Raw genomic sequence first — 46,148 nt, forward strand, 5'->3', positions numbered from 1 at the left:
CTTGTCCTTCTTCCAGTCGGAGGAGCCGCCCTCTTCGTCGTTGCCGGGCTGCCATTCCTTGGCGACCGTCATCGCCAGGGCGCCGCCGCCGGTGTGGACGCCGCCGTTGGGCTTGTCCTTCTTCCAGTCGGAGGAGCCGCCCTCTTCGTCGTTGCCGGGCTGCCATTCCTTGGCGACCGTCATCGCCAGGGCGCCGCCGCCGGTGTGCACGCCACCGTGGGGCTTGTCCTTCTTCCAGCCCTCGTCGTCCGACTTGCCGTGCTCGTCGCCGGTGACCGTCGACGCCAGGGCGCCGCCGCCGGTGTGGACGCCACCGTTGGGCTTGTCCTTCTTCCAGCCACCGTCCTCGCTGCTGGAGGACGAGCCGCTGTCGTGCTCCCAGTCGCCGGCCGTCATGGCGTAGGCGGAGGGGGCCGTGATCGTGAGGACCGCTGTGACGGCGGCCGAAGCGAACAGTGTGCGGGCAGAGCGCATCTGAACACGTTTCCTTTCGTCGCGACTGCGAAGAGTGATGGAGTATCGACTCGGAGTGGCGCAGTGGCTACGTGAACCACCGTCAGCCCGGAGTCCGGAGCGCGCCATCGGAGAAGCCCGCATTCGAGCTACGGCATGGGCTCATCGAGTGGCGGAGAACGGATAATCACCCGTTGGACGGCACGCCGCGCCGGGGAGAGGTTTGGCCCCCGCCGTATCCCTCGTTCGCTGACGGGGTCTCACCGCGCGGCCGCACTCGCGGCATCCCGTAAATGAGTTGCACCGCCGTCCGGCCCGCTGTTGTACTCGCGGCAACAGCCGACAGAACCAGGAGATATCGATGCGCCGATCTCACATGTTCGTCTCGACGGGAATTCACCTCACCCCTGAGAACATGGAGTTCTGTGCACACGCTGAATCTTGGCATTCTGGCGCATGTCGACGCCGGTAAGACGAGCCTGACCGAGCGGCTGCTTCACACCGCCGGAATCATCGACGAGATCGGCCGCGTCGACGACGGGAACACACAGACCGATTCCCTCGCCCTCGAACGGCAGCGCGGCATCACGATCAAGTCCGCGGTCGTCTCGTTCGCCCTCGACGATGTCACCGTCAACCTGATCGACACGCCCGGCCACCCGGACTTCATCGCCGAGGTGGAGCGGGTGCTGAGCGTGCTCGACGGCGCGGTCCTGGTCATCTCCGCCGTGGAGGGCGTCCAGGCCCGGACCCGCGTACTGATGCGGACGCTCCAGCGCCTGCGCATTCCCACGCTCGTCTTCGTGAACAAGACCGACCGGGCCGGAGCCGGGTACGCGCAGGTGCTGCGCGAAATCGCGGAGAAGCTCACGCCGTACGCGGTCGCGATGGGACCGGCCGTCACCGGGATCGGCACCCGCGATGCCCGCAGCGTGCCGTACGCCGACGACGACCCCCGTCTCACCGGCAGGCTCACCGACGTGCTCACCGAGCACGACGACGCCCTGCTGGCCGCGTACGTCGAGGGCGGCGAGGGGCTCGCACCCGCCCGGCTCCGCGCGGAACTGGCGGCGCAGACCGGGCAGGCACTCGTCCACCCCGTGTACTTCGGCTCCGCCGTCACCGGCGCCGGTATCACCGCACTGACCGGCGGGATCAGGGAGTTGCTGCCCGCGGCCGGCGGCGAGGCGGAGGGGCCGGTCTCCGGCACCGTCTTCAAGGTCGAACGCGGCCGGGCCGGTGAGAAGCTGGCCTGGGCCCGGATGTTCTCGGGGACCGTACGCACCCGCGACCGGCTGACGTTCGGCCACGGGCCGGGCGATGTGTCCGAGGGCAAGGTGACCGGCATCCGGGTCTTCGCCGACGGCGCGGACGCCGAGGCCGCGTCGGCCGGTCCGGGGCAGATCGCGAAGCTCCGGGGACTCGGAGACATCCGGATCGGCGACGCGGTCGGCGATGTCCGTGCGGCGGCCACCGGGCACCACTTCGCCCCGCCCACACTGGAATCCGTGGTGGTGGCGGCCCCGCCCGTCTCCCGGGGGGAACTGCATTTCGCACTCGCGCAACTCGCCGAACAGGATCCGTTGATCAACCTGAGGCAGGACGACATCCGCGAGGAAATCTCCGTATCGCTCTACGGCGAAATGCAGAAGGAGGTAATCCGGGCAACGCTCGCTGACGAATTCGGAATCGATGTCGGTTTCCGCGGAACCACGACCATCTGCCTGGAAAAGCCGTCCGGAACCGGAGCCGCGTTCGAGATCATCGACAAGGACGACAATCCCTTTCTCGCCACCGTCGGACTGCGCGTCGACCCGGCCCCGCCCGGCAGCGGTGTCTCCTACCGGTTGGAGGTGGAGCTCGGCTCGATGCCGTACTCCCTGATGAGAGCCGTCGAGGAAACCGTCGTCGAGACACTCGGACAGGGACTGTACGGATGGCGTGTCACCGACTGCACGGTCACGATGACGCACTCCGGCTACTGGCCCCGGCAGAGCCACTCGCACGCGGTGTTCGACAAGTCCATGTCGAGCACGGCCGGGGACTTCCGCAATCTGACCCCGCTGGTGCTGATGGCCGCCCTCCAGCAGGCCGGCACCACGGTGTACGAGCCGATGCACCGCTTCCGGCTGGAGCTCCCGACGGACACGCTCGGGCCGCTCCTGCCGGTCCTCGCCCATCTGCGGGCCGTCCCGGGCCCCCCGTCCGTCGACGGTGCCCGCTGCGTACTGGAGGGTGAGATCCCCGCCTCCCGGGTGCACGAACTCCAGCAACGGCTCCCCGGTCTCACCCGGGGCGAAGGGCTGCTGGAGACGTTGTTCGACACCCACCGCCCCGTCGCCGGCACCGTCCCGCGCCGCTCCCGCACGGACCACAATCCGCTCGACCGGAAGGAGTACCTGCTGCACACGGTGAGGCGGGCGGGCGTCGCCCCGGTGTGAGTGCGGTGGTCGGTTGGGCGTCGCCCCGGTGTGAGCGCGGCCGTCAGTTGAGCATTGCCCTGGCCGCCCGCGCACTCCGGCGCACCGCCTCGGCGGTGGCCGGGTCGATGCCCTCGATCACCTGCGCGTACTCGTCCATCTCCGCCGCCCCACGCAGGAACTCCCCGCCCTGGACCAGCAGCTGGGCCCGCTCGTAACGCAGCCTGGCCGGGTGCGACGGCAGGAGCAGCGACAGCTCCACCGCCCACAGCGCCACGCTGTTGTGTTCCGGGCGGGACACCGCCCACGCCCGGATGTTGTTCAGGATCCGCAGCACGATCTCCAGCGGTCGCGCCGGCACCAGCATCCACGGCTCCAACGGCTCCCCGGTCGCATCCGCCACCAGCAGCTCCGCGTCCTCATCCGTCAGCGGCCGCCCGCCGGCGAACGGATCGGCCAGCACCCGCTCCGCCGGATCCCCGAAACCGACCACGAAATGACCCGGCAGCGCCACCCCGTACACCGGAGCACCCGCCCTCCGCGCCACCTCGATCCACACCACCGACAGCAGGATCGGCAGCCCACGCCGCCGCCGCAGCACCTGGTGCAGCAGCGACGAATCCAGTCGCTCGTAGTCCGCCGACGAGCCAGCGAACCCGCATCGTTCGCCCAGCAGTTCGGCCAGCGCCGAGGCCCAGGCGCGGCCGCCGCACAGCCCGTACGGCAGCAGTCCGGCGAGCCGGTCCAGTTCGATCTGGGCCGCGTCGGTCCCGGCCGCGTCCAGCGCGGGATCGGCCTCCGCGCCCAGCAGCAGACAGAGCAGCGCCAGATCGGGCCGCTCCGCCCGCGCCTCCTCGGCGAACCGCCGGCGCGGCTCGTCCCTGTCATGGCTCCCGGGCGTCATCGCGCTATGCCGCCCCGAAGTGGTGGTACCGGTGGTGCGTCGCGAAGCCCATGCCGTCGTACAGCGCACGGGCGCCGTCGTTATCCGCCTCCACCTGGAGCCAGGCGGCGGACGCGCCCTCGTCCATCGCCTGCCGGGCCAGCGCCGTCATCACCATGGTGGCAAGCCCCTTGCGGCGGTGCTCCGGAGCCACCTCGACAGCCAGGAAGCCGGCCCACCGCCCGTCCACCACGCACCGCCCGATCGCGGCGGGCGCGCTGTCGCCGGACTCGCCCGGCACAGTCGCGAACCACACCGAGGGGCCGCTGTTCAGCACCGCCGCCACGTGCGGGCCCGGCGTCCCGACGCGCTGGTAGCGGGAGAACCACACGTCGTCCACCGCGCGGCTCAGCCGCACCCGTGAGACCTCGGCCGCCAGATCGCCGATCGGGGCCAGCGCGGCGATCCGCACCTCCGCGGTCACCTCGCGCCGCCAGCCGTGACCCTCCAGCGCCGCGCACAGCTCCTCCTGCGTGCCCTCGGCGCCGGTCGCGGCCTGGATGCGGGCGGGCAGACCGCGGTCCTCGTACCACTGCCCGATCCGCCCGAGCGCCGCGCCGAGCGGCATACCCGGATCGCCCAGCGGAAGGACGGAGTTGGCGCGGCGGGTGAAACCACCGGCCGCGCGCAGCAGCCAGCCGCCCAGCGGCTCGCTCTCCACGGGCTGCCAGGCGCGTGCGTAGACGGGGGCGAGTTCGGCGAAGGAGGCCGAGGGGCCGCGCCGGCGGGCCGGGGCGGCCGGTACGATCTTGCCGGCCACCAGCGCCGTTTCGGGGATCCGGACGGACTCACCGTTCTTGGGTGTGACGGAGAGCACACCTGTGTTCCAAGATGTGAGAACACCGACCGTGTCGGTGAATTTCGGACCCTGGGGGCCATCCTCGGTCAGGCGTCGGACTGATACTCGTTTACCCACGTCAGCCGGTGCAATTCGGACTTCCAGCCGTCCGCCCATGGTGAATTCCACAGCTCTGTCCGCCCCTCCTGTTCGGATCGTGCCCCGGAACGGAGATACTAGGTGCGGGCATCGACGACGCCGCGCTCCCGCGCGAGAGCCAACGCCCTACCGAGGAGGAACGACAGCGTGACCTACGTCATCGCGCAGCCTTGTGTCGACGTAAAGGACAAGGCCTGCATCGAAGAGTGCCCCGTCGACTGTATCTATGAGGGCCAGCGGTCCTTGTACATCCACCCGGACGAGTGCGTCGACTGTGGAGCCTGCGAGCCGGTCTGTCCGGTCGAAGCGATCTTCTACGAGGACGACACCCCGGAGGAGTGGAAGGACTACTACAAGGCGAACGTCGAGTTCTTCGACGACCTCGGGTCGCCGGGTGGTGCCTCCAAGCTGGGTCTGATCGAGCGCGACCACGCGTTTATCGCCGCACTGCCGCCGCAGAACCAGTAGCAGCGTCCAGGCACGTGCGTCACCCCGGTCCCGTACGGCTCGTCACCGTGCGGGACCGAGGTGTTTCCCCCTCGGGAACGGTCGCCGTGTCACTCGCGTGAACCTCCGTACGAGAAAGCAGAGATCCGTGTCCGCAGTCTCCTCCCGCCTCCCGGTCTTTCCCTGGGACAGGCTCGCGCCCTACAAGTCGACGGCCGAGAGCCACCCGGACGGCATCGTGGACCTGTCCGTCGGCACGCCCGTCGACCCGGTGCCCGAGCTGATCCAGCAGGCGCTCGTCGCCGCCGCGGACAGCCCCGGCTATCCGACGGTCTGGGGGACGGCCGCACTGCGTGACGCCCTCACCGGCTGGGTGGAGCGCCGGCTGGGCGCGGTCTCGGTGGCCCACGAGAACGTGCTGCCCGTCGTCGGCTCCAAGGAACTGGTGGCCTGGCTGCCGACCCAGCTGGGCCTCGGCGCCGGCGACAAGGTCGCCTACCCGCGGCTCGCCTACCCGACGTACGAGGTCGGCGCCCGGCTCTGCGGCGCCGAGCCCGTCGCGTACGACGACCCGACCGAGCTCGACCCGGCCGGCCTCAAGCTGCTCTGGCTCAACTCGCCGTCCAACCCGACCGGCCGGGTCCTGGCCAAGGACGAGCTCATCCGGATCGTCGCCTGGGCGCGCGCGCACGACGTGCTCGTCTTCAGTGACGAGTGCTACCTGGAGCTGGGCTGGGAGGCCGAGCCGGTCTCCGTGCTCCACCCGGACGTCTGCGGCGGTACGTACGAGGGCATCGTCGTCGTCCACTCGCTCTCCAAGCGCTCCAACCTGGCCGGCTACCGCGCCGCCTTCATCGCGGGCGACGCGGCCGTACTGAGCGAGCTGCTGCTGATCCGCAAGCACGGCGGGATGATGACGCCCGCCCCCGTCCAGGCGGCGACCGTCGCGGCGCTCGGCGACGACACGCACGTGGCGGAGCAGCGTACGCGGTACGCGGACCGGCGCGCGGCCCTGCGTACGGCCCTGGAGGCCCATGGCTTCCGGATCGAGCACAGCGAGGCGAGCCTCTACCTGTGGGCCACCCGCGACGAGCCCTGCTGGGACACCGTGGCGTACCTGGCGGAGCTGGGCATCCTGGTGGCGCCCGGCGACTTCTACGGGCCGGCGGGCGACCGTTTCGTACGTGTCGCGTTCACGGCGACCGACGAACGCGTGGCGGCCGCGGTCAAGCGACTGGGCTGAGCCGCGAGCAGGACATACACGCGCGAGGGCCTCGGGAGTGCGCACTCCCGAGGCCCTCGCGCGTCTTTACCGCCGTGGTGCGGATCAGCCGATCGGCAGGCCCTGGGTGGGCAGACCGCCGAGGCCGCCCTTGGTCACGGCGCCGGTCGCCTTGCCGAGGGTGTCGGTCGCGCCGCCGTCGGCGGTCTTGCCGACGCCCTTCGCCGCGGGGGCGGCCTTGGCGCCCGTCTCGCCGAGGGTCTTGGCCGCGACCGGCAGCGTGGTTCCGACGACCTTGCCGCCGGCCTCGCTCGCGGCGTCGGTGGCCGGCTTCGCCGCGTCGACGGCCTTGCCGAGGTCGGCGCCCTCGACGGAGGTGAGACCGCCGAGCTCCGGGGCCTGCGGGAGCGGAGCGGCACCTGCGACACCGGCCGCACCGACCACGGGGGCCGCACCCGCCGCGATCAGCAGTGCGGTGCGGGCGATCCGACGGGCGAGGGGGAGGGACATGATGCTCCTTCGACGGGGTGGGGAATCCTGGTGTCCGTGGGCCGGACGCCATGACAACCGCCGCGGGGCGGGGAGAGGTTGCGGTGAACCGAGGTAAAGATCAGGTAACGCGTCACATAATCGGCAACGGCGGAACCCGGGCGGACCACGCGTTCCTCGGCCGCCCGCCGACCGTCGCTTCCCTTTGACCGCAAGGGGGTGGACGGGCGCGGAGGGCGGTGTGCGGGAGCCCGCGCGGCGTCCGCGCGGCAAGGGCGAGCGCCCCCTGCGCGGGGGACGGTTCGTACTACCGCGCGAGATGTATGCGGATCGCGGCGGTGTCCGATTCCTTGCGCTCCGTCCCCCAGCCCGACCCCGACTCCCACTTCTTGCCGGCGTAGGAGACCTTGACGATGCCGAGCGCCTCGGACTGGGCTACCGCCCAGTGCGCGAGCTCCCAGCCGCGCTGCGGCGTACCCCCCTTGTCCGATCCGAGGGCCTTGTTCACCGGCACCGAGAGCACGCCCGCACGCGCACCGGCGGCGACCGGGGTCTTCGTGCCGGCCCCGTCCGCCGCGTTCTCCGAGGGCAGTACGTCCTTGCCGAAGGAACCCACCAGGGCGGCCCGGACCTTCGCCATCTCACCCGTCCCCGCCGTGCTCCGCGGCGGCTCGCAGTTCAGGGTCGCCGGCGTCCGGCCGGTCAGCGCGGCGGCCAGCAGCGCGGCGTCCGGCTCGTGCTTCGCGTACGCCTGCGGGAAGCCGCTGCGCTGGACGCGCTGCGCGGCCACGGTGAGCGGCAGCCGGGAGTAGCCGGGCACCTCGGCCAGGTGCTGGTAGAACTTCCCGGCCGAGTAGACCGGGTCCAGGATCTGCTTCTCGGTGCCCCAGCCCTGCGAGGGGCGCTGCTGGAAGAGGCCCAGCGAGTCCCGGTCGCCGTGGTCGAGGTTGCGCAACCCGGACTCCTGCAGCGCCGTCGCCAGCGCGATCGTCACCGCGCGCTCCGGCATGCCGCGCGTGGTGCCGACCGCGGAGATCGTCGCGGCGTTCGCCGCCTGCTCCGTACTCATCCGGTAGGTGCGCTCCTCGCCCGCCGAACCGTCGGCGGACCGCACGGTGCACTGCTCGGATCCCTTGCTGCCCGTCACGTACTGCACGGTCAGATACCCGGCCACCGCCACGAGCACGGCAAGGGCCGCCACTATGCGCAGACGGCGGCTGCGGGCGGTGTGTCGGCGGGCGGGGGCTTCGGTCCGGGGCACGGGGCCACCGTACGGCAGGCACTAGGGTCGTAGCCATGGCCGAAAGCACGCTTGACCTCACTCTGGACGGACCCGCGCTCACCGCATGGCTCGTCGACTTCCCCTCGGTCAGCGGGGAGGAGAAGGACCTCGCCGACGCCATCGAGTCGGCGCTGCGGACCCTTCCGCACCTGACCGTCGACCGGCACGGCAACAACATCGTCGCCAGGACGCACCTGGGCCGCGGCGAACGCGTCGTACTGGCCGGTCACATCGACACCGTGCCGATCGCCGGCAACGTGCCTTCCAGGCTCGACGCGGACGGCCTGCTGTGGGGCTGCGGGAGCTCCGACATGAAGTCGGGCGTCGCCGTCCAGCTGAGGATCGCCGCGACCGTGCCCGAGCCCAACCGCGACCTCACCTTCGTCTTCTACGACAACGAAGAGGTCGCCGCCGAACTCAACGGCCTGGGCCACATCGCCGATGCCCACCCCGACTGGCTGAAGGCCGACTTCGCCGTGCTCCTGGAGGGCTCCAACGGAGAGGTCGAGGGCGGCTGCCAGGGCACGCTGCGCGTCTTCCTCCGCATGGAGGGCGAGCGGGCGCACTCCGCCCGCAGCTGGATGGGGTCCAACGCCATCCACGCGGCGGCGCCCGTCCTCGAACGGCTCGCCGCCTACGAACCGCGCAAGCCGGTGATCGACGGGCTGGAGTACCACGAGGGCCTCAACGCCGTACGGATCGAGGGCGGCGTCGCCAACAACGTCATCCCCGACGCCTGCACGGTCGTCGTGAACTACCGCTACGCCCCCGACCTCAGCGCCGAGCAGGCCATCGCCCATGTGCACGAGGTGTTCGCGGACTGCGGCGTCGCCGAATTCATCGTCGACGACCACTCCGGCGCGGCCATGCCCGGCCTCTCCCACCCGGCGGCCAAGGCCTTCATGGACGCCGTCGGAGGCACCGCCAGGCCCAAGTTCGGCTGGACGGACGTGGCGCGCTTCGGCGGCCTCGGCGTCCCCGCGGTGAACTACGGACCCGGCGACCCGGTCCTCGCGCACAAGCGCGACGAGCACGTACGGACCGACCGGATCACCCACTGCGAGGACCGGCTCCGCTCCTGGCTCACGACCTGACCTCGGGCGTTCCCCTGTCCGTAACCTCCGGGGATCTACGCTGGCCTGGGACAGAGCGCCGCAGGGCGGCTCTGACGTCGGCGTAGGGAGCAGATCATGGGCAACCCGGAGGACGCACGGATTCCTGAGAGCGCGGAGATCCCCGAAGGCGCGGTCAGGCCCGAGGAGCAGCGGCTCGGCCCGGTGCTGCGCCGCAGGGACCAGGTGCAGCCCGGCACCACCGATCAGCGGCTGCTGGACTCGGAGGGCGACTCCGAGTGGGTGCACACCGACCCGTGGCGGGTCATGCGCATCCAGTCGGAGTTCGTCGAGGGCTTCGGCGCACTGGCCGAACTGCCGTGCGCCATCAGCGTCTTCGGCTCCGCCCGCACACCGGCCGGTACGCCGGAGTACGAGGCGGGCGTGCGGATCGGCAGGGCGCTCGTGGACGCGGGCTTCGCGGTGATCACCGGGGGCGGCCCCGGAGCGATGGAAGCGGCGAACAAGGGAGCGCGGGAGGCGAAGGGCGTCTCGGTCGGCCTCGGCATCGAGCTGCCCTTCGAGTCGGGCCTCAACCCGCACGTCGATATCGGCGTCAACTTCCGCTACTTCTTTGTCCGTAAAACGATGTTTGTGAAGTACGCGCAAGGCTTCGTCGTCCTGCCCGGCGGCCTCGGCACCCTGGACGAGCTCTTCGAGGCCCTGACCCTCGTCCAGACGGGCAAGGTCACCCGCTTCCCGATCGTGCTGTTCGGTACGGAGTACTGGGGCGGTCTGGTGGACTGGCTGCGCGACACCGTGGTGGCCCAGGGCAAGGCCTCCGCGAAGGACCTCCTGCTGTTCCACGTCACGGACGACGTGGATGAGGCGGTGAACCTGGTGACGAAGGAGGTCGGGCGGTGAGAACCGGCCTCTCGGCCGACTGAGGCGCGGTATCGGCCGGGGCGCGGCCGGGCCCCGGCCGATACCGCCCTCGGGCCGCTACGCCAGCCCGTACCGCCCTCGGGCCGCTACGCCAGCCCGTACCGCCCTCGGGCCGCTACGCCAGCCCGCGCCGCGCGACCGCGGGCGCCCGGTGCCCCGCGATGGACGCCACCATGTCCAGGACGTCCCGCGTCTCGGCCACCTCGTGGACCCGGTACACCCGCGCCCCCAGCCACGCGGACACCGCTGTCGTGGCCAGCGTGCCGAGCAGCCGCTCCTTCACCGGCCGGTCGAGCGTCTCGCCGACGAAGTCCTTGTTGGAGAGCGACACCAGCACCGGCCACCCCGTCTCCGACATCTCGCCGAGCCGTCGTGTCGCCTCCAGCGAGTGCCGGGTGTTCTTCCCGAAGTCGTGACCGGGGTCGATCATGATTCCGTCCGGCCGGACCCCCAGCTCCACGGCCCGTTCGGCAAGCCCCACGGTCACCCGCAGGATGTCGGCCATCACGTCCTCGTACCCGGCCCGGTGCGGCCGGGTACGAGGCTCGGCGCCGCCCGCGTGCGTGCAGACCAGCCCCGCCCCGTACCGCGCGGCGATCTCCGCCAGCTTCGGGTCGACCCCGCCCCACGCGTCGTTCAGCAGATCCGCCCCGGCCTCGCAGACGGCCTCCCCGACATCGTGGCGCCAGGTGTCGACGCTGATCACCACGTCCGGGTGGCGGCGGCGCACCTCGGCGACGAATCCGACGGTGCGGCGGGCCTCCTCCTCGGCGGTGACCTCCTCGCCCGGACCTGCCTTCACCCCGCCGATGTCGATGATCGCGGCACCGTCGGCCACGGCCTGCTCGACCCGGGAGAGCGCGGGCTCGTCGTGGAAGGTGGCGCCCTGGTCGTAGAACGAGTCCGGGGTACGGTTCACGATCGCCATGATCACCGGCTCGTGCGCCCCGAACTCGCGCCGCCCCAGCCTGAGCGCACCGCTTCGCATCCCGTGTCTCTCCCTGTGAATCCCCCGGCGGATCTCCCGCCGGGACCGACTGCGACCCTAGTACGTCGTCCGGCGTGGTCCGCTCCGCGGCGCCGTCCGGTACGCACGCCGGCCGCCTCGGCCGAAAGCCCTGGTGGCTCGTCCCCCACGGCCTGCGAGGCAGGGGAGGGCGAGGGGAGGGCACCGCCCCCTTCGACGGCTTCCGGCCATCTCGCGATCACACGCACCGGACGCCTGTCCGTACGGCGGACCGCGCCGGGCGGGGCACCGGCTGTCAGTACCTCATGGCACGATCGGACCCGGACGAATTCCGCTCCCGGGGAGATACGCGTGTTCTGGTTCTTGCTGCTCGCGATGGTGGTGGTGGTTGCCGCGGTCACCCTCGCGGTGGTCGGCGGAGGGAAGAGCGCCATCCTGCAGGACGTGGCGCCCGAGCAGCTGACGGATCCGCTGCCCGTGACGCGCCCGGTGGGCCGGGCGGACGTCGAGGCGCTCCGGCTGCCCGTCGCCGCCCGCGGCTACCGGATGGCCGATGTGGACGACGCGCTGGGCCGTCTCGGTGCCGAGCTCGCCGAGCGGGACGCGCGGATCGCGGAGCTGGAGTCGGCGCTCGCCGGCGCCCAGGCCATGAGAGCCGGCCGTCCCGATCTTCTGAAGCGGCCCGAGGACGCGCCACGAGCGCCCTGGGAGGAGCCGGAGCCGCAGCGCCAGGCGCCGCGCCCCGACGAGGAGGACGGGCGATGAGCGGCGGCGCCGAAGCGGCGCCCGACGGCGGACTGCGCTGCCCCTGGGGCCTGTCCACCGAGGACTACCTCGTCTACCACGACACCGAATGGGGCCGCCCGGTCCACGGCGACGACGCCCTGTTCGAGCGGCTGTGCCTGGAGGCGTTCCAGTCGGGTCTGTCCTGGCTGACGATCCTGCGCCGCCGGGAGGGTTTCCGTGCCGCGTTCGCCGGCTTCGGCATCGCGAAGGTGGCGGCGTTCACCGACACGGACCGGGAGCGGCTCCTCGCCGACGCGGGCATCATCCGCAACCGGGCGAAGATCGACGCCACTCTCGCCAACGCCCAGGTGCTCGCCGGCTGGCAGGACGGCGAGCTGGACGAGCTGATCTGGTCGTACGCCCCCGATCCGGCGAGCCGCCCCGTGCCGCGCGTCCTCGGGGACGTAGCGGCCGTCACCCCGGAGTCCACGGCACTGTCGAAGGACCTCAAGAAGCGCGGGCTGCGGTTCATCGGCCCGACCACGGCCTACGCCCTGATGCAGGCGTGCGGCCTGGTCGACGACCATCTCGCGGACTGTGTGGCACGCGGCGGCGGCACCGCCGCCTAGGCCGCGGCCCTTCTACCGACCGAGGTACTTCGGCTTCTCCTTGTCGAGGAACGCCTGCACCGCGATCGCGTGGTCCTGCGACGCGCCCGCCCTCGTCTGGAGTTCGTCCTCCTTCTCCAGCGCCTCGCGCAGGGTGTGACCGGCCCCGTGGGCCAGCGACTCCTTGAGCGCGGCGTACGCCACCGTCGGGCCGTCCGCCAGGGCGCGGGCCACCGCGGTGGCCTCGGCGACGAGGTCGGCGGCGGGCACCAGCTTGTTCACGATGCCCAGGTCATGGGCGTCCTGGGCGGAGATGGAGCGGGGGAAGAGCAGCAGATCGGCGGCGCGGCTGTGGCCGATGAGCCGGGGCAGTGTCCAGGAGACGCCCGAGTCCGCCGTGAGAGCGACCCCGGCGAACGAGGTGTTGAACGAGGCGGTGTCGGCGGCGACCCGGTAGTCGCAGGCGAGCGCGAAACCGAAGCCCGCACCGGCCGCGGCACCGTTGACCCCGGCGACGACCGGCTTCGGCATCTCGGTGAGCGCCCGCACGATCGGGTTGTAGTGCTCCTGCACGGTGCTCAGCGCGTTGCCGCCGCCCGACGCGCGGGCCTCGGCCAGCTTGGAGAGGTGTTCCTTGAGGTCCTGGCCGACGCAGAAGGCGCGCCCGCCGGCCGCGGTGAGCAGAACCGCCCGCACAGCGGTGTCGGCGCCGGCCGACCGCAGGGCGTCGCGCAGGGCCACCTTCGCCGCGGTGTTCATCGCGTTCATCGCGTCGGGGCGGTTGATCGTGATCGTCGCGAGCCCGTCGCTCACTTCGTAGCGCACGGTGTCGTCGTGATCGGCCATGTGCGGGTCCCCTCGGTGCCTTGTCCAGCATGCCTGTCCAGGCAAGCATGGCGGACTTCGGCGGAGGCGAACATGTGACCTGCGTCTAACAATTCCGCCCCGATGCGGGGTGGAAGGGGACGGAGTATCGCAGTCGGATCGCCGAATTGGGTGGTTTTGAGTGAGCGCGTTGCGCAAGCGATGCAGAGCGATGTTGGTCATCGGGGTCTGTGATGCGGGATAATGGCCTGGAAGCAATGTGTTCGATGCCGGTGAGGCAGCGCCTGTCATGGGGCCGCCGGTTGCGATGAGCTGGTTTCAGGAAGGGGAACGAGCATGGCGGCCATGAAGCCGCGGACGGGCGACGGCCCGCTCGAGGTGACAAAGGAGGGGCGGGGCATCGTCATGCGCGTTCCGCTCGAAGGCGGCGGTCGGCTTGTGGTGGAGCTGACTCCGGACGAGGCCGATGCACTCGGCGATGCCCTCAAGAAGGTCGTCGGCTGACAGAGGCGCCCACACTTCACCACTGCCCCGGCACGGTCTCCGTGCCGGGGCAGTGGTGTTCCGCGGGGGATGAGGCGCCGTGCCGACGCCCGCAGGGATCAGCCGCGTCGTACCGCGCAGAGGAGACCGTCGCCCACCGGCAGCAGCGTCGGCATCAGCTCCTGGCTCTCGCGGACCGCACGCAGCAGCTCGCGCAGGCGCAGCACCTCCGCGGGCTGGGCGGCGGAGTCGACCGTACGGCCGTCCGCGAAGACGCCCTCGAAACAGACCAGGCCACCGGGCCTCAGCAGGCGCAACGATTCAGCGAGGCAGTCCAGGCTCTCCAGCCGGTCGCCGTCACAGAACACGAGGTCGTATCCGCCGTCCGCCAGCCGAGGGAGCACGTCGAGGGCCCGGCCGGGGATGAAGCGGGCCCGGTTGGCGGCGAAACCTGCCGCGCGGAACGCCTCGCGGGCGAACTGCTGACGTTCGGGTTCCGGGTCGACCGTGGTCAGCACCCCGTCGGGCCGCATGCCGTGCAGCAGGTAGAGGCCGGACACGCCCGTCCCGGTGCCGATCTCGGCCACCGCTTTGGCGTCCGTCGTGGCGGCAAGCAGGCGCAGCGCGGAGCCGGTGCCTGGCGAGACCGAGCGGAGCCCCGCGTCCCGTGCCCGGTCCCGGGCCCAGCGCAGTGCTTCGTCCTCGGGGACAAAGGCGTCGGCGAACGCCCAGCTCGTCTGCCGGTTGGCGGTGATGACCCTCTCCTGTCCCCGTAGTTGGCGCAACGGTGACTGTATCCGCTGCACCCGGGAACCCGCAGATGGGACCGGGCGTTAGGGAAGGGCGGGGGAAAGCGCGTGGATCGGGCCCATGGACCGGGCATCGGACCGGCGGGCGAGGTTCCGGGGAGATCCCCGGCCCCAGCAGGAAAAAGGCTTATACGGAGCTAACGGGCGAGGTGGCTATGGTAGGGGCTCCACTGGACACCACCAGAGCCGATAGGGGAGGTGCGGCTGCGCCTGTGGATCGGAGAGGAGTGCTGCGGCGCTTCCTCAGGTCGGCGGGTGAGCCGAAATCCGTGACCAACATTGCTGACCGTTCTTCCAACGCCTCCGCACCGACCGCGACCTTCGCCTCAGATGCGGACTCCCAGGCGTGGACGCCGCCCTCATGGGAAGAGATCGTCAGCACGCACAGCGGTCGTGTCTACCGCCTTGCCTACCGACTGACGGGTAACCAGCACGACGCCGAGGACCTCACCCAGGAGGTCTTCGTCCGGGTGTTCCGTTCGCTGTCGACGTACACGCCCGGCACCTTCGAGGGCTGGCTGCACCGCATCACGACCAATCTGTTCCTGGACATGGTCCGCCGCAAGCAGCGCATCCGCTTCGACTCCCTCGGGGACGACGCCGCCGAGCGGCTGCCGAGCCGTGAGCCGTCACCGCAGCAGGTCTTCAACGACACCCACTTCGACGCGGACGTCCAGCAGGCGCTGGACACCCTCGCGCCCGAATTCCGGGCCGCGGTCGTGCTCTGTGACATCGAGGGTCTTTCGTACGAGGAGATCGCCGCGACACTCGGCGTGAAGCTCGGCACCGTGCGCAGCCGTATCCACCGCGGGCGCTCGCACCTGCGCAAGGCGCTGCGGCACCGTTCGCCCGAAGCCCGCGCCGAGCAGCGCTCGCTGACGGGCGCACTCGTCTCGGGGGAGGGCGGAACGGCGTGAGTGGCACAGGTCCGACCTCCGCGGAACAACACCTGGGGGACCGCCTCGCCGCGCTTGTCGACGGCGAGCTGAAGCACGACGCCCGCGACCGGGTGCTCGCGCACCTCGCGACCTGTGCCAAGTGCAAGGCCGAGGCCGCCGCCCAGCGGCGCCTGAAGAGTGTCTTCGCGCAGTCGGCCCCGCCCTCGCCCTCCGAGGGCTTCCTCGCCCGGCTCCAGGGCCTTCCCGGTGGACCCGGTGGTGACGACGTCGGTCGGGGAAGACCGACGGGTGAGTCAGGACGCTTCGGTGACGGGGTCTTTCCCGTGATGCGGCCCTCGGGCAGCCGTGCCCAGGCGGCCCCGGCCGGTTCCCCGGCGCCCGGCTTCGGCTGTCTTCCGGCTCTGCACGGCTCGACGGCCGTGCTGCCCGCCGGTTCCGGCGGTTCCGTCTTCCGGATCCATGAGGTCGGCCGCGAGCCCGAGCGCTCGCCGTGGCGGGGACGCCGGTTCGCCTTCGCGGCCGCCAGCGCCGTTTCCCTCGCCGCCATCGCACTCGGCGGCGCCCTGCCGACGGACAGCGGCACAGAGACCTCCACCCGGGCCGAGGGTCCGGGCCGTACCGTGGCCCCGCTCGACGCCGAGGCCCGTGCGGCGAGCGGCACCGTCAGCCGGCGCGGAGGCGGCAGCCATGGCACGCTCGCCGCGGCCGGCGCCGACCGCCCGTTCTCGCTCGCGGTGAACGCGGCGCCGCTGGCGTTCTCCTCCGCGCCCTCCCTGCTCGGCGCCGACGCCCTCAACAGGAACCCGTTCGCCCTTCCCGTCCAGTCGACCGTGTCCGCGCCCGCACTGATACGCCCCGACGCGAGCAACCCTCTCTTCACGCGCGCCCTCGGCAGCGGACTCTCCCCGGCCGAACCCGCCCCGCCCTCCGCGGAGCCGTCCCGGACCCCCACAACGGCCGCCGGCGCGGCGGCCCCCGCCGATCACGGCCTGCCGCTTTCGCCCCGTCGCTGATGAAGGTCTGTGTACGGGGCTGCGCAGGGCATCCGTAAACCTGGTTGAATTCCGGCAGGATTTCCGGAGGGACGCCCCTGCCGGGGTGTGCAGAGGCCGGTTGCGGCAGTTGCGGGGAGAGCATGGACGACGGGAAGACCACCGAGCCGAAGGCGAAGTGGTGGAGCCGGCCCACGCCGGGACGCAGCGCGCACACCGCGCCGCAGGAGCCGTCGTCCGTCGAGGACGCGATGCCGCCGGCAGACGCTCCGGCAGATGTCCCGACGGACGCTCCGGCAGGAGTCCAGGCAGACGCTCCGGCTGTGAGCGACGCACCTGCGGCCGTGGCGCACGAGGCCCCGGCCGAGGCACCCGGGGCCGCGGCAGCAGCACAGACCCCGCCGACCGAGGCCCCGGCCCCCGCGCCGCAGGCCGCGCAGCCGCTCCACGAGCCCGACCCGTACGGCACACCGCCCTACGGCGGTCCCGGCCCCTGGGCGCCCGCACCGCCCGTGCAGCGGCCGACCCCGGCGCACGGCACCCCCGTCCCCCCGGCCTACGCGGGGACGAACGGTTCCGGGATGGCGGCCCTGCCCGCTCCCGCCCCCGCGTACGGGACTCCGCCCGCGCCGCCGGCGCATCCGCAGATCCCGGGCCGGACCGCCGCCCACCCTCAGGCGCAGCCCCACTCCCCGTCTCCGCAGTGGCTCCAGTACGACCCCTGGGGCGCGCCCCGGCAGCCGCTCATCACGCACCCCGGACCCCCGGCCGGCCCCGAGGGACGCCGCAGGAACCGGCGCGGGCCGGTCCTCGTCGGCGCACTGCTCCTGGCCCTGGTGGCAGGCGGCGTCGGCGGCGGCATCGGCGCCTACATAGAGCGCAACGGTGGCTTCCACCAGGTCGAGCTGAACCAGGACGAGCGCAACGGAGGCGGACGCGCCCCCGACAGCGTCGCGGGCATCGCGGCGAGCGCCCTGCCCAGCGTGGTCACCCTGCATGTCAGCGGCAGCACCGAATCGGGCACCGGCACCGGCTTCGTCCTCGACGACCAGGGCCACATCCTGACCAACAATCACGTGGTCGCCCCGGCCGGTTCCTCCGGCGAGATCACCGTGACGTTCAGCGGCGGCGAGACGGCGAGCGCCGAGATCATCGGCAAGGACAGCGGCTACGACCTGGCCGTGGTCAAGGTCAGCGGCGTCTCGGGGCTGAAGCCCCTGCCCCTGGGCAACTCCGACAACGTGCAGGTCGGGGACCCGGTGGTGGCCATCGGCGCCCCCTTCGACCTGTCCAACACCGTCACGTCCGGCATCATCAGCGCCAAGGACCGGCCGATCACCGCGGGCGGCGAGAAGGGCGACGGCAGTGACATCAGTTACGTCGACGCGCTCCAGACCGACGCCCCGATCAACCCGGGCAACTCCGGCGGCCCGCTGGTGGACACCGACGCGCACGTGATCGGGATCAACAGCGCCATCCGCGCCGCGGACAGCGGTTCGACGACCGAGGGCGGCCAGGCCGGCTCCATCGGTCTCGGCTTCGCCATCCCGATCAACCAGGGCAAGCGCGTCGCCGAGGAGCTCATCAACACCGGGAAGGCCACCCATCCGGTGATCGGGGTGAGCCTCGACATGAAGTACACCGGGGACGGTGCCAAGGTCGGGGCCGAGGGCGCCGACGGCAAGTCCTCCGTCACCGAGGGAGGACCCGGGGCGAAGGCGGGCATCCGGCCGGGGGACGTCATCACCGAAGTGAACGGCAGGCGGGTGCACAGCGGTGAGGAGCTGATAGTGAAGATCCGCTCGCACCGGCCGGGCGATCAGCTGAAGCTCACGCTGACCCGCGGAGGTAAAGACCTGTCCATGACTTTGACGCTCGGTTCGGCAACGGGCACGTGATGGCCATGGGGAGCTACCGTCCGGACAGTTTCGCCGGGTACCGTGGGCCGGGTCCGGACCTCATCCGACCTGGTCGCGGAGAACACGAGGAGCCGCAAGGTGTTCAATGACATAGGTGCACTCGAGCTGGTGACGCTCGCCGTCATCGGCGTGCTCATCTTCGGCCCGGACAAGCTTCCCAAGGTCATCCAGGACGCCTCGCGCTTCATCCGCAAGATCCGGGAGTTCTCGGAGAGTGCCAAGGAAGACATCCGCACGGAGCTCGGCCCGGAGTTCAAGGACTTCGAGTTCGAGGACCTGAACCCGAAGACGTTCGTCCGCAAGCAGCTCATGGACGGCAAGGACGATCTCGGGCTGAAGGAGATCCGCGAGAGCTTCGACCTCCGCAAGGAGGTCGCCGAGGTCACCGACGCGGTGAACGGGCGCGAGACTCCCGCCGTCGAGGCGAAGAGCGCTGTGTCGGGCGGTGCCTCGGTCACCGCGGCAAACGGCTCGCCGGGCGCCCCCGACCTGCTCAAGAAGCGTGAGCAGCCCACGAAGACCGATCACCCGCCGTTCGACGCAGACGCCACCTGAGACCCGTCAATCCCGGCTCATCCGGACGGTATGGCTATTCTCCATCTGTCCGGTTGTGAGTACGCCCGAGGGGGGTGGGCCGCTCCGGACCTTGACGATCGAGGAGGCGGCCGGGCAGATGGAGACAACGAGTCGGGTGGGCGCGGAAGGTGCGCCGGACACAGCCACGGCGGAGGGGGTGCCGGCGGCCCGGCTCACGGTCGACGGCTATCTGCGCGCGCCGTTCCCCTGGTACGGACTGGACGAGGCCTTCACCGGGCCCCGCTGGCTGATGCAGGTGGGCACCGCGGCGGACGGCACGGTGCAGCACGGTTCCACCGGTCATGGTGACGAACCGTTGGCACGGAGCGGCGACTCCGGTGCGGACAAGCAGAGGTTCGCGGTCGTCGTGACCGTGGCCAGCAGCCCGGTGCGGCGCAGCGGCGACGGCACGGGGGTCCTGGACGCGACGACGGTCTCCTCCGCGGCGTGGCTGGCCGGCTCCGGCCTGCTCGCCTGCACCTGGCCCCCGCAGATGGACCACACCCTGCGCGACGACTGGCTGGACCAGCAGACGGAGACGGCGTTCGAGCTCGCCGACGACCTGGACGGCCCCGCGTGGTCGGCGCTGTCCCTGCCCGTCGACGGTGTGCCGGTGCCCTTCCACTACCGCGAGTCCGAGTTCGGCTGGGTACTGGCCGGGTCGGCGCGGGGTGTGCACATCGGGGCGTACGGGCGGGGGATGAGCGCGTACGGGCTCGGGTTCTCGGTCGTCGGCGACATCACGACGTACGCGTAGCCGCGCGGCGGGCCCGGGAACGACGCACTGGTGCCGGGGACCGGACGGTCCCCGGCACCAGTGCGTAGCGGGTCAGAACTTGTTGCGCGGGGTGATGCCCAGGGACATGCCGGACAGGCCGCGCTGACGGCCGCCCAGCTTCTCCGCGATGGAGCGCAGGGCCTTGCCGGCCGGGGAGTCGGGGTCGGAGAGCACGACGGGCTTGCCCTCGTCGCCGCCCTCACGCAGCCGTACGTCGATCGGGATGGAGCCGAGCACCGGAACCTCGGCGCCGACCGTCTTCGTCAGCCCCTCGGCCACCCGGGCGCCGCCGCCCGAGCCGAACACGTCGACCATCTCGTCGCAGTGCGGGCACGGCATGCCCGACATGTTCTCGACGACACCGACGATCTTCTGGTGGGTCTGGACGGCGATCGAGCCGGCCCGCTCGGCCACCTCGGCCGCGGCCTGCTGGGGTGTCGTGACGACCAGGATCTCCGCGTTCGGCACCAGCTGGGCCACGGAGATCGCGATGTCACCGGTGCCCGGCGGCAGGTCGAGCAGCAGGACGTCCAGGTCGCCCCAGTACACATCGGCGAGGAACTGCTGGAGCGCGCGGTGCAGCATCGGGCCGCGCCAGACGACCGGGGCGTTGCCCGGGGTGAACATGCCGATGGAGATGACCTTCACGCCGTGCGAGGACGGCGGCATGATCATGTTCTCGACCTGGGTCGGCTTGCCGTCCGCACCGAGCATCCGGGGCACGCTGTGCCCGTAGATGTCCGCGTCCACGACGCCGACCTTGAGGCCGTCGGCCGCCATCGCCGCCGCGAGGTTCACCGTCACCGAGGACTTGCCGACACCGCCCTTGCCGGAGGCGACCGCGTACACCCGGGTCAGCGAACCGGGCTTGGCGAAGGGCACCTCGCGTTCCGCCGTGCCGCCGCGCAGCGAGGTCGCGAGGTCCTTGCGCTGCTCGTCGCTCATCACGTCGAGCGTGACCTCGACCCGCGACACACCTTCGACGCGGGCCACCGCGTCCGTCACGTTCTTGGTGATCGTCTCGCGCATCGGGCAGCCGGAGACGGTGAGATACACCGTGACAGCGACCACACCGTCAGGATCGATCTCGACCGATTTCACCATGCCGAGTTCGGTGATCGGGCGGTGGATCTCCGGGTCGTTCACTGTCGCCAGTGCCTCAAGCACCGCGTCTTCCGTAGCCATACGGACGATGGTACGGCGCCCGTCGCTACGCGCGGGTAGCTCTTTCAGCGGTCTTCGTCACTCTCGGCGGCCCGCAGCGCCTGCCGCTCCTCCAGGTGCTTCACCAGGTCCTCCAGTTCGGAGCGGATCCAGTCGCGTGTGGCGACCTCCCCGAGGCCCATCCGCAGCGCGGCGATCTCCCTGGTCAGGTACTCGGTGTCGGCGATGGAGCGCTCGTTCTGCTTCCGGTCCTGCTCGTGGGTGACCCGGTCGCGGTCGTCCTGCCGGTTCTGCGCGAGGAGGATCAGCGGGGCCGCGTACGAGGCCTGGAGCGACAGCATCAGGGTCAGGAAGATGAACGGATACTCGTCGAACCGCAGGTTCCCCGGCGCGAAGATGTTCCACACCACCCACACGATGATGATCAGCGTCATCCAGACGATGAACCGCCCGGTGCCCAGGAAGCGCGCGATGCGCTCCGAGAACCGGCCGAACGCCTCGGGATCGTACTCCGGCAGCAGCCGCCGGCGCGGGGCCTTCGGCAGATCGAGCCGGGCCCGGGGGGTGCGGGTCAGCGCCGTCGAGCCGTTCGACGCCCTGGAGCGGTCCTCACCGGTCACCGGGCACCCCCTCGCGGCCGTGGAAGTCGGTCTCCCGCCAGTCGTCGGGCAGCAGGTGGTCCAGGACGTCGTCCACCGTCACCGCGCCCAGCAGCGAGCCGCTCTCGTCCACCACGGGCACCGAGACCATGTTGTACGCCGCCAGATAGCTCGTCACGACCGACAGCGGGGTGTCCGGGGGCAGCGCCACCAGGTCGCTGTCGACGAGCGAGCTGACCAGGGTGAACGGCGGGTCCCGCAGCAGCCGCTGGAAGTGCACCGTGCCCAGGTACTTGCCCGTCGGCGTCTCGTCCGGCGACCTGCACACGTACACCTGCGCGGCGAGCGCGGGGGACAGGTCGGACTGGCGGACCCGGGCCAGCGCGTCGGCGACCGTCGCGTCCGGACGCAGGATGATCGGCTCGGTGGTCATCAGACCGCCCGCGGTCCGCTCCTCGTACGACATGAGGCGCCGCACATCGGCCGCGTCGTCCGGACGCATCAGCGTCAGCAGACGCTCCTTGTCCGCCTCGGGCAGTTCGGAGAGCAGGTCCGCCGCGTCATCGGGATCCATGGCCTCCAGGACGTCCGCCGCGCGCTCCTCCTTGAGCTTGCCGATGATCTCCACCTGGTCGTCCTCGGGGAGCTCCTCCAGGACGTCGGCGAGCCGGTCGTCGTCCAGCGCGGCGGCGACCTCCGCCCGCCGCTTCGGGGACAGGTGGTGCAGGGCGTTGGCCACATCGGTGGGGCGCAGCTTCTCGAACGTGGCGACGAGCGACTCCGCGCCCTGACCGTGCTCCTCCAGCGAGAAGCCGCTGACGGCCGACCACTCGACGGTCAGCGTCTCGCCCTTGCGGCGCAGCGCCCCGCCCCGGCCCTTGCGGACGAAGTACTTGTCGATCTCCCAGTCACGGCGGGCCGGCAACTGCTGGATGGCCACGTCCAGGATGGTGACCTCCTCGCCGGTCTCCACCAGGCTGACCCGCCGGTCGAGGAACTCGCCGAGCACCAGACGTTCGGTGGGCCGCTGTTCGAAGCGCCGCATGTTGACCACGCCGGTGGTGATCACCTGCCCCGACTCGATGCCCGTGACCCGGGTCATCGGGAGGAAGATCCGGCGCCTGCTCACCACCTCGACGACGATGCCGAGCAGCCGGGGCGGCCGTCCGCCGACCCGGAGCATCGCGACCAGGTCGCGGACGCGTCCCACCTGGTCACCGTTGGGGTCGAAGACCGGTACGCCGGACAGGTGCGAGACGAAGACGCGGGGCGTGCCTGGTGCCATGCCTGCGCCTCCTCGTCCGCGGCCGGGCTCGGTTCCGACAGTTCTTGCACCCTTATGACGTGATCAGGCTAGCCCGTACCGCTACGTGTCGCCTCGGCGAACCGTCCGTACGGCTCTCTGCCGGAAGACGTAGGCGGCACGGGTACGCTGCCGTCTGCCACCCCCCGCCATGCAGCTGAGAGGCAAGTGCGCCCGTGACCTCTTTCGTCCCGCCCGTCCGGGCCCGCCGCCGGACCGCCACCCTCGCCCTGGTGCTCTGCGCCGGGCTGACCGCGGTGCTGACCGCGTGCGCGGGTGAGGATCCGGACGAGGGGACCAACGGCGTCGGCAGACTGACCGGGCCGGAGATCGAGAAGAAGGCGCAGACGGCGGCGGACTCCGCCGACGCGGTCCGGCTGGCCGGGACGCTGGTGAGCAAGGGCGGTACGTACAAGATCGACATGCGGCTCAAGAACAAGGGCGGCGTGGGATCCGTCACCTCCAGGAACAGCACCTTCGAACTGCTGCGGATCGGTGACGAGCTCTACCTCAAGGCCGGCGCCGGCTTCTGGAGCCACGACGACGCGAAGAAGGCGGAGGCCGGGGCGAAGGGCGACGCGGGTGGCGCTGCCGCCGACAAGCTCGACGACAAGTACGTGAAGGTCCCCGAGGACGACCCCACGTACAAGCAGCTGCGCGGCTTCACGGACAAGAAGGTGCTGCTCGACGGGCTGCTCACGCTGCACGGCGAGGTCGGCAAGGGCGACCGCGACAAGGTCGGCGGGGTGCGCACCATCCGGATCCTGGGCGGTGAGGGTGACGGCGGAGCCCTGGACGTGTCGCTGGAGGGCGCCCCGTACCCCCTGAGTTTCGCCCGGGGCGGTGGCGGGGGTGTCATCGAGCTCGCCGACTGGGGCAAGGACTTCGCGCTGGCGGCCCCGGCCGAGGACGAGACCGTCGACTACGGGCAGCAGCTGCCGAAGTCGACCTCCTGAGGCCTGGCCCGCTACGGCCTGCGCAGGGACTTCTTCAGCAGCTTCGGCAGCCCGGCCGGCACCGGCAGCCGGGTGGTCGCGGTGGTGGGCAGCGGGGCCGCCGCCCCCGAGGTGGCGGGCAGTTCCGTACGGGAGTCGAGCGGGGTCAGCGTGATGATCCGGCACTCGCGCGCCCACCGCTCGGGCATCTGCTCGGCGTCGGGAGCGTTGAGCCGCTTGCCCTTGAGCTCGGCGACCGAGGCCTCCCATTCCTCGGAGTGCGGGGCGAGCTGCGTCACCGACGCCGACCAGGCGACGAGACGGCCGCCCTTGTCCTTGCTGCGTACGGTCACCTCCGCGGTGGCGCCGTCGGTGAGACCGGCCGGGAGCGGCTGCTCGCCGGGACCGTCCCCGACGAGATGCGCCGCCCCCTCGTGCCATACGTGCCACAGCGCCCGCGCGGGACCGGTGCCGCGCACCCAGATGAGGCCCGACTTCTTGGTGGCCTCCTCGACGAGGGCCGGTCCGAGCAGCGTGTCAGCAGCAGTCATGGGGCAGAGCTTAGACGGGCCCCGGGGCGGTGGTCTCAGAGCCAGCCGTTGCGCTTGAGCATGCGGTGGATGGAGAAGCAGACCACGCCGATGAAGCCCAGGACCATCGGGTAGCCGTACGTCCAGCGCAGCTCCGGCATGTGCTTGAAGTTCATGCCGTAGACGCCGCAGATCATCGTCGGTACGGCGATGATGGCCGCCCAGGAGGTGATCTTGCGCATGTCCTCGTTCTGCGCGACGGTCGCCTGCGCCAGGTTGGCCTGGAGGATCGAGTTGAGCAGTTCGTCGAAGCCGATGACCTCTTCCTGCACCCGGACCAGGTGGTCGGCGACATCCCGGAAGTACTTCTGGATGTCCGGGTCGATCAGCCGCATCGGCCGCTCGCTGAGCAGCTGCATCGGGCGCAGCAGCGGCGAGACGGCCCGCTTGAACTCCAGCACCTCGCGCTTGAGCTGGTAGATCCGGCCCGCGTCCGAGCCGCGTGGACTGCCCTTGTCCGGCGTGGAGAAGACCTCGATCTCCACCTCGTCGATGTCGTCCTGCACCGCGGCCGCCACCGCGATGTACCCGTCGACGACGTGGTCGGCGATGGAGTGCAGCACCGCGGAAGGGCCCTTGGCGAGGAGCTCGGGGTCATCCTGCAGCCGGTGGCGCAGCGCGCGCAGCGAGCCGTGGCCGCCGTGCCGGACGGTGATGACGAAGTCCCGGCCGGTGAAGCACATCACCTCGCCGGTCTCCACGACCTCGCTGGTCGCGGTCAGCTCGGCGTGCTCGACGTAGTGGATCGTCTTGAAGACGGTGAACAGGGTGTCGTCGTAGCGCTCCAGCTTGGGCCGCTGATGGGCGTGGACGGCGTCCTCGACGGCCAGTGGGTGCAGCCCGAACTCCCGGGCGATGACGGCGAATTCCTCCTCGGTCGGCTCGTGGAGGCCGATCCAGGCGAAGCCGCCCTTCTCCCGCACGCGGAGCATCGCCTCGTGCGGCGTACGGCAGGTGCCCTCCACGTCGGCGACACGGCGGCCGTCGCGGTAGACCGCGCAGTCGACGACCGCGCTGGAGGCGGACGGGTCGCGCGTGGTGTCGTAACTGCTGTGCAGGGTGTTGGTCTTGCGCAGGGACGGGCGCACGACGGCGCGCAGGTCGCGGATCATCGACATGGCTGGCTCCTTCACGGAGGGCCGTCGGCGCAGGCGTGGAACAGCCCGGAATGAGGACGTGGGCTCACGTCCGCAAAGCGGGCGGCACCGCGGGGGCACGACGACGGCGTTCGCTACAGACAGGCAAAAAGGGAGTGCTCTTCCGTCGTGCGAAATGCCAGGGGCCTTGACCGAGAAGGCGTCAGATCACAGAGGAAAGCTGTCGAGCGGAAGAGCGGTTGGTACTGCACGGTCGACTTGGATCCACCGCAGCCCCACCTCCTCCGGTCGGTCCCCCGTAGGGGATGACGTTTCGCCGGGACTTGAGAGCGACGCTTCTGCGTGCTGTCCCGACCGGCACCCCAGGCTAGCAGCCGGTACAGGGCCAATCCCTTACTTTGCCCGTTCCATACGCGTCCTATGCTCGCGGCATGGCAGAAATTCTTGCTCCGGTCGAGGCACGTCTGCGGACGGCCCTGGGTGAACCGGACGCACGTGCGGCAGTGACGTTTCTCGGGACGGACCGGATCGAGGTGCTCCGGTTCATCGACGGCGACGTGGTGAGGTACGCCACCCTCGGCATGTCCGCCCAGCCGATGGCCGATCCGACCGCCACGCTCGCCGACCCGGTCAAGGGCCCGCGCGCCGAACTCGTCCTGTCGGTACGGGTCGGCTTGGCCGACACCGACCAGGTGCTGCGCAAGCTCGCGGTACTGGCGGCATCGCCCCAGGTGGAGGGGGTGATCGTGGCCCCGGGCGCCTCTCTGGACGTGGGTGAACCGCTGTGGCCCGGGGCGCCGTTCAGCTCGGTGCTGGTCGCCGAGTCCGGGGGGCTCGTGCCGGACCTGGAGCTCGCGGAGCCGATGGAGCCCGTGCGGTTTCTGCCGTTGCTGCCGATGACGCACAACGAGGCGGCCTGGAAGCGGGTCCGCGGTGCGCAGGAACTCCAGGAGCGGTGGCTGTCGCAGGGTACGGATCTGCGTGATCCGCTGCGTGGCTCGGTCGCCCTGGACTGAGCCGCCCCGACCGGGACGAACGGAACACGAAGTCCCCGCCGCGCGGCCGGGGCCGTGCGGCGGGGCGGTACGAGCGGTCAGCCGGCGAATACCGTGACGCCGTCCTCGGTGGCGTGCTTCGGCTCCAGCTCCTGCGCCTCGTGCGAGAGCGCCGAGCGGCGCACCCAGATGACGGCGGCACCGACGACCGCGGCGGCCGCGGCGACCACGAACGGGATGTGGATGTCGCTCCACTCCTCGATCTTCGGGGCCAGATAGGGCGCGGCGGCGGCCGCGAACCAGCGGACGAAGTTGTAGCCCGCGCTGGCCACCGGGCGCGGCGCGTCCGAGACGCCGAGCGCCAGTTCCGTGTAGACGGTGTTGTTCATTCCGATGAAGGCGCCCGAGACGATGGTGCAGACGATCGCCGTCGTGTGGTTGCCGTACCCGAGGATCACCAGGTCGGCGGCGAGCAGCACCAGTGAGGCGCCGACCACCTTCAGCGAGCCGAAGCGCTTCTGCAGCCTCGGCGCGACGAGCACCGAGAAGACCGCCAGCAGCAGACCCCAGGCGAAGAAGACGGCACCGGACTTGTACGGGGTCATGTTCAGCACGAACGGTGTGAACGCCAGGATCGTGAAGAACGCGTAGTTGTAGAAGAACGCCGAGGTCGCGACGGAGGCGAGCCCGCCGTGGCCGAGCGCCTTGAGCGGGTCGAGCAGCGAGGTCTTCCGGGCCGGCCTGGGCTGTTCCTTCAGGAACGCCGTGATGCAGACGAAGCCGATCGCCATCAGTGCGGCCGTGCCGAAGAACGGGTAGCGCCAGCTGGCGTCACCCAGCAGTGCCCCGAGCAGCGGCCCGCAGGCCATGCCGAGGCCGAGGGCGGACTCGTACAGCAGGATCGCCGCCGAGCTGCCGCCCGCCGCCGCGCCGACGATCACGGCGAGTGCGGTCGATACGAAGAGTGCGTTGCCCAGGCCCCAGCCGGCCCGGAATCCGACGAGTTCCGCGACGGAGGACGAGGTGCCGGAGAGCGCGGCGAAGACCACGACGAGCGCGAGACCGGCCAGCAGCGTCTTGCGTCCCCCGATGCGGCTGGAGACGAAGCCGGTCACGAGCATCGCGACGGCCGTGATCAGAAAGTACGAGGTGAACAGCAGGGACACCTGACTCGGCGTCGCCTCCAGCCCCTTCGCGATGGACGGAAGGATCGGGTCCACCAGGCCGATTCCCATGAACGCGACCACAGAAGCGCCCGCTGTGGCCCAGACGGCCTTCGGCTGGCGCAGGATGCTCGCCGTTCCCTGTTCGAACGGATCCTCTCCCTGCATGGGACTACTCGCTCTCCACTAGATCGGTGTGTTGTGCACAGAATAAGTTAGAGTGTCTAATAAATGCAAGCTACACCTAAATCCGCTGGTCGGGGCACGCTGCGGAAGGGTGATCGTCCTTGACGCGGCGACTGCCGGAGAGGACCGTTGGGCGCTATGAGGGGCGAACCCAGTTGCCCGAAGTGCGGAGGCCGGGTCAGGGCGCCCGGTTTCTTCGACGACACCTGGCAGTGCGACGCGCACGGCAGCGTGCATCCGATGCAGCCGGTCATCCCGCCCAGCGTCGAGGGGCTGGGGGTGGTGGTGCACCGCTCCCAGGTCCCCGTGTGGATGCCCTGGCCGCTGCCGGTCGGCTGGCTGTTCACCGGCGTGGCTGCGGCGGGGGACGACCGCGGCGGGGGCCGGGCCACCGCTGTCGCCTGTTCCGGACCGGGGCCGCTCGGCGGGATCGGCGAGCTGCTGCTCGTCGCGGAGGAGCTCGGCGTCGGACTCGGGGCGCGGTTCGCCGGGATCGACGGCCCGGACCCGGGGCCGCTGCTGCGGGTCGACGGACCGCCCGACGCCAAGGTGCTCGCCGCGGGCCGGCCGACCCCGCTCTGGCACGTGAAGGACGCACCCGCGGACCGGGCCGTCTTCGCCGGTGAGGCGCGCGGGCTCTGGCTCTGGGCGATCGTGTGGCCCGAGCAGTCGGGGCTCCTGATGTACGACGAGCTGGTGCTGACCGATCTGCGCGATGCCGGGGGAGAGGTGGACCTGGTGCCCTGCGGCGCGCTCACGCCCCGACTGCTGACCGGACCCTGAGCGGGCGTGGCCGCCGGTTATCCTTGAGCGTCCCCCACCCGGCCGCGAGCATCTGGAGTACGTGTCGTGCGCATCGACCTGCACACCCACTCCACCGCATCGGACGGTACGGACACCCCCGCCGAGCTGGTGCGCAACGCCGCCGCCGCGGGACTCGACGTCGTCGCGCTCACCGACCACGACACGGTCCGAGGCCATGCCGCCGCGGTGGCCGCGCTCCCCGAGGGCCTCACCCTGGTCACCGGCGCCGAGCTCTCCTGCCGCCTCGATGGCGTGGGGCTGCACATGCTGGCGTACCTCTTCGATCCCGACGAGCCCGAGCTGGCGCGCGAGCGCGAGCTGGTGCGCGACGACCGGGTGCCGCGCGCGCGGACCATGGTGCGCAAGCTCCAGGAGCTGGGCGTTCCCGTCGAGTGGGAGCAGGTCGCGCGGATCGCCGGGGACGGCTCGGTCGGGCGGCCGCACATCGCCACCGCGCTGGTCGAGCTCGGCGTCGTGGGGACGGTCTCCGACGCCTTCACGTCCGAGTGGCTCGCGGACGGCGGGCGCGCGTACGCCGAGAAGCACGAACTCGACCCCTTCGACGCGATCCGGCTGGTCAAGGCCGCCGGCGGCGTCACCGTCATGGCGCACCCGGCCGCCGTCAAACGCGGCCGGACGGTCCCCGAGTCCTCGATAGCGGCGCTGGCCGCCGCCGGGCTCGACGGTATCGAGGCCGATCACATGGACCACGACGAGCCGACCCGGGCCCGAATGCGCGGCCTCGCCCGCGAGCTCGGCCTGCTCGCCACCGGCTCCAGCGACTACCACGGCAGCCGCAAGACCGTGCAGCTCGGCGCGTACACCACCGACCCGGAGATCTACGGCGAGATCACCCGGCGCGCCACGGGAGCCTTCCCGGTGCCGGGCGCCGGCGGAGCCGTCGCCCCGTAACGGCGCACGCACCACCACTCCTTCACCCGTTCACGCCCGTTCACGCCCGCGCTTTCGCGCGCGCCGCGCCGCAGCCGCCGACAAGGCCGCGGGCGCCACCCCCTCGCATTTCCGCTCTCTCCCCGCAAGGCTCACTGTGTTCGACGTCGCTGTCTTCGGATCCCTTTTTCTCACGCTTTTTGTGATTATGGATCCGCCCGGGATCACCCCGATCTTCCTCGCCCTCACCGCGGGCCGCCCCGCCCGGATGCAGCGCAGGATGGCGCTGCAGGCGGTCGCCGTCGCCTTCGGTGTGATCGCCGTCTTCGGACTGCTCGGCCAGCAGATCCTTGACTATCTGCATGTCTCCGTCCCCGCGCTGATGATCGCGGGCGGGCTGCTCCTGCTGCTCATCGCGCTGGATCTGCTGACCGGCAAGACCGACGAGCCGACGCAGACCAAGGACGTCAACGTGGCGCTCGTCCCCCTCGGCATGCCGCTGCTCGCGGGCCCCGGAGCGATCGTCTCGGTGATCCTCGCGGTGCAGCACGCCGATACCGTCGGCAGTCAGATCTCGGTCTGGACGGCGATCATCGTCATGCATGTCGTGCTCTGGCTGACCATGCGCTACTCGTTGCTGATCATCCGGGTCATCAAGGACGGCGGCGTCGTGCTGGTCACCCGGCTCGCCGGCATGATGCTTTCCGCCATCGCCGTCCAGCAGATCATCAACGGCGTCACCCAGGTCATCCAGAACGCCTGACCCGGCCCCGGACACCACAGCGCCCCCGCACGGACCATCCGTGCGGGGGCGCTTCGTCTTTTACGTCGTCATGTATTACGAAGCCGAGCTTTCGGCCGGGCGGATATAGATGCGCTGGCCGATAGCCGCGGCCTGCTGCACGATCCGGTTGACGGAGGCGGCGTCCACGACGGTGCTGTCCACGGCGGTACCGTCGACATCGTCGAGTCGCATGATCTCGAAGCGCATACGGCTTCCCTTCGTCTGATCCTCCTGCTGGAGAACTACTGGGAGGACGGGGGGCCCGTCCGCAAGGATGTGGAAGCGCACAGGCATACCTGTCCCGCGCCCCACGGTGGGTACAACGGCTTGCCCCCTGCAATCATTCCCTACGCTAAGGAAATTTTTTGGATGTCTAAGTACCAGCAGGTAACCGAGCATGCGCGGACGACGTTCTCCGCGACGAGGCCCGCATGAACGACGCGGAGATCGTCGATCGCCTGGACCGCACCAACGAACTGCTCAAGCGGGTACTCGCCGAGGTGTCGAAGACCCCGTCGACCCACGCGATCTTCGTGGACGCGGGCTACGTATACGCCGCGGCCGGACTGCTCGTCACCGGTACCGAGGACCGGCGCTCCTTCGACCTCGACTCCGAGGGGCTGATCGAGGCCTTCATCGACAAGGCCCGCACCATCTTCGCGGACAGCAGGCTGCTGCGCGTGTACTGGTACGACGGGGCCAGGCGCCGGATCCACACCGTCGAGCAGCAGTCCATCGCCGAACTCCCCGACGTCAAGGTCAGGCTGGGCAACCTCAACGCCAACAACCAGCAGAAGGGCGTCGACTCGCTCATCCGCACCGACCTCGAATCCCTCGCCCGCCACCGTGCCATCAGCGATGCCGCGCTGGTCGGCGGCGACGAGGACCTGGTGTCGGCGGTCGAGGCCGCGCAGGGGTACGGGGCCCGGGTCCACCTGTGGGGAATCGAGGCCGGGGAGGGGCGCAACCAGGCCGAACCGCTGCTCTGGGAGGTCGACAGTCAGCGCACCTTCGACCTCGACTTCTGCCGTCCCTACGTGACCAGACGCCCCGTCACCACCTATGAGGAGGACGCCCCCGCGCCCTCGCGCGAGGACGTCCGCTTCGTCGGCGCGCAGATCGCCGCCACCTGGCTCTCTTCCCGCGGCCGTGAGTCCCTGGCCGATCTGCTGCCGGGGCATCCGTATCTGCCTGGCTCCGTCGACCAGGATCTGCTGGTCGAGGCCGAGCGGATGCTCAAGCACTCGCTGCGCGGCCACGCCCATCTGCGCCGGGCGCTGCGGGACGGCTTCTGGCAGCACCTCCAGTCGCAGTACTGACGCCGACCGCTCCCGCGCACGCCCCCGTGTTCTCGCAGCCGCTCAGAGGCTGTCCCAGAAGGAGACGAGCGCGGACGCCGTCGGCCCCGGCCGGTCCGTGTTGGGGGAGTGCTCGGCGCCCTCGATCCGGGTCCGGCGCGCGCCGAGGCGCACCGCCATCGCGTCGAGCAGCGGGACCGGCCAGACGTCGTCGCGTTCGCCGGAGATCACATGGACCGGAAGCCCGGCGGCGGCCAGCTCGGCCACCCGGTCGGGTTCGGTGGCGAGCCGGCGGCCGGTGGCGATCAGCTGTGCGGGGTGGTGGCGCAGCCAGCGCCGCCGCAGCTCCTCGCCACCGGTGTCGGCCTCGGCCGGCGGGTCGAAGGCGCGCATGGCGGCCCAGACGTCGTCCATGCTCATCGTGGCGAGCGCGTCACCGAGGATCTTCAGCTTGATCTGCTGGGCCTCGACGACCTCGGCGGGCCCGGAGGACATCAGCGTGAGCGAACGGAACGGAGCGGCGTCCAGGAGCACGGCGGCGCGCGCGATCTGCCCGCCGAGCGAGTGGCCGAGCAGGTCGACCGCGCCGCCGTCCAGGCCGAGCGCGGCTGTCTGTGCGAGCACGTCCCGGGCCAACTCGTCCTGGGCGTAATCCTCCTGACGGTCCGTTCCGTCGCTCTCGTACTGTCCGCGCCCGTCGACGGTGACGGCGCGGTAGCCGGCGTCGGACAGCGGTTGCAGCAGTGCGATGAAGTCCTCCTTGCTGCCGGTGTAACCGGGCAGCAGAAGGACGGTGCCCCGTGACCGGGTACGCGGCACGGCGTCCAGCACGGCGAAGTCCCCGCGCTCGGTGCGCAGCGCGCGGGGACGGGCACAGGGAGGCGGGGTGAAGGTGGGTGGCCTGCTCATGGCACGAGGTTACGACCGGGGGGCAAGGCCCGTCCTGCGCCGGGCCCGTCCTGCGCCGGAACGCCGGACGGGCCCGAGTCGATCCCTCGGGCCCGTCCGGCGATTCTTGACGTGTGGTGCGCGCTCAGCCCTCGGACTTGGCGGCAGCCGTCCTGGGGGCCCGGCGCCGGCGCGGCTTGGCCTCGCCCTCGGCGGCGGGTGCCTGGGCCACCGTCTCCGTCGTCGGCTTAGCCGCGGCACGGGGGCGGCGGCGCGCCCTGGAGTCCGACTCGGGCTCGGCGATCGGCGCGATCTGGAAGTCGACCTCGTCCTCGACGGGCTTGATGACCCGGGCGCGGCGGCGCGGCTTGGTCACCGCTGCGGCAACGGGCGCGGGCTCGGCCACGGGAGCGATCTGGAAGTCGACCTCCTCCGTCACCGGCTTGACGACCCGGGCGCGACGGCGGCGCGGCTTCGCCTCGGCGACCGTCTCCGCCTCGGCGTCGACCGTGACCTCCACCTCGGCTGCGTCCTTGACCTTGGCGGCCCTGGTCCTGGTCCGCTTCTTCGGCGCGGCCTCGGGGGCGGGCTCGACGTCGACGACCACGGCCGGAGCCTCGGCCACGGCCACCGCGGCCTCGGCCGCGAGGTCCGCGGCACCGACACGGCTGCGCCGGCGGCGGCGCGGGGTGCGCGGCTCGGAGGGGCTCTCGGCGGCCTCGGGTGCCTCGACGGCCACCGCGGCCGGTGCGGACACCGTCGCGGTGCTCTCCTCCGTGCCGGCGCCGCCCCGGGTGCGACGACGCTGACGCGGCGTACGCGGGGCACGCTCCTCGCGGACCGCGGGGGCCGACGCGGCGGACTTGCGGCCACGGCCGCCCGTCTCGCCGAGGTCCTCGACCTCCTCGGCCCGCAGACCGGCACGGGTCCGCTCGGCACGCGGCAGGACACCCTTGGTGCCGGCCGGGATGTCGAGCTCCTCGTACAGGTGGGGCGACGTGGAGTACGTCTCGGGCGGGTCCGGGAACTTCAGGTCCAGGGCCTTGTTGATCAGCTGCCAGCGCGGGATGTCGTCCCAGTCGACCAGCGTGATCGCGATGCCCTTGGCACCCGCGCGGCCGGTCCGGCCGATCCGGTGCAGATAGGTCTTCTCGTCCTCGGGCGACTGGTAGTTGATGACGTGGGTGACACCCTCGACATCGATACCGCGGGCGGCGACGTCGGTGCAGACGAGCACATCGACCTTGCCGTTGCGGAAGGCGCGCAGCGCCTGCTCGCGTGCGCCCTGGCCGAGGTCGCCGTGGACCGCGCCGGAGGCGAAGCCACGCCTCTCCAGCTGCTCGGCGATGTCGGCCGCGGTGCGCTTGGTGCGGCAGAAGATCATCGCGAGCCCGCGGCCGTTGGCCTGCAGGATGCGCGAGACCATCTCGGGCTTGTCCATGTTGTGCGCGCGGTAGACGAACTGCGCGGTGTTCTTGACGGTCGTGCCCTCGTCGTCGGGCGACGTGGCGTTGATGTGCGTCGGCTGCGACATGTAGCGGCGCGCGAGGCTGATGACCGCGCCCGGCATGGTCGCCGAGAACAGCATCGTCTGGCGCTTCGCTGGCAGCATCGTGATGATGCGCTCGACATCGGGCAGGAAGCCCAGGTCGAGCATCTCGTCGGCCTCGTCGAGAACGAGGGCGCGGATCTGCGACAGGTCGAGCTTGCGCTGGCCGGCCAGGTCGAGCAGACGGCCCGGCGTGCCGACGATCACGTCGACGCCCTTCTTGAGGGCCTCGACCTGGGGCTCGTACGCCCGGCCGCCGTAGATGGCGAGAACGCGGACGTTACGCACCTTGCCGGCGGTCTGCAGGTCGTTCGTGACCTGCTGGCAGAGCTCGCGGGTCGGGACGACGATCAGCGCCTGCGGGGCGTCGGTCAGCTTCTCGGGCTTGGCCCGGCCCGCCTCGACGTCCGCGAGGACGGTGACGCGCTCCAGCAGCGGCAGGCCGAAACCGAGCGTCTTGCCGGTGCCGGTCTTGGCCTGTCCGATGACATCGGAGCCGGAGAGCGCTACGGGGAGCGTCATCTCCTGGATGGGGAAGGGGGAGGTGATGCCGACAGCTTCAAGGGCTTCGGCCGTCTCGGAAAGGATCCCGAGGTCTCGGAACGTAGTCAGGGTGCTGCCTCTTCTGTGAAACGCGGTCCGAGGCGAACGAAGGGGGTCGTACCGTGCCGGGGTTGGTCATCCGGCCGTGGATGGGCCGGGTGGCGCGGGACCACTGCCGTCGCTCGAGCGCTCGTGCCGCTGAGGGGGCCCCTCATCTGCGGTCGTACGTGTCGTACGCCCCGCGTGGAGGGCTGTCGGGTCGGAGCCGATCGGGCCACCGACCGGGCATCCTCATTCAATTTCGCGCAACGAGCAGTTGCAAAATGCTCAGTAAGCGCAATACCACTGTACCCCGGATTCGCGCATCTGTGTTGGGCGAATTCATCGGAACGGTGTGACGTCAGTCGGCGGCCGGGCCCCTGCACCCCTCGGCGGGCGGGCTATTCTGCGCTCCATGGAGACGCCTGACAACGCCACGGAAACCCCCGCATCCACCAAGATCGCCGACCAGGACTGGGCCACCGCGTCCGCGGAGCCGCAGTACCGGGCCGCCGTCGTCGACCTGCTGGGAGCACTCGCCTACGGGGAACTGGCAGCCTTCGAGCGGCTCGCCGAGGACGCGAAACTCGCGCCGACCCTGGCGGACAAGGCGGAGCTGGCGAAGATGGCCTCCGCGGAATTCCATCACTTCGAGCGGTTGACGGACCGGCTGACCGCGATCGAGGTGGAGCCGACCGGTGCCATGGAGCCGTTCGCCAAGGCCCTCGACGACTTCCACCGTATGACCGCGCCTTCGGACTGGCTGGAGGGCCTGGTGAAGGCCTATGTCGGCGACTCGATCGCCAGTGACTTCTACCGTGAGGTCGCGGCCCGGCTCGACTCGGACACCCGCTCCCTCGTCCTTGCCGTACTCGACGACACGGGGCACGGGAACTTCGCCGTCGAGAAGGTCCGCGCCGCGATCGAGGCCGACCCGAGGCTCGGCGGCCGGCTCGCGCTGTGGGCGCGCCGGCTGATGGGCGAGGCGCTGTCGCAGGCGCAGCGGGTGGTGGCCGACCGTGACGCGCTGTCGACCATGCTGGTGGGCGGGATGGCGGACGGTTTCGATCTGGCCGAGGTCGGCCGGATGTTCTCCCGGATCACGGAGGCGCACACCAAGCGGATGGCCGCTCTGGGGCTGGCGGCATAGAGCGTTTTCCGGACGTAGCGCCTTCCGTCGGCGGCGGCCTCAGGCTGCCGCCGACCGGCCGAGCCGGCGTCTGCGCGGCCTCAGCAGCAGCGACAGCGTCACCGCGGAGATCAGCACCGAGCCCACCAGGGTGGCGGCCGCGTGTCCCGGCCCCAGCACCGAGTGCGTGAGCCAGGCGCCGAACAGGGCCCCCAGCGCGCCGGTGCCGAGCACGGAGCGACGGGAGGGGAGCCGGGGCGACAGGGCGCGCAGGGCCGCCCAGGAGAGGGCGAGTCCGAGCACGACGGAGCCCAGGGTTTCCAAGATCACAGACGATCACCTCGCAGGTGCGGGGGCGGGCAAATCGGTCGTAGGGCGTACTACCCCTGGGCAGCTGGGGACAACCCTCCCGAGGACAGGCTTCGCTCAGTCGACGCACAGGAAACGGCCCGCCGACGGGACGGGCTGCCGCACCCCGGGCACGGCGGAGAGCGCCCCGGGCGGTGACGGAGGCCCCGCCGTCCGACCCGCCCCCGGGCACAACGGAAAGCGGCCCGGCGGGGGAATCCCCCACCGGGCCGCTTCCACGGAGTCTCCGTGTCCGGGCGTGCCGCTACAGCGCGCCGAACCCCACCCGTCGCGTGCTGGGCTCGCCGATCTCCACGTAGGCGATCCGGTCGGCCGGCACCAGGACCTTGCGGCCCTTCTCGTCCGTGAGGCTGAGCAGCTGCGCCTTGCCGACGAGAGCCTCGGAAACCGCGCTCTCGACCTCTTCGGCGGAAAGCCCGCTCTCCAGAACGATCTCCCGGGGCGTGTGCTGCACCCCGATCTTGACCTCCACGGCTATGTCCCTCCGACGGTCAGTCCCTGCGCGGTGAACCGCGCCGTACGCAGCACACATTAGCCCGCTGCGGGGTCCGGGCAGGGCTCGGCGGGCAACGCCCGCAGCGAACACCGGCGCCGGCCGCTCCGCTCAGTGCTGATCGATGCCGTGCAGGGGGAAGCCCGCGATGCCCCGCCAGGCCAGCGAGGTGAGGAGCTGTACCGCGGTCTCGCGCGGGATGGTGGACTTGCTGGAGAGCCAGTAGCGGGCGACCACCTGGGACACCCCGCCGAGCCCGACCGCCAGCAGCATGGACTCGTCCTTGGACAGCCCCGTGTCACCCGCGATCACGTCGGAGATCGCCTCGGCGCACTGGAGCGAGACCCGGTCGACCCGCTCGCGCACGGCGGGCTCGTTGGTCAGGTCCGACTCGAAGACCAGCCGGAAGGCGCCGCCCTCGTCCTGGACGTACGCGAAGTAGGCGTCCATCGTCGCGGCCACACGCAGCTTGTTGTCGGTGGTCGACGCCAGTGCCGTGCGTACGGCGAGGAGCAACGCCTCGCAGTGCTGGTCGAGCAGGGCCAGATAGAGCTCCAGCTTGCCCGGGAAGTGCTGGTAGAGCACCGGCTTGCTGACTCCGGCCCGCTCCGCGATGTCGTCCATCGCCGCGGCGTGGTAGCCCTGCGCGACGAAGACCTCCTGCGCGGCCCCCAGGAGCTGGTTGCGTCGGGCGCGGCGGGGCAGGCGAGTGCCCCGCGGGCGCGCCGCCTCGGTTTGCTCGATGGCTGTCACGCCGCCTCCCAAAATTGTGATCGGACCCAGCAGTTCGGTGCACGCTGCGTCATACCGTCATCGTACTTTTGGGTAACCCCGGAATGCGCGGCGCGGACGCAGAATTTCACGGACCGGCCGACTCCGGTACCCATGGTTCCCGTACTCCCCTGCCGCATAGCGGGGCGTATCAGCGGTAATCGTCCTCATCCTGGGGAACAACGCGGGCCTGCTCGGCCGCATCCGCCTCGTTCGCGCGTTCCCGGTCGACGTCCGCCAGCGGTTCGTCGCCCTGCGGGCGCAGGTCCTTCCGCTGCTCGGCGGCGTCCGCGTCGGGTGCCTCCTGGTCGGGCTCGTCCGGCTGGACGCCCTCGAAGGTCTCCGGATCACTGGGGTCGACCGTCATGGTGACTCCCTTCCTTGGTCCGAGCCTAGGAGCTACCCCTCGAAGCCGCCATGCGGTCTGTGATGGCGAACACATGAATCATGGTGTGATCGTCTCGTAACATTGCCGCATGTCTTCGACCGAGCTGCCGGGAGTCCGTGCCGCCGCCGCAGCGGTGGCCCCAGCGGTGAGCGCCGTCAGAGTCGCGGAGGGGGAGAGACTTCGCTCCGTCACGCTGCCCGGACTGACGCTGACCGTCCGTTCGCGGCCGCCGGAGCGCACCGGACTGCCGCCCGCGCTCTTTCTGCACGGGCTCGGCGGCTCCTCGCAGAACTGGACCGCGCTGATGCCGCTGCTCCAGGACGTGCTGGACAGCGAGGCGCTCGATCTGCCCGGTTTCGGGGACTCCCCGCCACCGGACGACGGCGACTACTCGGTCACCGGTCATGCCCGCGCGGTGATCCGCTTCCTCGACGCCGGGGCGCGCGGCCCCGTCCATCTGTTCGGCAATTCGCTGGGCGGCGCGGTGGCGACCCGGGTCGCGGCGGTCCGTCCCGACCTGGTGCGCACCCTCACCCTGATCTCGCCCGCGCTCCCCGAGATCCGGGTGCAGCTGACGGCCGCGCCCACCGCACTGCTCGCCGTTCCGGGGGTTGTGTCCCTGCTCGCCCGGATGAGTCGGGACTGGAGCGCGGAAGAACGCACCCGCGGAGTCATGGCACTCTGTTACGGCGATCCGGCACGTGTCTCCGCGGATGCCTTCCGTCACGCGGTGGCCGAAATGGAACGGCGGCTGGCGCTGCCGTACTTCTGGGACGCGATGGCGCGCTCGGCACGTGGCATCGTCGACGCGTACACACTGGGCGGTCAGCACGGGCTGTGGCGTCAGGCCGAGCGGGTGCTCGCGCCGACCCAGCTCGTCTACGGCGGACGGGACAGGCTCGTCGCGCCCCGGATGGCGCGCAGGGCGTCCGCGGCCTTCCGCGATGCGAGACTGCTGACGCTGCCTGACGCCGGGCACGTGGCGATGATGGAGTACCCGGAGGCGGTCGCCCAGGCGTTCCGGGAACTGCTCGACGAATGCGGGGGGAGCTGATCCGGGGCGTGGGACGACACAGCCGAAGGGGCCCTGAGCCCACGGCGCCCGAGGCCGGGCCGGACGGGGCGAACGCGGAAGCGGGGCGCGAGGGCGCCGGGCCCGTCGCAGGCAGCGGCCGGCGCAGACGGCAGGGTGACGGTGCTCCCGGCGCCGATGGCCACACCCCGTTCCGGGGCACGCCCCAGGTGCGCGGCGGCCACCCCGAGCAGCGTGAGCCCGGCGGCGGCTGGGGGGCCACGCCCGCCGGAAGGTACGGCGAACGGCCGGCCCAGGTGCCGGGACGACCGCAGGGTCCACGTGGTCCACAGGCTTCGCGTGCGCCGCAGGGTCCGCAGGCGACCGCGGCCAGGCCGCTGGTGCCGGGGCCGCGCCGCGAGTTCGTCGAGGCCTTCGACAGCCCGCCCGCCCCGCCCGCTTCCCGCCGTCCGGCCGCAACGCCCTCCGGGCCGGCGGATCCGTACCGCTCAATCACCGAGCGGGACGAGCGCACGCCGGATGCCGGCGCTCCCGCCACGGAGAGCCAGGAAGGCCGGGGGGGCAAGGGCGGCAAGGACGCCAGGGGTGGCAAGGGCGGTAAGGGGCGCACCTTCACCGGCATCGCGGCGGCTGCCGTGACGACCGTGCTCGCGGTGGTCGTGGCGGGGCAGGTCGCCCACGACAACGACGGCCGGTCCGGCGCCGCGCAGGCCGCGGGTGTGGACCGGGACGACGAGAGCGAGGACGACGCCTCGCGCTCCGACGTCCGGGCGACCCCCACCCCCGAGAAGGTCAAGCCCCTTTCGTATGAGCAGAAAATGGCCAAGGCCTATCCGCTGGCGCCTGAGCTGACCGCTTCCGGGAAGTTCACGGCGGTCACCGGCACGGCGAAGGCTCCGGGCAAGGGGCGCAAGTACCGCTATCGGATCGATGTCGAGAAGGGGCTCGGACTCGACTCCGCGCTCTTTGCCGAGGCAGTGCAGAAAACCCTCAATGACGACCGGAGCTGGGCACACGACGGCGACATGACCTTCGAGCGGATCTCCGCCGGGGAGCCGGATTTCGTCATCACGCTGGCCAGTCCGGGGACCACGGGTGAGTGGTGCGAGAAGTCGGGTCTGGACACGACCGAGGACAACGTCTCCTGTGACTCGGCGGCCACCGAGCGCGTGATGATCAACGCGTACCGCTGGGCCCAGGGCTCCACCACCTTCGGGCCGGACAAGCTCTTCGCCTACCGCCAGATGCTGATCAACCACGAGGTCGGACACCGGCTGGGGCACAACCATGTGAGCTGCGGCACGAAGGGTGCCCTCGCTCCGGTGATGCAGCAGCAGACCAAGTCGCTCGACCTCAACGGCATCAAGTGCCGCCCCAACCCCTGGGTGTACCCGCAGGGTTGAGCTGGTCCCGGGTCTGCCGGGGTGGCTCACGGGCGGCTCGCGGACGGCCTGTGGGCGGCCTCGCGCGGGTCGGCGGGGCGGCCGGAGGGGGCGCTCTCCCGGAATGGATGTCCATATATTGAGACGGCTGTCTCATATTGCGTTGACTTCCGACGGGCGGTCGCCCATATTTCTCGGCATGTCACGCAGCCTCGTCACCTTCGATCGCGCCGCCATTGAGCTGGCGCTCATCGGCGTGACCGGGCACAGCGTCGCCGACATCGACTGTTACTGACGCCTGCCCGCGTGCGCGTCGGCCCCCGTCCGGGCCCCTGAGGGCCCGGACCGCCTTTCCCCGACTGCCGCGCCCGGGCGTACTCCGTCCGCAGGCGCGGCAGTTCCAGTGTTCCGGTCACCTTCGCTCGTTCCGACCGGTTGTGTGCACATGCCTCTCGTCGCCGCCCGCACGGAACCACCTTCTGTTCCTTCCTTCAGGCAGCACTCCGAGAGGTCATCTTCCGATGCGTCATCCGTCCGTCAGATCGCGCCGCACAGCAGCGGCCGCCGTAGTACTTCTCGTGGCCGCGGGCGCCGCGGCCTGCGGCCCCGAGGACAGCAGCAAGGGTGGCGACGACACCTCCGGCGCGGCGGGCGCCCCCAAGAAGGGCGGCACGCTCACCGTCCTCAACAGCAGCCCGCAGGAGGACTTCGACCCCGCGCGGCTCTACACCTCCGGCGGCGGCAACATCCCCTCCCTCGTCTTCCGTACGCTCACCACCCGCAACCGGGAGGACGGCGCGGCGGGTTCGAAGGTCGTCCCCGACCTGGCGACCGACCTGGGCACGCCCAGCAAGAACGCCACGGTCTGGACGTACACCCTCAAGGACGGCCTCAAGTACGAGGACGGCACCGCCATCACGAGCGCCGACATCAAGTACGGCATCGAGCGCTCCTTCGCGGCCGAACTCTCCGGCGGCGCGCCCTACCTGCGTGACTGGCTGATCGGCGGGGCCGACTACCAGGGCCCGTACAAGGACAAGAAGGGCCTCGACTCGATCGAGACGCCCGACGCGAAGACCATCGTCTTCCACCTCGTCAAGCCCGAGGGCGAGTTCCCGTACCTGGCCACCCAGACGCAGACCACCCCGGTGCCGAAGGCCAAGGACACCGGCACGAAGTACGAGGAGCACCCGATCTCCTCGGGCCCGTACAAGGTCGTGAAGAACGAGGGCGACGGCGAGCGGCTCACCCTGGAGCGCAACACCTACTGGTCGGCCGGCACCGACGAGGAGCGCAAGGCCTACCCCGACCGGATCGACGTCCGCTCCGGGCTCGACTCCGCCGTCATCAACCAGCGGCTGTCCGCATCGCAGGGCGCCGACGCCGCGGCCGTCACCACCGACACCAACCTCGGTCCGGCCGAACTCGCCAAGGTCAGCGGCGACAAGAAGCTCGCCGCCCGCGTCGGCACCGGCCACTTCGGCTACACGAACTACATCGCCTTCAACCCGAAGGTGAAGCCGTTCGACAACCCGAAGGTGCGCCAGGCCATCTCGTACGCCGTCGACCGCACCTCCGTGGTCAACGCCGCCGGCGGCTCCTCCCTCGCCGAGCCCGCAACCACCTTCCTGCCCGACCAGGAGTCCTTCGGCCACACGCCGTACGACGCCTTCCCGGCGGGCAAGTCCGGCAACCCGGCCAAGGCGAAGGAACTGCTGAAGGAGGCCGGCTACCCCGACGGGCTGACGGTCACCCTCACGCACAACAACGACAAGAACTTTGCCACCAGCCCGGAGATCGCCACCGCGCTCCAGGAGGCGCTGAAGAAGGCCGGCATCACGGTCAAGCTGCGGGGCCTGGAGGACAACGCCTACTCGGACACGGTCTACAACGTGAAGACCGAGCCCGGCTTCTTCCTCGGCGGCTGGGGTGCCGACTGGCCCTCCGGCGGTCCGTTCTTCGCGCCGATCTTCGACGGACGCCAGATCGTCAAGGCCGGGTACAACTTCAACTCCGCCCAGCTGAACGACCCCTCGGTCAACAAGGAGATCGACGAGATCAACAAGCTGACCGACCTGAGCGCCGCCGCCAAGCGCTGGGGCGCGCTCGACAAGAAGGTCGGTCAGCAGGCGCTGACCGTGCCGCTGTTCCACCCGGTCTACAAGCGCCTGTACGGCGAGTCCGTCAAGAACGTCGTGATCAGCGACTGGACCGGTGTGCTCGACATCTCGCAGGTCGCGGTCAAGTAACCATGGCCGAAGCACTACTGGTCGAGGAGGCGGGGGCCGGCCGGGCCCCCGCCTCCGGGGCCCATCCGTTCTGGCGGCGGCTGCGCGCCCACCGCGCCGCCCTCGTGGCGGCGGCCGTCGTCGCCCTGCTGGTCCTCCTCGCGCTCGCCGCGCCCCTGCTCACGGCCATCGAGGGCCAGAACCCCACCACGTACCACCCCGGCCTCGTCGACTCCGCCACCGGCGGGGTGCCGATCGGCTCCTTCGGCGGCATCAGCGCCGAGCACTGGCTCGGCGTCGAACCGCTCACCGGGCGCGACCTGTTCGCCCGTGTCGCGTACGGCGCCAGGGTCTCGCTCGGGGTCGCGCTCGGAGCGACCGTGCTCCAGGTGGCCATCGGCGTCGTCATCGGACTCTCGGCAGGCCTCGGCAACCGATTCGTCGACCAGGCGCTGAGCAGGATCACCGATGTCGTGGTCGCCCTGCCGGTCATGGTGACCGCCCTCGGCGCGCTCGCCGTCGTCCCCGCGGGCTTTCCCCGCCCGGTGCTGATCGCCGTGATCGTCGGCCTGGTCGGCTGGTCCGGCATCTCGAAGATCGTGCGCGCCCAGACGCTCTCCCTCAAGTCGCGCGACCATGTCGCGGCCGCCCGGCTCAGCGGCTGGGGTTCCTGGCAGATCGCCCGGCGCGAGCTGCTGCCCGCGCTGGCCGCCCCCGTCATCACGTACGCCGTCCTGCTCTTCCCGGCCAACATCGTCGTCGAGGCGGCCCTGTCGTTCCTCGGCGTCGGCATCAAGCCGCCCACACCGTCCTGGGGACAGATGCTCAGCGACGCCGACACCTGGTACCAGGCCGCGCCCACCTATCTGCTCATCCCTGCCCTGCTGCTCTTCGTCACCGTGCTCGCGCTCACCGTCCTCGGTGAGGGCGTACGCACCGCGCTCGACCCCCGCGCCGCCTCCCGGCTGCGGATCGGCACCGGACGCGAGAAGGAGGCCGGAGCATGAGCGGGTTCCTGCTGCGCCGCCTCGGCGGTGCGGTCTTCGTCCTCCTCGCCCTCAGTGTCGTCGTCTACGCGGCCTTCTACGTGGCTCCCGGCAACGTCGCGCAGATCGCCTGCGGGCCGCGCTGCTCGCCCGCGCAGGTCGCCCAGGTCAGCGAGCAACTGCGCCTCGGCGACCCGGTGTACGTGCAGTACGCGCACTTCCTCCAGAGCCTGGTGGCCGGCCGCGACTACTCCACCGGAACCGGTGTGGTGCACTGCCAGGCCCCGTGCCTGGGACTCTCGTACCAGAGCGGTCAGCAGGTCACCCAGCTGATCCTCGCCAAGCTGCCCGCCACCGCCTCGCTCGCCGTCGGCGCCTTCGTGCTGTGGATGGTCCTCGGGGTCGGCACCGGGGTGCTCTCGGTGTGGCGGCGCGGCCGTGTCACCGAGCGCATCCTCACCGGGATCACCCTGGCCGGCATGGCCACGCCCGTCTTCGTGATCGGGCTGCTGCTGATCATCATCTGTGTCACGGCGCTGCAGATCCTGCCGTTCCCCGACTACGTCCCCTTCACCGAAGACCCGGAGCAGTGGGCCTGGAACCTGCTGTTGCCCTGGATCTCGCTCGCGCTCATCTCCGCCGCGCCGTACGCCCGGATGACCCGGGCCTCGATGCTGGAGACGCTGGCCGAGGACCATGTCCGCACCTTCAGGGCGTACGGGGTCGGTGAGCGGACGATCGTCGGACGGCACGCCCTGCGCGGCGCGCTGGCCCCGGTGATCGCACTCGGCGCGCTCGACGTCGGCTCCATGTTCGGCGGTGCGGTGCTCACCGAGTCCCTCTTCGGGATCCCCGGGGTCGGCCGCGAACTCGTCGAGGCCGTCAAGCAGGTGGACCTCCCGGTCGTCGTCGGGCTGGTGCTCGTCACCGGATTCTTCGTCGTCCTTGCCAATGCCGTCGCGGACGTCCTCCAGGCGATGGCCGACCGACGGGTGGTGCTCTCATGAGTCTGGTCGAGGTCACCGATCTCTCGATCTCGTTCGGCGACGTGCACGCGGTGCGCGGACTGTCGTTCTCGCTGGAGGCGGGCGGCGCGCTCGGCGTCGTCGGCGAGTCCGGCTCCGGCAAGAGCGCGTCGGCGTACGCACTGCTCGGGCTGCACCGGGGGACCGGCGCGAAGGTCGGCGGCTCCATCCGGGTCGCGGGCGTGGACGTCCAGGCCGCCGGGGCCGCCGAACTGCGGGGGCTGCGGGGGGCGAAGGCCGCGATGGTCTTCCAGGACCCGCTCTCCTCGCTCGACCCGTACTACGCCGTCGGCGACCAGATCGCCCAGGTGTACCGGGTCCACCACCGCGTCTCCCGGCGGGCCGCGCGGGCCAGGGCGGTCGAGGTGCTCGACCGGGTCGGGATTCCCGACGCGGTACGCCGCTCCCGGTCCCGGCCGCACGAGTTCTCCGGCGGGATGCGCCAGCGGGCGCTCATCGCGATGGCGCTGGCCTGCGAGCCCCAGCTGCTGATCGCCGACGAGCCGACGACCGCGCTGGACGTCACCGTCCAGGCCCAGATCCTCGACCTGCTGCACGACCTGCGCCGCGAGACGGGCATGGGACTGCTCCTGGTCACCCATGACGTGGGTGTGGCGGCGGAATCGGTGGACGAGGTCCTGGTCATGCGGTCGGGGACCGCCGTGGAGCGCGGTCCGGTGGCCGAGGTCCTCGGCGCGCCGCGTGAGCCGTACACGAAGGCACTGCTGTCGGCGGTGCCGCGCATCACCCCCGGGGAAGGCGGAGCCGGCGGCCGGAAGGCGGCCACCGGGGGAGAAGTGCTGGTCGAGGCCGAGGACCTGCGGCAGGTGTTCGGCCGGCGGAAGTCCGGCCCCGCCGCGGTCGACGGAGTGTCCCTCACCGTCCGCCGGGGCGAGACGCTCGGCGTCGTCGGCGAGAGCGGCAGCGGCAAGACCACCCTCGGGCGGATGCTCGTCGGTCTGCTGGAGCCCACCTCCGGGCGGCTCACCCGGGCGGACCGGGTGCAGATGGTCTTCCAGGACCCGGTCTCCTCGCTCAACCCGCGCCGATCCGTCGGAGAGGCGGTCGCCGACCCGCTGCGGGCGCGCGGGGAGCGCGACGAAGGCGTGATCAGGGCGCGCGTACGGGATCTGCTGGAGCGCGTCGGACTCGACCCGCAGCAGTACGACCGCTATCCGCACGAGTTCAGCGGCGGACAGCGCCAGCGCGTCGGGATCGCCAGGGCCCTGGCCGCGGAACCCGAGCTCATCGTCTGCGACGAGGCGGTCTCCGCCCTCGACGTGACGACCCAGGCCCAGGTGACCGCGCTGCTGGCGGAACTCCAGCAGGAGCTGGGGCTCGCCCTGGTCTTCATCGCCCACGATCTCGCTGTCGTACGGCAGGTCAGCGACCGGGTCGTGGTGATGCGGCACGGCCGGATCGTCGAGGAGGGCCCCGTGGCGCAGGTGTACACGGACCCCCGCGACCCGTACACCCGGCAGCTGCTGGCGGCCGTGCCGGCCCTCGACCCGGCGCTCGCGGCCGTACGCCGCGCGGCCCGCAAGGAGCTGGCCGCAGCCTGACCCCGCGTAACACACCGCTTCTATAGCGCGACAGAACGCTACTGCGGCGGGAAAGTTACGACGGTTCACCCCTTTCGGTGGTGGGGGGGGCGACACGAACACCCCCCCCCCGCCCGGAACCCCACCGGGCGGCAGCGGAGGGGGGGGCGGATACAGATGTTCGGCCCCCCCCCGCTCGGCGG

The 46,148-nt window shown here is 71.1% G+C and carries 48 protein-coding genes; 27 read left to right on the plus strand and 21 right to left on the minus strand.

Going from position 1 to position 46,148, the window contains the following annotated elements:
- On the minus strand, positions 1-474 hold a 474-nt coding region (locus ACZ4LX_RS31995), incomplete at its 3' end, for a hypothetical protein (RefSeq protein WP_467721335.1).
- A 404-nt stretch (positions 475-878) separates the two neighbouring features.
- On the opposite strand from ACZ4LX_RS31995, the gene ACZ4LX_RS32000 reads away from it, so the two are divergent.
- Positions 879-2,894 (plus strand): GTP-binding protein, encoded by a 2,016-nt coding sequence (locus tag ACZ4LX_RS32000; protein WP_467650411.1) that lies wholly within the window; start codon positions 879-881, stop codon positions 2,892-2,894.
- A gap of 43 nt (positions 2,895-2,937) precedes the next feature.
- On the opposite strand, the gene ACZ4LX_RS32005 is transcribed toward ACZ4LX_RS32000, so the two are convergent.
- Both ACZ4LX_RS32005 and ACZ4LX_RS32010 read right to left on the minus strand, forming a co-directional pair.
- On the minus strand, positions 2,938-3,777 hold the full coding sequence (locus tag ACZ4LX_RS32005; RefSeq protein WP_467650412.1) for a transglutaminase family protein: 840 nt from the start codon (positions 3,775-3,777) through the stop codon (positions 2,938-2,940).
- Positions 3,778-3,781: 4 nt separating this feature from the next.
- Positions 3,782-4,783 (minus strand): GNAT family N-acetyltransferase, encoded by a 1,002-nt coding sequence (locus tag ACZ4LX_RS32010; RefSeq protein ID WP_467650413.1) that lies wholly within the window; start codon positions 4,781-4,783, stop codon positions 3,782-3,784.
- Between the two features lie 117 nt (positions 4,784-4,900).
- On the opposite strand from ACZ4LX_RS32010, the gene fdxA reads away from it, so the two are divergent.
- On the plus strand, positions 4,901-5,221 hold the full coding sequence (gene fdxA / locus ACZ4LX_RS32015; protein WP_018956287.1) for a ferredoxin: 321 nt from the start codon (positions 4,901-4,903) through the stop codon (positions 5,219-5,221).
- A 127-nt stretch (positions 5,222-5,348) separates the two neighbouring features.
- A complete protein-coding gene (gene dapC / locus ACZ4LX_RS32020) occupies positions 5,349-6,443 on the plus strand; it encodes a succinyldiaminopimelate transaminase (protein ID WP_467650415.1) in 1,095 nt (364 codons plus the stop codon).
- An 84-nt stretch (positions 6,444-6,527) separates the two neighbouring features.
- Here the strand turns inward: dapC and ACZ4LX_RS32025 are convergent, their stop codons facing one another.
- Positions 6,528-6,932, minus strand: coding sequence for an ATP-binding protein (locus ACZ4LX_RS32025; protein ID WP_467650417.1), 405 nt, complete (start codon positions 6,930-6,932; stop codon positions 6,528-6,530).
- A gap of 286 nt (positions 6,933-7,218) precedes the next feature.
- Positions 7,219-8,172, minus strand: coding sequence for a hypothetical protein (locus tag ACZ4LX_RS32030; RefSeq protein WP_467650418.1), 954 nt, complete (start codon positions 8,170-8,172; stop codon positions 7,219-7,221).
- A 35-nt stretch (positions 8,173-8,207) separates the two neighbouring features.
- On the opposite strand from ACZ4LX_RS32030, the gene dapE reads away from it, so the two are divergent.
- Together dapE and ACZ4LX_RS32040 are read left to right on the plus strand one after the other, a co-directional pair.
- Positions 8,208-9,287, plus strand: a complete 1,080-nt coding sequence (dapE, locus tag ACZ4LX_RS32035; RefSeq protein ID WP_467650420.1) for a succinyl-diaminopimelate desuccinylase — start codon at positions 8,208-8,210, stop codon at positions 9,285-9,287.
- 96 nt (positions 9,288-9,383) lie between these two features.
- Complete coding sequence (locus ACZ4LX_RS32040; RefSeq protein ID WP_467650421.1) at positions 9,384-10,169, plus strand: LOG family protein; 786 nt, start codon at positions 9,384-9,386, stop codon at positions 10,167-10,169.
- A gap of 136 nt (positions 10,170-10,305) precedes the next feature.
- Here ACZ4LX_RS32040 and folP read toward each other — a convergent pair whose 3' ends face one another.
- Positions 10,306-11,178 (minus strand): dihydropteroate synthase, encoded by an 873-nt coding sequence (gene folP / locus ACZ4LX_RS32045; protein WP_467650422.1) that lies wholly within the window; start codon positions 11,176-11,178, stop codon positions 10,306-10,308.
- A 330-nt stretch (positions 11,179-11,508) separates the two neighbouring features.
- On the opposite strand from folP, the gene ACZ4LX_RS32050 reads away from it, so the two are divergent.
- Positions 11,509-11,922 (plus strand): hypothetical protein, encoded by a 414-nt coding sequence (locus tag ACZ4LX_RS32050; RefSeq protein WP_467650423.1) that lies wholly within the window; start codon positions 11,509-11,511, stop codon positions 11,920-11,922.
- Positions 11,919-12,512: a DNA-3-methyladenine glycosylase I gene (locus ACZ4LX_RS32055; RefSeq protein ID WP_467650424.1), complete on the plus strand. Its 594-nt coding sequence runs from the start codon at positions 11,919-11,921 to the stop codon at positions 12,510-12,512. The genes ACZ4LX_RS32050 and ACZ4LX_RS32055 overlap by 4 nt, the downstream gene beginning before the upstream one ends.
- A 12-nt stretch (positions 12,513-12,524) precedes the next feature.
- On the opposite strand, the gene chcB is transcribed toward ACZ4LX_RS32055, so the two are convergent.
- Positions 12,525-13,337 (minus strand): 2-cyclohexenylcarbonyl CoA isomerase, encoded by an 813-nt coding sequence (gene chcB, locus ACZ4LX_RS32060; RefSeq protein WP_467650425.1) that lies wholly within the window; start codon positions 13,335-13,337, stop codon positions 12,525-12,527.
- A 315-nt stretch (positions 13,338-13,652) separates the two neighbouring features.
- Between chcB and ACZ4LX_RS32065 the strand changes: the two genes are divergently transcribed.
- Positions 13,653-13,820 carry a DUF3117 domain-containing protein gene (locus tag ACZ4LX_RS32065; RefSeq protein ID WP_003966491.1) on the plus strand — a complete coding sequence of 56 codons (168 nt, stop codon included), beginning with the start codon at positions 13,653-13,655 and terminating at the stop codon, positions 13,818-13,820.
- A gap of 98 nt (positions 13,821-13,918) precedes the next feature.
- Here the strand turns inward: ACZ4LX_RS32065 and ACZ4LX_RS32070 are convergent, their stop codons facing one another.
- On the minus strand, positions 13,919-14,584 hold the full coding sequence (locus ACZ4LX_RS32070; RefSeq protein ID WP_467650426.1) for an O-methyltransferase: 666 nt from the start codon (positions 14,582-14,584) through the stop codon (positions 13,919-13,921).
- Positions 14,585-14,763: 179 nt separating this feature from the next.
- On the opposite strand from ACZ4LX_RS32070, the gene sigE reads away from it, so the two are divergent.
- The 5 genes from sigE to ACZ4LX_RS32095 all read left to right on the plus strand — a co-directional run bounded on the left by sigE (position 14,764) and on the right by ACZ4LX_RS32095 (position 19,751).
- Positions 14,764-15,525, plus strand: a complete 762-nt coding sequence (sigE, locus tag ACZ4LX_RS32075) for an RNA polymerase sigma factor SigE (protein WP_467650459.1) — start codon at positions 14,764-14,766, stop codon at positions 15,523-15,525.
- Positions 15,522-16,520: a zf-HC2 domain-containing protein gene (locus tag ACZ4LX_RS32080; RefSeq protein WP_467650427.1), complete on the plus strand. Its 999-nt coding sequence runs from the start codon at positions 15,522-15,524 to the stop codon at positions 16,518-16,520. The genes sigE and ACZ4LX_RS32080 overlap by 4 nt, the downstream gene beginning before the upstream one ends.
- A gap of 122 nt (positions 16,521-16,642) precedes the next feature.
- Positions 16,643-18,397, plus strand: a complete 1,755-nt coding sequence (locus ACZ4LX_RS32085) for a S1C family serine protease (protein ID WP_467650428.1) — start codon at positions 16,643-16,645, stop codon at positions 18,395-18,397.
- 99 nt (positions 18,398-18,496) lie between these two features.
- Positions 18,497-18,973, plus strand: a complete 477-nt coding sequence (locus ACZ4LX_RS32090; RefSeq protein WP_467650429.1) for a sec-independent translocase — start codon at positions 18,497-18,499, stop codon at positions 18,971-18,973.
- 118 nt (positions 18,974-19,091) lie between these two features.
- Positions 19,092-19,751: a hypothetical protein gene (locus ACZ4LX_RS32095; protein WP_467650430.1), complete on the plus strand. Its 660-nt coding sequence runs from the start codon at positions 19,092-19,094 to the stop codon at positions 19,749-19,751.
- A gap of 72 nt (positions 19,752-19,823) precedes the next feature.
- On the opposite strand, the gene ACZ4LX_RS32100 is transcribed toward ACZ4LX_RS32095, so the two are convergent.
- Genes ACZ4LX_RS32100 through ACZ4LX_RS32110 form a run of 3 tightly spaced genes read right to left on the minus strand, consistent with a single transcriptional unit; the run spans position 19,824 to position 22,820 of the window.
- A complete protein-coding gene (locus tag ACZ4LX_RS32100; RefSeq protein ID WP_467650431.1) occupies positions 19,824-20,957 on the minus strand; it encodes an Mrp/NBP35 family ATP-binding protein in 1,134 nt (377 codons plus the stop codon).
- 44 nt (positions 20,958-21,001) lie between these two features.
- Positions 21,002-21,556 (minus strand): DUF1003 domain-containing protein, encoded by a 555-nt coding sequence (locus ACZ4LX_RS32105; RefSeq protein ID WP_467650433.1) that lies wholly within the window; start codon positions 21,554-21,556, stop codon positions 21,002-21,004.
- Entirely contained in the window at positions 21,546-22,820 is a 1,275-nt protein-coding gene (locus tag ACZ4LX_RS32110) for a magnesium transporter MgtE N-terminal domain-containing protein (protein WP_363066559.1), read from the minus strand. The genes ACZ4LX_RS32105 and ACZ4LX_RS32110 overlap by 11 nt, the downstream gene beginning before the upstream one ends.
- A gap of 194 nt (positions 22,821-23,014) precedes the next feature.
- Between ACZ4LX_RS32110 and ACZ4LX_RS32115 the strand changes: the two genes are divergently transcribed.
- Positions 23,015-23,794: a hypothetical protein gene (locus tag ACZ4LX_RS32115; protein WP_467650434.1), complete on the plus strand. Its 780-nt coding sequence runs from the start codon at positions 23,015-23,017 to the stop codon at positions 23,792-23,794.
- An 11-nt stretch (positions 23,795-23,805) separates the two neighbouring features.
- Here the strand turns inward: ACZ4LX_RS32115 and ACZ4LX_RS32120 are convergent, their stop codons facing one another.
- Positions 23,806-24,324, minus strand: coding sequence for a hypothetical protein (locus tag ACZ4LX_RS32120; RefSeq protein WP_467650435.1), 519 nt, complete (start codon positions 24,322-24,324; stop codon positions 23,806-23,808).
- Between the two features lie 35 nt (positions 24,325-24,359).
- Positions 24,360-25,481 carry a magnesium and cobalt transport protein CorA gene (locus ACZ4LX_RS32125; protein ID WP_467650436.1) on the minus strand — a complete coding sequence of 374 codons (1,122 nt, stop codon included), beginning with the start codon at positions 25,479-25,481 and terminating at the stop codon, positions 24,360-24,362.
- A gap of 410 nt (positions 25,482-25,891) precedes the next feature.
- Here ACZ4LX_RS32125 and ACZ4LX_RS32130 point away from each other — a divergent pair, with 410 nt between their 5' ends.
- Entirely contained in the window at positions 25,892-26,476 is a 585-nt protein-coding gene (locus ACZ4LX_RS32130) for a suppressor of fused domain protein (protein WP_467650437.1), read from the plus strand.
- A gap of 77 nt (positions 26,477-26,553) precedes the next feature.
- On the opposite strand, the gene ACZ4LX_RS32135 is transcribed toward ACZ4LX_RS32130, so the two are convergent.
- Positions 26,554-27,786, minus strand: coding sequence for an MFS transporter (locus tag ACZ4LX_RS32135; protein WP_467650438.1), 1,233 nt, complete (start codon positions 27,784-27,786; stop codon positions 26,554-26,556).
- Between the two features lie 156 nt (positions 27,787-27,942).
- On the opposite strand from ACZ4LX_RS32135, the gene ACZ4LX_RS32140 reads away from it, so the two are divergent.
- The 3 genes from ACZ4LX_RS32140 to ACZ4LX_RS32150 all read left to right on the plus strand — a co-directional run bounded on the left by ACZ4LX_RS32140 (position 27,943) and on the right by ACZ4LX_RS32150 (position 30,262).
- A complete protein-coding gene (locus ACZ4LX_RS32140) occupies positions 27,943-28,587 on the plus strand; it encodes a DUF6758 family protein (RefSeq protein ID WP_467650439.1) in 645 nt (214 codons plus the stop codon).
- Positions 28,588-28,653: 66 nt separating this feature from the next.
- The gene (locus tag ACZ4LX_RS32145) at positions 28,654-29,520 is read left to right on the plus strand and encodes a PHP domain-containing protein (RefSeq protein ID WP_467650440.1); all 867 of its coding nucleotides are present in this window, start codon (positions 28,654-28,656) and stop codon (positions 29,518-29,520) included.
- A gap of 136 nt (positions 29,521-29,656) precedes the next feature.
- A complete protein-coding gene (locus ACZ4LX_RS32150; protein ID WP_219572776.1) occupies positions 29,657-30,262 on the plus strand; it encodes a MarC family protein in 606 nt (201 codons plus the stop codon).
- 75 nt (positions 30,263-30,337) lie between these two features.
- Here ACZ4LX_RS32150 and ACZ4LX_RS32155 read toward each other — a convergent pair whose 3' ends face one another.
- The gene (locus ACZ4LX_RS32155; protein ID WP_198676864.1) at positions 30,338-30,490 is read right to left on the minus strand and encodes a hypothetical protein; all 153 of its coding nucleotides are present in this window, start codon (positions 30,488-30,490) and stop codon (positions 30,338-30,340) included.
- Between the two features lie 224 nt (positions 30,491-30,714).
- On the opposite strand from ACZ4LX_RS32155, the gene ACZ4LX_RS32160 reads away from it, so the two are divergent.
- Positions 30,715-31,602 carry an NYN domain-containing protein gene (locus tag ACZ4LX_RS32160; RefSeq protein ID WP_467650441.1) on the plus strand — a complete coding sequence of 296 codons (888 nt, stop codon included), beginning with the start codon at positions 30,715-30,717 and terminating at the stop codon, positions 31,600-31,602.
- A gap of 42 nt (positions 31,603-31,644) precedes the next feature.
- On the opposite strand, the gene ACZ4LX_RS32165 is transcribed toward ACZ4LX_RS32160, so the two are convergent.
- Both ACZ4LX_RS32165 and ACZ4LX_RS32170 read right to left on the minus strand, forming a co-directional pair.
- On the minus strand, positions 31,645-32,490 hold the full coding sequence (locus ACZ4LX_RS32165) for an alpha/beta fold hydrolase (protein ID WP_467650442.1): 846 nt from the start codon (positions 32,488-32,490) through the stop codon (positions 31,645-31,647).
- A 124-nt stretch (positions 32,491-32,614) separates the two neighbouring features.
- The gene (locus ACZ4LX_RS32170) at positions 32,615-34,540 is read right to left on the minus strand and encodes a DEAD/DEAH box helicase (RefSeq protein ID WP_467650443.1); all 1,926 of its coding nucleotides are present in this window, start codon (positions 34,538-34,540) and stop codon (positions 32,615-32,617) included.
- Between the two features lie 475 nt (positions 34,541-35,015).
- On the opposite strand from ACZ4LX_RS32170, the gene ACZ4LX_RS32175 reads away from it, so the two are divergent.
- Positions 35,016-35,750, plus strand: coding sequence for a ferritin-like fold-containing protein (locus tag ACZ4LX_RS32175; RefSeq protein WP_467650444.1), 735 nt, complete (start codon positions 35,016-35,018; stop codon positions 35,748-35,750).
- 39 nt (positions 35,751-35,789) lie between these two features.
- Here ACZ4LX_RS32175 and ACZ4LX_RS32180 read toward each other — a convergent pair whose 3' ends face one another.
- From ACZ4LX_RS32180 to ACZ4LX_RS32195, 4 genes are all read right to left on the minus strand, one after another.
- On the minus strand, positions 35,790-36,059 hold the full coding sequence (locus tag ACZ4LX_RS32180) for a hypothetical protein (RefSeq protein ID WP_467650445.1): 270 nt from the start codon (positions 36,057-36,059) through the stop codon (positions 35,790-35,792).
- 283 nt (positions 36,060-36,342) lie between these two features.
- Positions 36,343-36,570, minus strand: coding sequence for a DUF3107 domain-containing protein (locus ACZ4LX_RS32185; protein WP_384136706.1), 228 nt, complete (start codon positions 36,568-36,570; stop codon positions 36,343-36,345).
- Between the two features lie 132 nt (positions 36,571-36,702).
- Positions 36,703-37,344, minus strand: coding sequence for a TetR/AcrR family transcriptional regulator (locus ACZ4LX_RS32190; RefSeq protein ID WP_467650446.1), 642 nt, complete (start codon positions 37,342-37,344; stop codon positions 36,703-36,705).
- Between the two features lie 169 nt (positions 37,345-37,513).
- Positions 37,514-37,729 carry a hypothetical protein gene (locus ACZ4LX_RS32195; protein ID WP_467650447.1) on the minus strand — a complete coding sequence of 72 codons (216 nt, stop codon included), beginning with the start codon at positions 37,727-37,729 and terminating at the stop codon, positions 37,514-37,516.
- 109 nt (positions 37,730-37,838) lie between these two features.
- Between ACZ4LX_RS32195 and ACZ4LX_RS32200 the strand changes: the two genes are divergently transcribed.
- The 7 genes from ACZ4LX_RS32200 (at position 37,839) to ACZ4LX_RS32230 (ending at position 45,966) form a co-directional block, all read left to right on the plus strand.
- Positions 37,839-38,804: an alpha/beta fold hydrolase gene (locus ACZ4LX_RS32200; protein WP_467650448.1), complete on the plus strand. Its 966-nt coding sequence runs from the start codon at positions 37,839-37,841 to the stop codon at positions 38,802-38,804.
- The gene (locus ACZ4LX_RS32205) at positions 38,789-40,186 is read left to right on the plus strand and encodes a DUF3152 domain-containing protein (RefSeq protein WP_467650449.1); all 1,398 of its coding nucleotides are present in this window, start codon (positions 38,789-38,791) and stop codon (positions 40,184-40,186) included. The genes ACZ4LX_RS32200 and ACZ4LX_RS32205 overlap by 16 nt, the downstream gene beginning before the upstream one ends.
- A 178-nt stretch (positions 40,187-40,364) precedes the next feature.
- Positions 40,365-40,460: an Ms4533A family Cys-rich leader peptide gene (locus tag ACZ4LX_RS32210; protein ID WP_467650450.1), complete on the plus strand. Its 96-nt coding sequence runs from the start codon at positions 40,365-40,367 to the stop codon at positions 40,458-40,460.
- Positions 40,461-40,686: 226 nt separating this feature from the next.
- A complete protein-coding gene (locus ACZ4LX_RS32215; RefSeq protein WP_467650451.1) occupies positions 40,687-42,414 on the plus strand; it encodes an ABC transporter substrate-binding protein in 1,728 nt (575 codons plus the stop codon).
- A gap of 2 nt (positions 42,415-42,416) precedes the next feature.
- On the plus strand, positions 42,417-43,400 hold the full coding sequence (locus tag ACZ4LX_RS32220) for an ABC transporter permease (RefSeq protein WP_467650452.1): 984 nt from the start codon (positions 42,417-42,419) through the stop codon (positions 43,398-43,400).
- On the plus strand, positions 43,397-44,386 hold the full coding sequence (locus ACZ4LX_RS32225) for an ABC transporter permease (RefSeq protein WP_467650453.1): 990 nt from the start codon (positions 43,397-43,399) through the stop codon (positions 44,384-44,386). Before ACZ4LX_RS32220 ends, ACZ4LX_RS32225 begins: the two co-directional genes overlap by 4 nt.
- Positions 44,383-45,966, plus strand: a complete 1,584-nt coding sequence (locus tag ACZ4LX_RS32230) for a dipeptide ABC transporter ATP-binding protein (protein ID WP_467650454.1) — start codon at positions 44,383-44,385, stop codon at positions 45,964-45,966. Before ACZ4LX_RS32225 ends, ACZ4LX_RS32230 begins: the two co-directional genes overlap by 4 nt.
- Positions 45,967-46,148 lie beyond the last annotated feature (182 nt).

The organism is Streptomyces sp. NPDC026062 (assembly GCF_055568375.1).

What these genes read in the sequence shown, in the direction of transcription:
- ACZ4LX_RS32055 (WP_467650424.1), top strand. Translation starts at nt 11,919, where the DNA reads ATGAGCGGCGGCGCCGAAGCGGCGCCCGACGGCGGACTGCGCTGCCCC.
- ACZ4LX_RS32025 (WP_467650417.1), bottom strand. Translation starts at nt 6,932, where the DNA reads ATGTCCCTCCCCCTCGCCCGTCGGATCGCCCGCACCGCACTGCTGATC.
- ACZ4LX_RS32195 (WP_467650447.1), bottom strand. Translation starts at nt 37,729, where the DNA reads ATGACGGTCGACCCCAGTGATCCGGAGACCTTCGAGGGCGTCCAGCCG.
- ACZ4LX_RS32200 (WP_467650448.1), top strand. Translation starts at nt 37,839, where the DNA reads ATGTCTTCGACCGAGCTGCCGGGAGTCCGTGCCGCCGCCGCAGCGGTG.
- ACZ4LX_RS32225 (WP_467650453.1), top strand. Translation starts at nt 43,397, where the DNA reads ATGAGCGGGTTCCTGCTGCGCCGCCTCGGCGGTGCGGTCTTCGTCCTC.
- ACZ4LX_RS32110 (WP_363066559.1), bottom strand. Translation starts at nt 22,820, where the DNA reads ATGGCACCAGGCACGCCCCGCGTCTTCGTCTCGCACCTGTCCGGCGTA.
- ACZ4LX_RS32100 (WP_467650431.1), bottom strand. Translation starts at nt 20,957, where the DNA reads ATGGCTACGGAAGACGCGGTGCTTGAGGCACTGGCGACAGTGAACGAC.
- chcB (WP_467650425.1), bottom strand. Translation starts at nt 13,337, where the DNA reads ATGGCCGATCACGACGACACCGTGCGCTACGAAGTGAGCGACGGGCTC.
- ACZ4LX_RS32175 (WP_467650444.1), top strand. Translation starts at nt 35,016, where the DNA reads ATGGAGACGCCTGACAACGCCACGGAAACCCCCGCATCCACCAAGATC.
- dapE (WP_467650420.1), top strand. Translation starts at nt 8,208, where the DNA reads ATGGCCGAAAGCACGCTTGACCTCACTCTGGACGGACCCGCGCTCACC.
- folP (WP_467650422.1), bottom strand. Translation starts at nt 11,178, where the DNA reads ATGCGAAGCGGTGCGCTCAGGCTGGGGCGGCGCGAGTTCGGGGCGCAC.
- ACZ4LX_RS32130 (WP_467650437.1), top strand. Translation starts at nt 25,892, where the DNA reads ATGGCAGAAATTCTTGCTCCGGTCGAGGCACGTCTGCGGACGGCCCTG.
- ACZ4LX_RS32210 (WP_467650450.1), top strand. Translation starts at nt 40,365, where the DNA reads ATGTCACGCAGCCTCGTCACCTTCGATCGCGCCGCCATTGAGCTGGCG.
- ACZ4LX_RS32085 (WP_467650428.1), top strand. Translation starts at nt 16,643, where the DNA reads ATGGACGACGGGAAGACCACCGAGCCGAAGGCGAAGTGGTGGAGCCGG.
- ACZ4LX_RS32140 (WP_467650439.1), top strand. Translation starts at nt 27,943, where the DNA reads ATGAGGGGCGAACCCAGTTGCCCGAAGTGCGGAGGCCGGGTCAGGGCG.
- ACZ4LX_RS32170 (WP_467650443.1), bottom strand. Translation starts at nt 34,540, where the DNA reads ATGACGCTCCCCGTAGCGCTCTCCGGCTCCGATGTCATCGGACAGGCC.
- ACZ4LX_RS32135 (WP_467650438.1), bottom strand. Translation starts at nt 27,786, where the DNA reads ATGCAGGGAGAGGATCCGTTCGAACAGGGAACGGCGAGCATCCTGCGC.
- ACZ4LX_RS32040 (WP_467650421.1), top strand. Translation starts at nt 9,384, where the DNA reads ATGGGCAACCCGGAGGACGCACGGATTCCTGAGAGCGCGGAGATCCCC.
- ACZ4LX_RS32125 (WP_467650436.1), bottom strand. Translation starts at nt 25,481, where the DNA reads ATGTCGATGATCCGCGACCTGCGCGCCGTCGTGCGCCCGTCCCTGCGC.
- ACZ4LX_RS32205 (WP_467650449.1), top strand. Translation starts at nt 38,789, where the DNA reads ATGCGGGGGGAGCTGATCCGGGGCGTGGGACGACACAGCCGAAGGGGC.
- ACZ4LX_RS32065 (WP_003966491.1), top strand. Translation starts at nt 13,653, where the DNA reads ATGGCGGCCATGAAGCCGCGGACGGGCGACGGCCCGCTCGAGGTGACA.
- ACZ4LX_RS32215 (WP_467650451.1), top strand. Translation starts at nt 40,687, where the DNA reads ATGCGTCATCCGTCCGTCAGATCGCGCCGCACAGCAGCGGCCGCCGTA.
- sigE (WP_467650459.1), top strand. Translation starts at nt 14,764, where the DNA reads ATGGTAGGGGCTCCACTGGACACCACCAGAGCCGATAGGGGAGGTGCG.
- ACZ4LX_RS32220 (WP_467650452.1), top strand. Translation starts at nt 42,417, where the DNA reads ATGGCCGAAGCACTACTGGTCGAGGAGGCGGGGGCCGGCCGGGCCCCC.
- ACZ4LX_RS32230 (WP_467650454.1), top strand. Translation starts at nt 44,383, where the DNA reads ATGAGTCTGGTCGAGGTCACCGATCTCTCGATCTCGTTCGGCGACGTG.
- ACZ4LX_RS32155 (WP_198676864.1), bottom strand. Translation starts at nt 30,490, where the DNA reads ATGCGCTTCGAGATCATGCGACTCGACGATGTCGACGGTACCGCCGTG.
- ACZ4LX_RS32160 (WP_467650441.1), top strand. Translation starts at nt 30,715, where the DNA reads ATGAACGACGCGGAGATCGTCGATCGCCTGGACCGCACCAACGAACTG.
- ACZ4LX_RS32095 (WP_467650430.1), top strand. Translation starts at nt 19,092, where the DNA reads ATGGAGACAACGAGTCGGGTGGGCGCGGAAGGTGCGCCGGACACAGCC.
- ACZ4LX_RS32165 (WP_467650442.1), bottom strand. Translation starts at nt 32,490, where the DNA reads ATGAGCAGGCCACCCACCTTCACCCCGCCTCCCTGTGCCCGTCCCCGC.
- ACZ4LX_RS32120 (WP_467650435.1), bottom strand. Translation starts at nt 24,324, where the DNA reads ATGACTGCTGCTGACACGCTGCTCGGACCGGCCCTCGTCGAGGAGGCC.
- ACZ4LX_RS32005 (WP_467650412.1), bottom strand. Translation starts at nt 3,777, where the DNA reads ATGACGCCCGGGAGCCATGACAGGGACGAGCCGCGCCGGCGGTTCGCC.